The 55,923-nt window shown below is 73.4% G+C and carries 51 protein-coding genes, 1 tRNA gene, 1 pseudogene and 1 riboswitch (2 of these 54 cut by a window edge); of the genes and pseudogenes, 23 read left to right on the top strand and 30 right to left on the bottom strand.

The genetic code is table 11. The annotated features are described in order from the left end of the window. The 4 genes from ACIQ9P_RS13675 to ACIQ9P_RS13660 all read left to right on the top strand — a co-directional run. Positions 1-265: the end of a glycoside hydrolase family 26 protein gene (locus ACIQ9P_RS13675; RefSeq protein ID WP_402354554.1), read on the top strand. It extends 1,136 nt beyond the left edge of the window; only the last 265 of its 1,401 coding nucleotides appear in the window; its start codon lies beyond the left edge, outside the window; it ends in the stop codon at positions 263-265. A 129-nt stretch (positions 266-394) separates the two neighbouring features. Continuing rightward, on the top strand, positions 395-1,642 hold the full coding sequence (locus ACIQ9P_RS13670; RefSeq protein ID WP_402354552.1) for a ricin-type beta-trefoil lectin domain protein: 1,248 nt from the start codon (positions 395-397) through the stop codon (positions 1,640-1,642). A 61-nt stretch (positions 1,643-1,703) separates the two neighbouring features. Beyond that, positions 1,704-1,866, top strand: a riboswitch (cobalamin riboswitch). A gap of 184 nt (positions 1,867-2,050) precedes the next feature. Then, on the top strand, positions 2,051-4,471 hold the full coding sequence (locus tag ACIQ9P_RS13665) for a ribonucleoside-diphosphate reductase subunit alpha (RefSeq protein WP_402354961.1): 2,421 nt from the start codon (positions 2,051-2,053) through the stop codon (positions 4,469-4,471). Then, positions 4,471-5,487 carry a ribonucleotide-diphosphate reductase subunit beta gene (locus ACIQ9P_RS13660; protein WP_402354550.1) on the top strand — a complete coding sequence of 339 codons (1,017 nt, stop codon included), beginning with the start codon at positions 4,471-4,473 and terminating at the stop codon, positions 5,485-5,487. The genes ACIQ9P_RS13665 and ACIQ9P_RS13660 overlap by 1 nt, the downstream gene beginning before the upstream one ends. Positions 5,488-5,558: 71 nt before the next feature. Here the strand turns inward: ACIQ9P_RS13660 and ACIQ9P_RS13655 are convergent, their stop codons facing one another. Then, positions 5,559-5,768 carry a DUF397 domain-containing protein gene (locus ACIQ9P_RS13655; RefSeq protein WP_402354548.1) on the bottom strand — a complete coding sequence of 70 codons (210 nt, stop codon included), beginning with the start codon at positions 5,766-5,768 and terminating at the stop codon, positions 5,559-5,561. Between the two features lie 29 nt (positions 5,769-5,797). Further along, entirely contained in the window at positions 5,798-6,652 is an 855-nt protein-coding gene (locus ACIQ9P_RS13650) for a helix-turn-helix domain-containing protein (RefSeq protein ID WP_402354546.1), read from the bottom strand. 234 nt (positions 6,653-6,886) lie between these two features. Here ACIQ9P_RS13650 and ACIQ9P_RS13645 point away from each other — a divergent pair, with 234 nt between their 5' ends. From ACIQ9P_RS13645 to ACIQ9P_RS13635, 3 genes are all read left to right on the top strand, one after another. Continuing rightward, entirely contained in the window at positions 6,887-7,318 is a 432-nt protein-coding gene (locus tag ACIQ9P_RS13645) for an ATP-binding protein (RefSeq protein WP_402354544.1), read from the top strand. A gap of 29 nt (positions 7,319-7,347) precedes the next feature. After that, positions 7,348-7,590: a hypothetical protein gene (locus ACIQ9P_RS13640; RefSeq protein ID WP_402354542.1), complete on the top strand. Its 243-nt coding sequence runs from the start codon at positions 7,348-7,350 to the stop codon at positions 7,588-7,590. A 94-nt stretch (positions 7,591-7,684) separates the two neighbouring features. Continuing rightward, a complete protein-coding gene (locus ACIQ9P_RS13635; RefSeq protein WP_402354540.1) occupies positions 7,685-7,816 on the top strand; it encodes a prevent-host-death family protein in 132 nt (43 codons plus the stop codon). 330 nt (positions 7,817-8,146) lie between these two features. On the opposite strand, the gene ACIQ9P_RS13630 is transcribed toward ACIQ9P_RS13635, so the two are convergent. After that, a complete protein-coding gene (locus ACIQ9P_RS13630) occupies positions 8,147-8,335 on the bottom strand; it encodes a hypothetical protein (protein WP_402354538.1) in 189 nt (62 codons plus the stop codon). A gap of 209 nt (positions 8,336-8,544) precedes the next feature. On the opposite strand from ACIQ9P_RS13630, the pseudogene ACIQ9P_RS13625 reads away from it, so the two are divergent. After that, positions 8,545-8,670, top strand: a pseudogene (locus tag ACIQ9P_RS13625) (helix-turn-helix domain-containing protein); the annotation flags it as partial. 99 nt (positions 8,671-8,769) lie between these two features. Then, positions 8,770-9,825, top strand: a complete 1,056-nt coding sequence (locus ACIQ9P_RS13620) for an XRE family transcriptional regulator (RefSeq protein ID WP_402354959.1) — start codon at positions 8,770-8,772, stop codon at positions 9,823-9,825. A gap of 77 nt (positions 9,826-9,902) precedes the next feature. On the opposite strand, the gene def is transcribed toward ACIQ9P_RS13620, so the two are convergent. The 8 genes from def to ACIQ9P_RS13580 form a co-directional block, all read right to left on the bottom strand. Then, the gene (def, locus tag ACIQ9P_RS13615; protein ID WP_402354536.1) at positions 9,903-10,541 is read right to left on the bottom strand and encodes a peptide deformylase; all 639 of its coding nucleotides are present in this window, start codon (positions 10,539-10,541) and stop codon (positions 9,903-9,905) included. A gap of 42 nt (positions 10,542-10,583) precedes the next feature. Next, positions 10,584-11,573, bottom strand: a complete 990-nt coding sequence (locus tag ACIQ9P_RS13610) for a tetratricopeptide repeat protein (protein WP_402354534.1) — start codon at positions 11,571-11,573, stop codon at positions 10,584-10,586. A 292-nt stretch (positions 11,574-11,865) separates the two neighbouring features. Continuing rightward, a complete protein-coding gene (locus tag ACIQ9P_RS13605; RefSeq protein WP_402354532.1) occupies positions 11,866-13,227 on the bottom strand; it encodes an HD-GYP domain-containing protein in 1,362 nt (453 codons plus the stop codon). After that, on the bottom strand, positions 13,224-14,699 hold the full coding sequence (locus ACIQ9P_RS13600) for an HD-GYP domain-containing protein (RefSeq protein WP_402354530.1): 1,476 nt from the start codon (positions 14,697-14,699) through the stop codon (positions 13,224-13,226). Before ACIQ9P_RS13600 ends, ACIQ9P_RS13605 begins: the two co-directional genes overlap by 4 nt. A gap of 319 nt (positions 14,700-15,018) precedes the next feature. Next, positions 15,019-15,405 (bottom strand): mycothiol system anti-sigma-R factor, encoded by a 387-nt coding sequence (gene rsrA, locus ACIQ9P_RS13595; protein ID WP_402354528.1) that lies wholly within the window; start codon positions 15,403-15,405, stop codon positions 15,019-15,021. After that, positions 15,402-16,145, bottom strand: coding sequence for a sigma-70 family RNA polymerase sigma factor (locus tag ACIQ9P_RS13590; protein WP_402354957.1), 744 nt, complete (start codon positions 16,143-16,145; stop codon positions 15,402-15,404). Before ACIQ9P_RS13590 ends, rsrA begins: the two co-directional genes overlap by 4 nt. Before the next feature lie 303 nt (positions 16,146-16,448). Then, positions 16,449-17,105, bottom strand: coding sequence for an alpha/beta family hydrolase (locus tag ACIQ9P_RS13585; RefSeq protein WP_402354526.1), 657 nt, complete (start codon positions 17,103-17,105; stop codon positions 16,449-16,451). A gap of 122 nt (positions 17,106-17,227) precedes the next feature. Next, a complete protein-coding gene (locus ACIQ9P_RS13580; protein WP_402354524.1) occupies positions 17,228-17,980 on the bottom strand; it encodes an SOS response-associated peptidase in 753 nt (250 codons plus the stop codon). Between the two features lie 117 nt (positions 17,981-18,097). Between ACIQ9P_RS13580 and ACIQ9P_RS13575 the strand changes: the two genes are divergently transcribed. The 5 genes from ACIQ9P_RS13575 to hisN all read left to right on the top strand — a co-directional run bounded on the left by ACIQ9P_RS13575 (position 18,098) and on the right by hisN (position 22,696). After that, positions 18,098-18,814 carry a M50 family metallopeptidase gene (locus tag ACIQ9P_RS13575; protein WP_402354522.1) on the top strand — a complete coding sequence of 239 codons (717 nt, stop codon included), beginning with the start codon at positions 18,098-18,100 and terminating at the stop codon, positions 18,812-18,814. A gap of 121 nt (positions 18,815-18,935) precedes the next feature. Next, positions 18,936-20,267 (top strand): 3-phosphoshikimate 1-carboxyvinyltransferase, encoded by a 1,332-nt coding sequence (gene aroA / locus ACIQ9P_RS13570; RefSeq protein WP_402354520.1) that lies wholly within the window; start codon positions 18,936-18,938, stop codon positions 20,265-20,267. Positions 20,268-20,282: 15 nt separating this feature from the next. Beyond that, positions 20,283-21,338: a ribosome small subunit-dependent GTPase A gene (gene rsgA, locus ACIQ9P_RS13565; protein ID WP_402354518.1), complete on the top strand. Its 1,056-nt coding sequence runs from the start codon at positions 20,283-20,285 to the stop codon at positions 21,336-21,338. 162 nt (positions 21,339-21,500) lie between these two features. Continuing rightward, positions 21,501-21,824: a DMT family transporter gene (locus ACIQ9P_RS13560; RefSeq protein WP_402354516.1), complete on the top strand. Its 324-nt coding sequence runs from the start codon at positions 21,501-21,503 to the stop codon at positions 21,822-21,824. 74 nt (positions 21,825-21,898) lie between these two features. Further along, on the top strand, positions 21,899-22,696 hold the full coding sequence (gene hisN / locus ACIQ9P_RS13555) for a histidinol-phosphatase (RefSeq protein ID WP_402354514.1): 798 nt from the start codon (positions 21,899-21,901) through the stop codon (positions 22,694-22,696). 240 nt (positions 22,697-22,936) lie between these two features. On the opposite strand, the gene ACIQ9P_RS13550 is transcribed toward hisN, so the two are convergent. Then, positions 22,937-24,415: a catalase gene (locus ACIQ9P_RS13550; RefSeq protein WP_402354512.1), complete on the bottom strand. Its 1,479-nt coding sequence runs from the start codon at positions 24,413-24,415 to the stop codon at positions 22,937-22,939. Positions 24,416-24,519: 104 nt separating this feature from the next. On the opposite strand from ACIQ9P_RS13550, the gene ACIQ9P_RS13545 reads away from it, so the two are divergent. Then, complete coding sequence (locus tag ACIQ9P_RS13545) at positions 24,520-24,939, top strand: Fur family transcriptional regulator (protein ID WP_360018008.1); 420 nt, start codon at positions 24,520-24,522, stop codon at positions 24,937-24,939. 57 nt (positions 24,940-24,996) lie between these two features. Here the strand turns inward: ACIQ9P_RS13545 and ACIQ9P_RS13540 are convergent, their stop codons facing one another. The 3 genes from ACIQ9P_RS13540 to ACIQ9P_RS13530 all read right to left on the bottom strand — a co-directional run bounded on the left by ACIQ9P_RS13540 (position 24,997) and on the right by ACIQ9P_RS13530 (position 30,439). After that, positions 24,997-26,958, bottom strand: a complete 1,962-nt coding sequence (locus tag ACIQ9P_RS13540) for a tetratricopeptide repeat protein (RefSeq protein WP_402354510.1) — start codon at positions 26,956-26,958, stop codon at positions 24,997-24,999. Between the two features lie 358 nt (positions 26,959-27,316). Then, a tRNA-Met gene (locus tag ACIQ9P_RS13535) sits at positions 27,317-27,390 on the bottom strand. Positions 27,391-27,457: 67 nt separating this feature from the next. Then, a complete protein-coding gene (locus ACIQ9P_RS13530) occupies positions 27,458-30,439 on the bottom strand; it encodes a UPF0182 family protein (RefSeq protein ID WP_402354955.1) in 2,982 nt (993 codons plus the stop codon). A gap of 212 nt (positions 30,440-30,651) precedes the next feature. On the opposite strand from ACIQ9P_RS13530, the gene ACIQ9P_RS13525 reads away from it, so the two are divergent. Continuing rightward, entirely contained in the window at positions 30,652-31,215 is a 564-nt protein-coding gene (locus tag ACIQ9P_RS13525) for a PPA1309 family protein (protein ID WP_402354508.1), read from the top strand. Between the two features lie 52 nt (positions 31,216-31,267). On the opposite strand, the gene ACIQ9P_RS13520 is transcribed toward ACIQ9P_RS13525, so the two are convergent. From ACIQ9P_RS13520 to ACIQ9P_RS13505, 4 genes are all read right to left on the bottom strand, one after another. Then, entirely contained in the window at positions 31,268-32,344 is a 1,077-nt protein-coding gene (locus ACIQ9P_RS13520; protein WP_402354506.1) for a PDZ domain-containing protein, read from the bottom strand. 93 nt (positions 32,345-32,437) lie between these two features. Next, positions 32,438-32,623, bottom strand: coding sequence for a hypothetical protein (locus tag ACIQ9P_RS13515; RefSeq protein WP_402354504.1), 186 nt, complete (start codon positions 32,621-32,623; stop codon positions 32,438-32,440). A 244-nt stretch (positions 32,624-32,867) separates the two neighbouring features. Next, on the bottom strand, positions 32,868-33,308 hold the full coding sequence (locus tag ACIQ9P_RS13510; protein ID WP_402354502.1) for a molybdenum cofactor biosynthesis protein MoaE: 441 nt from the start codon (positions 33,306-33,308) through the stop codon (positions 32,868-32,870). A 146-nt stretch (positions 33,309-33,454) separates the two neighbouring features. Beyond that, positions 33,455-34,603: an NAD-dependent epimerase/dehydratase family protein gene (locus ACIQ9P_RS13505; RefSeq protein WP_402354500.1), complete on the bottom strand. Its 1,149-nt coding sequence runs from the start codon at positions 34,601-34,603 to the stop codon at positions 33,455-33,457. Between the two features lie 208 nt (positions 34,604-34,811). Between ACIQ9P_RS13505 and ACIQ9P_RS13500 the strand changes: the two genes are divergently transcribed. Together ACIQ9P_RS13500 and ACIQ9P_RS13495 are read left to right on the top strand one after the other, a co-directional pair. Then, positions 34,812-36,389, top strand: coding sequence for a zinc-dependent metalloprotease (locus ACIQ9P_RS13500; protein ID WP_402354498.1), 1,578 nt, complete (start codon positions 34,812-34,814; stop codon positions 36,387-36,389). Further along, positions 36,386-37,006: an NUDIX hydrolase gene (locus ACIQ9P_RS13495; protein ID WP_402354496.1), complete on the top strand. Its 621-nt coding sequence runs from the start codon at positions 36,386-36,388 to the stop codon at positions 37,004-37,006. The genes ACIQ9P_RS13500 and ACIQ9P_RS13495 overlap by 4 nt, the downstream gene beginning before the upstream one ends. Positions 37,007-37,134: 128 nt before the next feature. On the opposite strand, the gene ACIQ9P_RS13490 is transcribed toward ACIQ9P_RS13495, so the two are convergent. Further along, a complete protein-coding gene (locus ACIQ9P_RS13490) occupies positions 37,135-37,773 on the bottom strand; it encodes a M48 family metallopeptidase (protein WP_402354494.1) in 639 nt (212 codons plus the stop codon). A gap of 324 nt (positions 37,774-38,097) precedes the next feature. Between ACIQ9P_RS13490 and ACIQ9P_RS13485 the strand changes: the two genes are divergently transcribed. The 3 genes from ACIQ9P_RS13485 (at position 38,098) to ACIQ9P_RS13475 (ending at position 42,647) form a co-directional block, all read left to right on the top strand. Continuing rightward, positions 38,098-39,186 carry a ThiF family adenylyltransferase gene (locus ACIQ9P_RS13485; protein ID WP_402354492.1) on the top strand — a complete coding sequence of 363 codons (1,089 nt, stop codon included), beginning with the start codon at positions 38,098-38,100 and terminating at the stop codon, positions 39,184-39,186. A 255-nt stretch (positions 39,187-39,441) separates the two neighbouring features. Continuing rightward, complete coding sequence (locus ACIQ9P_RS13480; protein WP_402354489.1) at positions 39,442-40,965, top strand: FAD-binding oxidoreductase; 1,524 nt, start codon at positions 39,442-39,444, stop codon at positions 40,963-40,965. 179 nt (positions 40,966-41,144) lie between these two features. After that, a complete protein-coding gene (locus ACIQ9P_RS13475; protein ID WP_402354486.1) occupies positions 41,145-42,647 on the top strand; it encodes an ABC1 kinase family protein in 1,503 nt (500 codons plus the stop codon). A 214-nt stretch (positions 42,648-42,861) separates the two neighbouring features. On the opposite strand, the gene ACIQ9P_RS13470 is transcribed toward ACIQ9P_RS13475, so the two are convergent. The 4 genes from ACIQ9P_RS13470 to ACIQ9P_RS13455 form a co-directional block, all read right to left on the bottom strand. After that, positions 42,862-43,107 carry a hypothetical protein gene (locus ACIQ9P_RS13470; protein WP_402354954.1) on the bottom strand — a complete coding sequence of 82 codons (246 nt, stop codon included), beginning with the start codon at positions 43,105-43,107 and terminating at the stop codon, positions 42,862-42,864. Between the two features lie 146 nt (positions 43,108-43,253). Further along, a complete protein-coding gene (locus ACIQ9P_RS13465; protein ID WP_402354483.1) occupies positions 43,254-43,619 on the bottom strand; it encodes a WhiB family transcriptional regulator in 366 nt (121 codons plus the stop codon). A gap of 168 nt (positions 43,620-43,787) precedes the next feature. Further along, positions 43,788-44,264 carry a hypothetical protein gene (locus ACIQ9P_RS13460; protein ID WP_402354480.1) on the bottom strand — a complete coding sequence of 159 codons (477 nt, stop codon included), beginning with the start codon at positions 44,262-44,264 and terminating at the stop codon, positions 43,788-43,790. A 250-nt stretch (positions 44,265-44,514) separates the two neighbouring features. Next, positions 44,515-46,782, bottom strand: coding sequence for an ATP-dependent DNA helicase UvrD2 (locus ACIQ9P_RS13455; protein ID WP_402354477.1), 2,268 nt, complete (start codon positions 46,780-46,782; stop codon positions 44,515-44,517). Between the two features lie 318 nt (positions 46,783-47,100). Here ACIQ9P_RS13455 and ACIQ9P_RS13450 point away from each other — a divergent pair, with 318 nt between their 5' ends. Next, positions 47,101-47,358, top strand: a complete 258-nt coding sequence (locus tag ACIQ9P_RS13450; RefSeq protein ID WP_402354474.1) for a mycoredoxin — start codon at positions 47,101-47,103, stop codon at positions 47,356-47,358. Between the two features lie 76 nt (positions 47,359-47,434). On the opposite strand, the gene ACIQ9P_RS13445 is transcribed toward ACIQ9P_RS13450, so the two are convergent. From ACIQ9P_RS13445 to ACIQ9P_RS13420, 6 genes are all read right to left on the bottom strand, one after another. Then, the gene (locus tag ACIQ9P_RS13445; RefSeq protein ID WP_402354471.1) at positions 47,435-48,289 is read right to left on the bottom strand and encodes a GntR family transcriptional regulator; all 855 of its coding nucleotides are present in this window, start codon (positions 48,287-48,289) and stop codon (positions 47,435-47,437) included. Positions 48,290-48,525: 236 nt separating this feature from the next. Next, complete coding sequence (nudC, locus tag ACIQ9P_RS13440; RefSeq protein ID WP_402354468.1) at positions 48,526-49,476, bottom strand: NAD(+) diphosphatase; 951 nt, start codon at positions 49,474-49,476, stop codon at positions 48,526-48,528. 90 nt (positions 49,477-49,566) lie between these two features. Then, positions 49,567-50,979, bottom strand: a complete 1,413-nt coding sequence (locus ACIQ9P_RS13435) for a dipeptidase (protein ID WP_402354465.1) — start codon at positions 50,977-50,979, stop codon at positions 49,567-49,569. A gap of 162 nt (positions 50,980-51,141) precedes the next feature. Continuing rightward, positions 51,142-54,018, bottom strand: coding sequence for an FtsX-like permease family protein (locus ACIQ9P_RS13430; RefSeq protein ID WP_402354462.1), 2,877 nt, complete (start codon positions 54,016-54,018; stop codon positions 51,142-51,144). Then, a complete protein-coding gene (locus tag ACIQ9P_RS13425; protein ID WP_402354459.1) occupies positions 54,015-54,785 on the bottom strand; it encodes an ABC transporter ATP-binding protein in 771 nt (256 codons plus the stop codon). The genes ACIQ9P_RS13430 and ACIQ9P_RS13425 overlap by 4 nt, the downstream gene beginning before the upstream one ends. Before the next feature lie 113 nt (positions 54,786-54,898). Continuing rightward, on the bottom strand, positions 54,899-55,546 hold the full coding sequence (locus tag ACIQ9P_RS13420) for a PadR family transcriptional regulator (protein WP_402354456.1): 648 nt from the start codon (positions 55,544-55,546) through the stop codon (positions 54,899-54,901). Between the two features lie 185 nt (positions 55,547-55,731). Here ACIQ9P_RS13420 and ACIQ9P_RS13415 point away from each other — a divergent pair, with 185 nt between their 5' ends. After that, positions 55,732-55,923: the beginning of an endonuclease/exonuclease/phosphatase family protein gene (locus ACIQ9P_RS13415; protein ID WP_402354453.1), read on the top strand. The gene runs 780 nt beyond the window's last position; only the first 192 of its 972 coding nucleotides appear in the window; it begins with the start codon at positions 55,732-55,734; the stop codon falls past the right edge of the window.

The raw sequence follows: 55,923 nt of genomic DNA, 5'->3' as shown, positions 1-55,923 counted from the left end.
GGTCACCGCCTCCGCCGCCTCCGCCGCCGCGTACGCCGCCGGGGTCTCCGCGCCCCGGTACGCCGGGCAGTGGACCGTGCGCTCGCAGCCGCTGCTCACCGTGCCGCCGCCCGTCCCACCGGCCACACCGCCCGCCGCCACGCCCTCGGCCCCGGCGACGCCCCCGCCGAGCGCCAGGCCGACCGGCACCCGGCCGACCGGGACGACCGCCCCGACCCGGAAGCCGACCAGCACCAAGCCGCGCAGTTCGCCGTCGGCCGGATAGCCCGACCGACCGGCCGCCGGCCCACGCCGGGACCGCGGGACCGCCCGCCCGCGGGAGGCCGCAGGAGGCCGCCGGGTCACCGGCAGGCCCGCACACCGAACACCAGTACCCCGATGGGAGGCGAAGAGCATGGTCCGCCCGTTCCTGCCCGGCCCCGGGCGTCCCCGGCCGCGCGCCTGGTGGTGGATCGCGCCCACCGCCCTCCTGGTGCTCTGCCTGTGCGCCGTGCTGATCCCGCGCGAGAGCGCCCCCTCGACCGCCGCCGTCGCCCCGCCCCCGCCGCCGCTGAGCTCGGCCGAACCGGGCGAGCTGTGCTCCAGCGCGCAGAACCGCTACCCCTCGCAGCCGGTGGACTCCGGGCACTACGTCATCAACCCCAACGAGTGGAACGCCACCGGCGGCCTGTGCGTACGCGGCGGCAACGACAGCACCGCCTTCACCGTCACCCGCAGCGCCGTCGCCCGCGGCAACCTCACCGACCCGGCCCGCGGCCCCGGCGCCTACCCCCACATCAGCACCCCGCTCGGCGGCGACGGCGTCAGCCCGCTGCCGATCGCCGTCGACAACCTGCGGTACGCGACCAGCACCTGGCGCACCACCCAGGTGGACGGCGGCGTCTGGAACGCCTCCTACGACCTCTGGTACAGCACCGCCCGAGGCAGCTGCTCGTTCACCGAGAGCGCCGAAGTGATGATCTGGCTGCGCGGCAACGGCACCTCGCCGTTCGGCAAGCAGTCCGGCGAGCTGCGCAGCGGCGGCCAGTCCTACCGGGTGTACGAGGCGCCGAAGAAGAGCAGCCACACCCTGATCACCTACGAGGCGGCCTCCGCCACCAACGTCGTCACCGGCCTCGACCTGCGCGCCTTCACCCGCGACGCGGTCCAGCGCGGCTACGTCCCGGCCGGCTCGTTCCTGTGCGCCGTCCAGGCCGGCTTCGAGATCTGGGAGGGCGGCGCGGGCCTCGGCACCGACACGTTCTCGTTCGAGGTCGCCGCGGGCCGCCCCAGCGGCGCGGTCACCTCCGCGGTGCCCGGCTACTGCCTGGACAGCCGGGTGGCCGGCGACCCGGCCGCGGTCGGCGCCGCGACCTGCGACGGCTCCCCGGCGCAGAGCTGGACCATGGGCGAGGACGGCTCGGTCGGCCAGTCCGGACGCTGTCTGGAGGACCCGGACATCGGGTTCCCGGTCCTCACCGGCTGCTCCCGCAGACCCGACCAGAAATGGCGCGCCACCGACGGCGGGCAGCTGCAGAACGAGGACTCCGGGAAGTGCCTGGAGAACCCGGCGACCGGCCCCACGGGCACCGGAACCGGCTCGCAGGTGCGGATGCGGCTGTGCGCCGCCAAGCCCGCCCAGGAGTGGCACGAGCCGGTCTGAGGGGCGCCGAAAGCCCCCGCAGCCTATCGCACCCGACCCGCGACACGCAGCCTCGCGACACTACATGTGGGGCTTCGTCGGACGAGCGCCACTAGATGTATGCTCACTCCTGCTGTCGAAGCAGGGGAACCCGGTGTGAATCCGGGACTGCCCCGCAGCGGTGTGCGGCCGCCTCCCCAGGAGGCCCGCGAGTCCGAGTACCTGCCGACGGCGTGCCGGCGCCTCCCCGCAGAGGCCATGCGCACCAGCACCATTTCCGGGCCTCGCGGGCGGGCCGGGGACGAATCGCGCGCGGCGCCCACGGGTCCGCGCGGCGTACTCCCCTGCCCCGGACGGCCCGGTCCCCGATCCACCGACTTCGACCGCCGCCAGGAGAGAAGCGCCTTGACCACCGCTGCCTCAGTCGTCCTGCCCGCCCAGGGTTCCAGCTCCGTCCCCGTCGACCCGACGGTCGCCGACCCCGGCGGTTCGCTCCTGCGGCTTCTCACCGACCGCAGCGCCGACCTCCCCCAGGTGGACCCCGGTCATGTCGCCGCCGCCGCGCTCCGCGGCCGCCACGCCGGCTCCGACTTCGCCGAGCTGCGCGGACTCGCCGTCGACGCCGCCGCGTCGATGATCGCCGAGGACCCCCAGTACTCCAAGCTCGCGGCCCGGCTGCTCGCGCTGGAGATCGTCGACGAGGCGGCGACCCAGGGCGTGGTCTCGTTCTCCACCTCGATCGCCGTCGGCCACGCCGAGGGCCTGATCGGTGACACCACCGCCGCCTTCGTCGCCAAGCACACCGCCACCCTGGACGCGCTGATCGACGCCAAGGGCGACGACCGGTTCGAGTACTTCGGCCTGCGCACCGTCCAGAGCCGCTACCTGCTGCGCCACCCGATCACCCGCAAGGTCGTCGAGACCCCCCAGCACTTCCTGCTCCGCGTCGCCTGTGGCCTGGCGGTCGGTGACACCGAGCAGTCGGTCCGCGAGGTCGCCGAGCTGTACCGCCTGATGAGCCGGCTGGAGTACCTGACCTCCTCGCCGACCCTCTTCAACTCCGGCACCCGGCACCCGCAGATGTCCAGCTGCTACCTGCTGGACTCGCCGCTGGACAACCTGGACTCGATCTACTCCCGCTACGCGCAGATCGCCCGGCTGTCCAAGCACGCCGGCGGCATCGGCCTGTCCTACTCCCGGATCCGCTCCCGCGGCTCGCTGATCCGCGGCACCAACGGCAAGTCCAACGGCATCGTGCCGTTCCTGCGCACCCTCGACTCCTCGGTCGCCGCCGTCAACCAGGGCGGTCGCCGCAAGGGCGCGGCCTGCGTCTACCTGGAGACCTGGCACGCGGACATCGAGGAGTTCCTGGAGCTGCGCGACAACACCGGCGAGGAGGCGCGCCGGACCCACAACCTGAACCTGGCGCACTGGATCCCGGACGAGTTCATGCGCCGGGTCAACGCCAACGCCGACTGGTCGCTCTTCTCCCCCGCCGACGTCCCCGAGCTGGTCGACCTGTGGGGCGCCGAGTTCGACGAGGCGTACCTGAAGGCCGAGCTGGCCGGCAAGGCCGTCCGCACCATCCCCGCGCAGACCCTCTACGCCCGGATGATGCGCACCCTCGCGCAGACCGGCAACGGCTGGATGACCTTCAAGGACGCCTCCAACCGCGCCGCCAACCAGACCGCGCTGCCGGGCCGCACGGTGCACAGCTCCAACCTCTGCACCGAGATCCTGGAGGTCACCGACGACTCCGAGACCGCGGTCTGCAACCTCGGCTCGGTCAACCTCGGCGCCCACGTCGCCGCCGGTGCCACCGCCGCCGACCTGCTGAACGCGATGGACTGGGACCGGCTGGACGCGACCGTCCGCACCGCCGTCACCTTCCTCGACCGCGTGGTGGACATCAACTTCTACCCGACCCCCGAGGCCGGCGCCTCCAACAACCGCTGGCGCCCGGTCGGCCTCGGCGTGATGGGCCTCCAGGACGTCTTCTTCCAGCTGCGGATCGACTTCGACTCCGCCGAGGCGAAGACCCTGTCCACCCTCATCTCCGAGCGCATCATGCTCACCGCCTACGAGCGCTCCGCCGACCTGGCCGAGCAGCTGGGCCGGCACGAGGCGTACGAGGAGACCCGCGCCGCCCGCGGCGAGCTGCACATCGACCACTTCCCGACCGCCGCGCCCGAGTGGGCCGACCGCTGGGCCGCGCTGCGCACCCGCGTCGCCACCACCGGTCTGCGCAACTCGCTGCTGCTCGCCATCGCGCCGACCGCGACCATCGCGTCCATCGCCGGCGTCTACGAGTGCATCGAGCCGCAGGTGTCCAACCTGTTCAAGCGCGAGACCCTGAGCGGTGAGTTCCTCCAGGTCAACCCGTACCTGGTGCGTGACCTCAAGGAGCTCGGCGTCTGGGACCAGCAGACCCGCGACTCGCTGCGCGACGCCAACGGCTCGGTGCAGGAGCTCGGCTGGCTGCCGGCCGAGGTGCGTTCGCTGTACCGCACCGCCTGGGAGCTGCCGCAGCGCGCCCTGATCGACCTGGCCGCCGCCCGGATGCCGTACATCGACCAGAGCCAGTCGCTGAACCTGTTCATGGCCGCGCCGACCATCGGCAAGCTCAGCTCGATGTACGCCTACGCGTGGAAGGTCGGTCTGAAGACCACCTACTACCTGCGCTCGCGCCCGGCCACCCGGATCGCCCAGGCCGCGTCGGGTGCCGCCCGCGCCGCCGCGCCGGTGCCGGCCGACACCATCCCGGTCGGTACCCCGACCCTCACCCCGGAGGAGGAGGCCGCGCTGGCCTGCTCCCTGGAGAACCCCGAGTCCTGCGAGGCGTGCCAGTAATGTCCGACGACCGCGAGAAGATGCTGCTCGACCCCGGGTTCGAGCTGACCCTGCGCCCGATGCGCTACCCGTCGTTCTACGACCGGTACCGCGACGCCATCAAGAACACCTGGACGGTGGAGGAGGTGGACCTGCACTCGGACGTCGCCGACCTGGCGAAGCTGAGTGAGGGCGAGCGGCACATGATCGGCCGGCTGGTGGCGTTCTTCGCGACCGGTGACTCGATCGTCTCCAACAACGTGGTGCTGAGCCTGTACAAGCACATCAACTCCCCGGAGGCGCGGCTCTACCTGAGCCGTCAGCTGTTCGAGGAGGCCGTGCACGTCCAGTTCTACCTGACGCTGCTGGACACCTACCTTCCGGACCCGGAGGACCGCAACGCGGCCTTCGCCGCGGTGGAGAACATCCCCTCCATCCACCAGAAGGCGCAGTTCTGCTTCAAGTACATGAACGCGGTCGACCACATCGACTCGCTGCAGACCAAGGACGACCGGCGGGCCTTCCTGCTGAACCTGATCTGCTTCGCGGCGTGCGTGGAGGGTCTGTTCTTCTACGGCGCGTTCGCGTACGTGTACTGGTTCCGGAGCCGGGGCCTGCTGCACGGTCTCGCGACCGGCACCAACTGGGTGTTCCGCGACGAGTCCATGCACATGGACTTCGCGATGTCGGTGGTCGACACCGTGCGCGAGGAGGAGCCGGACCTCTTCGACGAGAAGATGGCGCAGCAGGTCACGGAGATGCTGGAGGAGGCCGTCGAGGCCGAGCTCCAGTTCGCCCAGGACCTGTGCGGCGAGGGTCTGCCCGGCATGAACACCGCGTCGATGCGGGAGTACCTGGAGGCCGTGGCCGACCAGCGTCTCGCGCGACTGGGGATGCCGATCCGGTACGGATCGACCAACCCGTTCGGCTTCATGGAGCTCCAGAACGTCCAGGAGCTGACCAACTTCTTCGAGCGCCGGGTGTCGGCGTACCAGGTCGCAGTTGAAGGCTCGGTCGCCTTCGACGACGACTTCTAGAAGTAGAAGAAGAGAGACAGACAGAGAGGTGCCCCGCCCGGCGCGAAGCCGGGCGGGGCACCTCTGTTGTGTCAGCCGGTCGGAAACTCCCCGCCCTTGACCCCAGCGAGGAACGAGGACCAGGCGTCGGCCCCGAACATCAGCGCCGGCCCGCCCGGGTCCTTCGAGTCACGGACTGCCATTCCGCTGAGTGCTGGATGCTGAACCTCCACGCAATCGTTCGCCTGGGCGCTGTAGCTGCTCTTGTACCAATTGTGAACAGCGGCTTCCGGTACGGTCATTGCGCTCACACCTCTGTCTGGTCTCGTGCTCACATCTCCGTCGCGATTGCGGAGATCATATCCAGCGAGTTCGCGGGGTTCAGGGCTGATGACCGGAGGTACTCGAAGACCAGTCCATAGCCGTCCAGCTCTGCCTGCTGCTCCATGTAGTGGCTGCTCGTCAACGTCTCCAGGAAAACTGCCCCCGGATTCGGGGAGTCGGTGAACCCGAACATCACGAATGCGCCGCACGCGCCGGCCGTGGCGCCGACCTCCATCGGAACAACCTGCAAGGTGATGTTCGGAAGCTGGGCAACCGCAGCGAGGTGTTCCAACTGTGTTCGTTGGACATCCCTGCCTCCGACGGGACACCTGAGCGCCGGTTCCCAGATGATCGCCGAGAATCTGGCCGGGTCCGCCCTGGAGAGAACGTCCTTCCGCTCCATCCGAATCTCGACAAGCTGCTCGATGCGCTCCGGACGGACGGCGGCCGGATTGGCCTCCAGCACTGCGCGGGCGTAGTGCTCGGTCTGCAACAAGCCTGGCACGACCATGGACTGCCAGGTGCGAATGTACCGGGCGTCCCCTTCGAGCCCCAAGAAGTCCGCATAGGCCGGCGGGACCGTATCGCCGTAATCGTGCCACCAGCCACGCTTCTTGCTCTCGCGGGACAACTTCTCAAGCGCCTCGCGCTCTCGCCCCGCCACCCCGTACAGGTCCAGCAGGATCCCGAGGTCCAGTCGGCGAACGCCGGATGCCCCTGTCTCTATGCGGCTGATCTTGGCGCGGGAACAGGCAAGGGCCTGCGCCGCGTCGTCAGTTCCCTTGCCGACAGCTTCGCGCAGACGGCGAAGCTCCGATCCGAGTCGGCGGGCGCGGACCGTCGGCCTCATTTCGTCAGCCATGCGCAAGTCCTCTCACTGGCGGGCACCAGTCTGCCTTGTGACGATTCGTCAATCCAGCGTAGCGAGATCTGCATCGTTGCAGCCATTCTGCTTGCAGGTTGCATCAGCACAGGTGCATGCTACCTGCAGTAGTGAGCTGCGCCACACAGAGTGATCATGGCGAGCTTGCCACCCGGGCATCCCCATGCCTTCTTCAGCCGTCTTCACCCCGCACCCTCCGGAGGTGGCTCCGCCATGCCTGAATCCCACTCCCCCTCCCCCAGCGAGCAGACCTGCTGGCTGCCCCGGCACCAGAAGTCCCCCCGGGCCGCCCGCCGGGAGCTCCGCGAGTTCCTCCTCCCCCACCCCGCCGGCGAACCCCTGCTCCCCATCGGCGAGTTGCTCGTCAGCGAACTCGTCACCAACGCCGTCCAGCACGCCCGCGCCCCGCGCGGGCGCCTGATCTTCGTCCGCTTCCTCCTCAACCCGGACGACACCCTCCGCATCGAGGTCCACGACGCCGACAGCGAGAAGCCCTCGCTCCGCGCCGCCACCAGCACCGACGAGAGCGGCCGAGGACTGCTCCTCATCCAGGAGTTGGCGACCCAGTGGGGCTGCTGCCCCCGCGTCGGCGGCATCGGGAAGTTCGTCTGGTGCCACCTCTCCCCCGACGCGGCCGCGGCGTGAGTCCCGTCCGGGCCGGGATCTCGGGTGTCATGCTGACCGCCGACTTCCCGAGCCTCGACCACGCGCTGCCCGTCCTCTGGGAGCGCGTCCGCGTACTCCCCGTACGTGAGGCCCACCGGGACTTCATCAGGATCTGCATCGGCCCGGGCAGCGGCGAGGGCGTCGCCCGCTGCCTGGCCCGGGGCGGTCTCTGGCGCACCACCCTCTACATCGGCGGGATGACCACCTGGACCGCCCACCCGATCACCATCACCACCACCCACCTGCCCTGAACCGCCGCTCCGCCCGGCGCCCCGCCGGGCGGAGCGGCCACCACGTTCGGCGTCACCACGCTCCCCGAACCACCGTGAAGTGCACACTTCTGTCATGAGTGAGGAACTGCCCGAGCTGGAGGACGAAGTCGCGCTCGCCCGCTATCGGGCCCGCCAGGCTGCCGGAACTGCGATCGAGGTGCCGCACGAGGATGTCCGCTCCATCCTGGGCCTGGAGCGCGAGTGAGCTACCGAATCATCTGAGACGTTGCCGTCGTCGCCCTGCCCGATTACACAGCCAGCCTGATGTGCCCCGCCCGGACCGCCGGGCGGGGCACATCGGTTCAATCACCCAAACGGAAGGACCGCCGTGCTGCGCCCGGCCAGGGCGCGCGAGTATGCAAGCGCTTCGCTACCCAGAGCGCGGTAGTTGAGCACGGGGTCGCCCGCCGTCACCAGGGCGGTCGCACATTCACCGCACCACGGCCGGGGCGGGTCCGCATCCAGGTCCTCGATGACCGCTTCAGCTGTCCGGCACTCCGCGCAGATCGGCATAACGCCGGCCCTCCTCGCCGTCTCAGGACCAGGTGGAGCCGCACGACGTGCAGCCCCAACGGCCCTCCAAAGTCTGGTAGGTGGCGCTCGACCCGCAGACCGGGCAAACGCGGGCCCCCGCCTCCGAGTCGCGCTCCAGCAGGTTACCGGGCAACCGGCCGGGGTGAGGCAGGATCGAGATAGCAGGCCGATCGAGCAGGATCTCGCTCATGACGCACTCCTCCGAGTGAGGATCAATACTGGGATGCGCCCGGCCGGGGCAGTGCCAGGAAACCCCGCACGGCCCTGGCCGTGGAGAGCTTCGCGGCGTTCCCGCACGCCCTGTGCGTGCCCCGCACACGCCATGCACGCCCCTGCTGTCACCGGCGAATCGACCGATACCGTGGCTACTCCGTGCAGTCGAAGGGCAGCACTGTGTCAATGAACCCACGCGACATCGGGGCGATCATCAGGGCGGCCCGATGTGCCCAACGAATGACCCAGGCCCAACTCGGCCGAACCTGCGGTTACTCGGCATCCGCGATCAGCCGGGTCGAAGGTGGAACACTTCGCCCCTCAGAGCAGTCACTCCTACTGATGACCCGCACCCTCGGAATCCCCGTCGACGCGATCAGAGTCGGCCGACCCGCTACCCTGGCGCCAGATATGACTCTGGATCAGGAGGATGCGATGCGGCGCAGGCAGTTGCTCCTGGCAGGCATGGCGGCGACCGGAGCATCGATGATGCCATCATCTGTTTCCGCTGCCACCCGCCCAGACTCCTCGACCCAGATCGTCCGGGCTCTGTACGAGCCCGAGAGCAGCGCTTCCATCTCGCTTCGACAGCTCCGGCAGTTCCTCGCCGAGGCCCATTCGCAGTTCACCGCAGCCCAGTACCAGGACCTCGGCGAGGCCCTGCCCGGGTTACTGGGAACGGCCCAGGCAACGCGCGATGCCATGTCCGGCCGGTCCCGGGAGGAAGCCCAGGCACAGGTGGCCAGAGCGTGGGTCCTAGCGACAGAGTTGGCGCTCAAGCAGCATTCGGATGTCGCCTGGCCTGCGGCAGACCGCGCCCTGGCGGCGGCCCAGGCGAGCGGCGACCCGGTTGTGGAGGGTGAGGCAGCACGGGTGCTGGCAATCACCATGCGGCGCGCAGGGAGACCAGCCGCCGGAGTCGATCTCCTGCGCCGCACCGCCGGCTCGCTGGCGCAGAATAGGGACACCGTGTCCCGGGCCGTAGGGGCGACGCTCCTGATGACAGCCGCATACACCGCCGCGTGCGGTCGGCGACGCAGCGATGCCCTTGACCTCATGACTGGTGCGGCGGACGCCGTGGCCCGTCTCTCGGGAACCAGCACGCAGCCCCGAGAACGACTGTTCACAGTCGATGCCACTGCGGCACAGGCAGATCTGTACTGGATCGGGGTACACACGGCCTTGGGCACTCCCGACGAGGCCGTCCCGTACGCGGCGCGGATCGTCCCGGGCCAACTACCGACCGTCGAACGCCGAGCCAGGTACGGAACGGACTGTGCCCGTATGTGGCAGCGCCTCGGCGACCATCGACGCACCTTGGAAGCGCTGCGGTTCACCGAGCAGGTGGCACCGGAGGAGCTTCGCCGACCGGCGCTGCGAGCGCTGACGGCCGAACTCCTCTACGCGCCCGTGACGGTGGCCGGCGTACGGGAGTTCGCCGAGCGCACCGGGGCGCCGCCGCAGTAGCGAGGCGCCCCGGACAACACGGAGGCCGGTGCGGGATCGCTCCCCGCACCGGCCTTCGTCCAACAACCTTCCGGCCCCTAGTTGTTCGGGACGGTCGCGTAGCGCGGCGTGCCCTCGCCCATCTGCTTGAGCGCGTCCTTGCGGTCGCGCTTCGACAGCTTGTCGATGTAGAGGAAGCCGTACAGGTGGTCGGTCTCGTGCTGGAGGCAGCGGGCGAAGAAGCCGGTGCCCTCGACCCGGATCGGGTTGCCGTCCTTGTCCTGGCCGGTCACCGCGGCGTACTCGGGGCGCGGCAGCTCGGCGTAGGCGGTCGGCACCGACAAGCAGCCCTCGTTGCCGTCGTCCAGGACCCGCTGGCGGTCCTTCGGGAACTCCTCCAGCACCGGGTTGATCATGTGCCCGATGTGGCGCACACCCTCGTCGTCCGGGCAGTCGTAGACGAAGACCTTGAGGTCGACGCCGATCTGGTTGGCGGCCAGGCCCACGCCCTCCGCCGCGTACATCGACTGGAACATGTCGTCGATCAGCGCGGACAGCTCGGCGTCGAACGCCGTCACGTCCTTGACCTCGCGGTGCAGCACCGGGTTGCCGAAGACCGTGATCGGGCGCGCGGTGCCCCTGGTCAGGTCCGGCTCCGCTCCGACCACCTTCGCGGGCGCCTCGGGCGCCGCCCCCTCCACGTCGTGCTCGTGCTCGTGGTCGTGCTGCTCGGCCATGTCTTCCGCTTCCATAGGTCTACGCGTACCTCTCCAGGGTACTCAGCACACCTCTTCGAGATCCCGGTACGCCCGGGTCCCGGGGGCGGCCGCCGCCCACCGGTCCAGCAGGGTCCGCACCAGGTGGGCGGGTGCGGCGATCCCGCACTCGCGTTCGGCCAGCCAGGACATCCCGCCCGCGCCGGGGCTGAGGTGGCTCAGGTGCCCGGGGTGCGCGGCGTCCCCGTCGTCGTGCGGGTCGTGGTGGGCGGTGTGGCCGTCGTCCGTGGCCATCCGGCTCTCCGAGCACGCCCGGCACAGCAGCCGCACCGAGGACGTCCAGTCCTCGGCCGCGTAGCCGGCGTCCGCGACCAGCCGCTCCAGCGCGTCCCGGTCCGCCTCGGTCGCCGCCTGGAGCAGCACCACGTAGGTGGGCACCGGCGACGGCGCCCACAACTCGATCTCGTCGAACACCGGGTACGCGACCCCGTCGGTGACCCGTTCCCCGTGCGGGGCGCCGTCGTGCAGCACCACCTCGCCCCAGCGTCTGCCGGAGGACGGCAACGGGATCGACAGCACCTCGATCCGGGCCGGGTCGAGCCGCCGGCCCCACACCACCTCGGACTCGCCCTCGGGGGAGAGCCGCACCGGGGTGGTGCCCAGGTCCAGACTGACCGGACCGTCCCCGTGCGCTCCGGGGCCGCCGGGCAGCTTCAGCCCGTACGCCTGCCAGGACCGGCGGGCCAGCGGCCAGTCCTGGAGCGCGGTCGCGGTGATCCCGAGGTTCCACCAGTCGGGTGCGCCCTGCTCGCGGTCGAGCAGCGCCACCGCCCGCAGGCCGGCCGCCCGCGCCTGCTCCCAGTCGCGGCGGAACTTGTGCAGCAGCGCCAGGTTGAACCACGAGTCCGAGAGCCACGGCTCCAGGTCGGCCGCCATGACCAGCAGCGCGCCGGCGTCCTCGTAGCGTCCGTCGCCGATCAGCGTGAATGCCCGGTCGGTCGTCTGCCGCCAGGTGGCAGACGGCCGGTGCCGTGCCCGGTGGAAGATCCTCACGTTGGTCCCTGCCGTCGTCGTCCGCTCTCAAGTCCCGTGTCCGCTCCCGCGCCACGGGCCCGGTGTCCCGGGTCGGTTTTCCACGCTACGACCGCATCCAACCACGACGGCCACCGCCCGCGCTCCCCACCGCCGAGGTTGCCCGTATCCGGCCCCTCCCCCCAGCCTGCCCGCCCCGGCCCGGCGCCTCAACCCCGGGCCGGGGCGGTCCGGCCCCGGCTCGCGCCCGCTCCACGCCCGCCCCGCGCACCCCGCCACGCCGCCCGGCGAGCCCCCGCGAGCGCCCCGGCGCTCAGCCGCGGACCCGGACCAGCGCGTCCACCACCCGGGCGTCGTACACCCGCCCCCGCCCCAGCCGCAGCGCCTCCAGTACCTCCAACCGGCCCACCGCCTCCCCCAGCCCGCGCCCCCGGGCCGCCGTCAGCAGGTCGTCGTGCGCGTTCGCCACCCGGATGATCCGCGCCGCCAGCGGCACCGCCCGCCCGCCGCCGTCCGACCCGGGATGCGGATCGGCCAGCCGGGCGACCTGTTCGGCCACCTGCCGCGGCACCCCGGTACGCCGGATCACCTCGCTGCCGAGCCGGGCGATCCGCTGCTGCTCCTCGTCCGGCAGCAGTGCCGTCGCCCCACCGGGCACCGGCTCCACCAGCGACAGCTGACCCACGTCGTGCATCAGCGCCGCGTACTCCAGCAGGGCCAGCTCCCGGGTGCCGAGGCCCAGCTCACGGCCGACCGCGCAGGCGGTGTCGGCCACCCGGCGGGCGTGTCCCGGCGGCGTGTAGCCCGCCACCTCGGTCGCCTTGGCCAGGCTGGCGATGGTCTGCCCGGTGGTGGCCCGCACGGCCGCCGCCCGCCGGAACGACACCTGCGCCAGCAGCAGCGGCGCGCAGAACAGCGGCAGCGCCCAGAGGCCCACCTCCCCGGCGGCGAGACTGACCAGCATCCCGGTGGCGGCGATCGCCGAGCCGATCCCGAACAGCGAGCGCAGCTCGTCCTCCAGACCGGCCGGGAACCGCAGCCCGCTGCGGGCCCGCCGCAGCACCGCCGCCAGCACCGCGTCGCACAGGGCGGCCAACGCGGCCACGGCGGTCAGGAACGCCCCGTACGCGGGGCCGTCGGCGGAGAACCGGTCCACCACCCCGCTGTTGTAGAGCGGCTGGAACACGGCGGCCGCGAACGCCGCCCCGAGCAGCCGCCGCGCCGCCCCGTCCCGGCGGGCCCGCTCCCGCCAGGGCGCCCGCACCCGTCGGCGCCCCCCGTGCCTCGGCCGCAGGGCCGGTGCCAGCGCCCCGGGCAGCAGCGCCAGCAGCAGGCCCGCGCCGGTCACCGCCACCACCTGGAGCACCCCGTGCCCGGTCGGCAGTCCGCGCAGCGGACCGAGCAGCGCGTACGCCAGCGCGCCCGCCGCGCCGATCGGCGCCTGCTCGCGATCGCCCGGAAGGGTGATCCGGACGCACTCGCCGAGCGCGATCAGCAGCACGAACGCCAGCGCCACCCCGGGCGCGGACACGCCCCGCACCGCGACCGCCCCGAGGGACGCGGCCAGCAGCGCCAGCGCGGCGCCGTGCACCGCGCACACCACTCCGGCGCACCCCTCGGAGTCCCCGCCGCGCCCGGCGCCCACCGTCGGGCCCGCGCCCCGCCCGGCGCTCACGACGGCCCGGCCGTCGGCACCGAGCCGCCGCCCTGGGCTGGCACCCCGCGCGGCGCGGCCCGGACCGGCTCGGGTACGCCCAGCGGGATGTCCGGCACCGCCCTGATCGTGTCGGGCGGCGGCAGCACCGGCTGCCAGTCGTGCACGGCCAGGGCGTCGACCAGCGCCCGCACCATCACCGGGTCGAACTGGCTGCCCGAGCAGCGTTCCAGCTCGGCCACCGCCTCGGTGACCGGCCGCCCGCGCCGGTAGGAGCGGGTGGAGGTCATCGAGTCGAAGGCGTCGGCGACCGAGATGATCCGGGCGAACTCGGGGATCTGCTCCCCCGCCAGTCCGCTCGGGTAGCCGCGCCCGTCCATCCGTTCGTGGTGGTGCAGGATCCCCGAGTGCGCCTCGCCGAGGAAGGAGATGCCGCGCACCAGCTCGTAGCCGTGCACCGGGTGCACCTCGACGGCCCGCCGCTCGGCCTCGGTGAGGGGACCGTTTCTGCGGAGCAGCTCGGTGGCGACGCCGAGCTTGCCGACGTCGTGCAGGACGCCCGCGTACCGCAGGGTGCGCAGTCGCTCGGCCTCCATGCCGAGCTGGCCGGCGATCAGCACCGAGGCCCGGCCGACCCGTTCGCTGTGCCCTCGGGTGTAGGCGTCCTTGATCTCCACCGCCTGGACCAGTGCCTGGACGGTGGCCTGGTGGGCGTCGCGCTCCCGGTGCCCCTGGGCGAACACCCAGGCCGAGATGGACAGCGGCAGCAGGGCCAGCAGCGCCGCGAACGCGCCGTACGGGCCCTGCCACAGCACCGCCACCATCAGCCCGCCGGCCGCGTGCACCAGCACCGGCAGGCCGGGTACGGCGGCCGCGCGGCGGTGCGCCGGGGATCGGTGTCCCGACGAGCGGTGCGCCGGCGGGCGCCGGGGGCTCTCCGCCAGCAGCCGCATGGCACCCACCAGCACCCCGTTGACCAGGCAGAACGCGGCCAGCGCGGCGCACCCGGGCAGCAGCGCGGCGGGGAAACGGGAGCCGAGCAGCAGCTGCGGGCCGGCCAGCCGGTGGAACACCACCGAGGCCGCGAAGGCGGACAGCGCGAGCTGGGAGCCGTTCCACACCTGGCGGCGGCGGCAGGTCGGCTCGGCGGCGCCGAGCAGCGCGGCCGGGGCCGCGACCAGCGCGGCGGCGGCCGGAGGAAGCATCAGCACCCCGGCGAACAGCACCGGGAAGAAGGCGTTGACATCGGGCCGGGCCGGTGCACGGCCGTGCGGCTGCGGGCGGCGCAGCAGCAGCCGGACCAGGCGCAGGCAGGGGCTGGGCAGCCCCTGGGCGAGCGACTCCCAGCAGCCGTGGAGGAAGGCCAGCAGCCCGACCTTCGGCCAGTCCACCGGGGCGCCGAGCCAGTGCGCCCCGGCCACCGGGACGGGGAGCGGCAGCAGCGGCAGCAGGCAGCAGAGCGCGGCCACCGGCACCGCCACGAGGTAGCGCACGGCTCCCCGCGGCAGGTCCGTGTCCCCGCTGTCGGTAGCGATCCCGACCTCCCCACGTCCTGGCCCGCGCCGTCCTGGCCCGTCGGCCGGTCGCACGCCGGAGGGGCGGCGGACGGGCGACGGTGAGCGTCCGTCAGGAGGATAGGGCGCCACTCCGGCGCGGGGACGCATGATCGCGCAATGCCGCTGCTGGCACCCCACCAACTCACTCGAACGAGTGACGGCGCATCCGGGTGGAAGGGGCGCGGACACGGAGCGGCCCCGAGAGCGTCCGCTCCCGGGGCCGTCCGGTGTAGGCCGTTCGCCGCGCGACCAGGTCCTAGGTGCCCGCCGCCGCCTGAGCGGCGCGGTCCGGGTCGGCGGCCGGTTCGGGGCGCACCTCGACCGCCGCCTCGACCGTCACCTCCACTGTCGTCTCGACCGAGACCACCAGTGGCTCACCCGTCCGCTGCCCGGCCCGGATCGAGTCGATCCTGGCCAGGACCTTGCCGCGCAGATCGGCCGGGGTGTCGTCGCAGCCGCAGGAACGCTTGATCAGCGCCTTGATCGCCTGCTCCAGCCCGTACTGCTTCAGGCACGGCGAGCACTCGTCGAAGTGCACGCGCAGCTTGGCGCAGTCGCCCTCGGCCATCTCGTTGTCGAGGAATTCGTAGAGGTGGTCGAGGACCTCGCCACACTCGGTGTCGTGCGGATCGCCGCAGCTCATGAACCCGAGCCCTTCGCTTCCTGCCCTGCCCCGCTACCGGCCGGGACCAGCCCGCGCTCACGGGCGTAGTCCTCCAGCATGCCGCGCAACTGACGGCGACCGCGGTGCAGTCGGGACATCACCGTACCGATGGGAGTACCCATGATGTCCGCGATCTCCTTGTACGCAAAGCCCTCGACGTCCGCGAGATAGACGGCGATGCGGAACTCCTCCGGAATCGCCTGGAGGGCGTCCTTCACATCACTGTCCGGAAGGTGGTCCAGGGCCTGGGTCTCCGCCGAGCGCAGACCGGTCGACATGTGCGACTCGGCCCGGGCCAGCTGCCAGTCCTCGATCTCCTCGGCGGCGGTGCGCTGGGGCTCCCGCTGCTTCTTGCGGTACGAGTTGATGAACGTGTTGGTGAGGATGCGGTACAGCCACGCCTTGAGGTTGGTGCCCTCGCGGAACTGGTGGAAGGACGCGTACGCCTTGGCGAACGCCTCCTGGAGGAGGTCCTCCGCGTCAGCGGGGTTGCGGGTCATCCGCAGCGCCGCCGAGTACATCGGGTCCAGGTAGCCCAGGGCGTCGCGCTCGAAGCGCTCCCGCCGGGCCTCCTCGGTCTCCTCGGCCGACACCCGGAAGGTGTCCTCGCCGATCGCCTCGGCCAGCTCCTCACCGGTGAGCGCCTCGCCCGTGGGCAGGCTCTCCTCCGGGCCACGGCCCGGCTCGGCCTCGTGCTCGGTCCCGACGACCGGACCCACCTCCTCGGCATGACGGACACGGCCCACCGCGGGCCGCCCCGGAAGCGAGGATATCGGGCCGACGGGCTTCTCGCCCGCGCCGATCCAGTCCGACCACGACGGCACGAAGGCCGAGTCGGCCTCGCGCTGCTCGGGCCGCTCGGGGCACGCGATCGAACCCATCTGCCCTGCCTTCCACCGGGACTCATGCTGACAAGGGCGTCAACCACGGCGGCCCCGCCCGCATTCCCGGCCCCCGCGGGCTGATCCGCGCCACCCGCGCGCGGCCCGCCGCACCCGGCCCGCCGGGCCCGCCGCACCCGCTCACACCAGCCGCAGCACCCAGTCCCCCACCGCGGCGACGATCAGCTCCAGCAGCTCCTCCCGCTCCAGCGGCGCCCGCTTCGGCACCTCGAAGCCGTGGTTGCCGTACTCCAGCGCCAACAGTTCGTGCGAGGCCGGCAGCTCCGGGAACTCGGCCGGTCCGCCGAACGGGTCCGCCGCCCCCTGCACCACCAGCGTCGGCAGCCCCGTGCCCAGCAGTTCCCCGGCCCGGCTGCGCTCCGGCTTCCCCGGCGGGTGCAGCGGGAACGCCAGCGCCAGCACGCCCACCGCCCCGGTCGCCGCACCGGTCCGGCAGGCCACCCTCGCGCCCGCGCTGCGCCCGCCCGCCACCAGCGGCGGACCGGCCTCCGCCAGCCGCTCGGCCACCGGCGTCCACCCGGTGTCCAGGGTGCGCGGCGCGGGCGCCACCTTCTTCCCGGCCACCCGCCACGGCTGCTCCACCAGCGCCACCGACACCCCCCGGGCCGGCAGCGCGGCGGCCAGCGCCGCGAGGTCCCGCGCCTCGGTCCCGCCGCCGGCGCCGTGGCCCAGCGCCAGCACCGCCCGCGGCGCGGCCGCCGGATGGAGGGTGATCCGGGCGTCCCCGGCGGGGGTGGGTACGAGCTCCCGGGTCACGGGGGCGGTGTCGGCGGTCACGGCGGCTGCGGTCCTCTCGGGGCGGCGGCGCGCACGGGGCGCGCGCCGGAGGGGTCGGAACGGAAGGGCTCGGAACGGCGGGGCGGGAACGACCTCGGCTCAGAACGTCGACTCGGAACAACTCAGAACAACGTGGTCCCGTGCTCGACCTCGACCCAGGGCTCGGTCAGCCCGGCGTGGTTGTTGCGGATGCTGCCGACGTCCGGCGACACCGCGGTCAGCCGCAGTGCCCCCGGCGGCGGGGGTATCAGCAGCCGCCGCGCCTCCTCCGGCTCGTCGAGCCCCGGGTCCAGCCAGTCGTCGAACGATCCCGGGTCCAGGAACAGCGGCATCCGCTCGTGGACCGGCGCCAACAGTTCCTCCGCCTCCGTCGTCACCACCGTGAACGTCACCAGCCAGCCCTCCGGATGGTCCGAGGGCACCGTCCGGTTGCGCCAGAACTCGTACAGCCCCGCCAGCGCCAGCGGCGCGCCGTCCGCCCGGGACACGAAGAACGGCTTCTTCTTCGGCTTGCCCCGCTCCGCCGGGACGGTCTGCCACTCGTAGTAACCGTCCACCGGCAGGATGCACCGGCGGGACGCGAACGCCTGCCGGTAGGAGGGCTTCTCGTGCACCGTGTCCGACCGGGCGTTGATCATCTTCACCGCCGTCTCCGGCGACTTCGCCCACTGCGGCACCAGCCCCCAGCGCAGCGCCCGCAGCTGCCGCACCGGCCGTGCCGCGCCCTTCGGCAGCCGCTCCAGCACCACCAGCGCGCTCTGGGTGGGGGCGACGTTCCAGCTCGGGTCCAGGGTCTCGGCCGGATCCCACTGCTGCACACCGAACAGCTCGACGATGTCCTCGGGCCGGTTACTCGCGGCGAAGCGACCACACATGCCGTCAGCTTGCCACGGCCCCGGCCGCCCCCCAGAACCACCCGCCCCGGGACCGCCGTCCCCTCCATGACAGGCTGCCGTACCGAAGGAGCGGCCGAACCGAGGCGGAGGAGACCCATGGACGCCAGGACCCTCGACGAGCTGTGGACCGCCGTCACCGGCACCCAGCCCGACCCGCCCGGCTGGCTCGTCCTCGCCGCCGGCGCCGTCGCGCTGCTCACCGTGCTCACCCGCCCGCTGTGGCGGATCGCCCGCAACGCCGTCACCATCGCCCACGAGGGCGGCCACGGCCTCGCCGCCCTCGCCACCAGGCGCAAGCTGGCCGGCATCCGGCTGCACTCCGACACCTCCGGCCTCACCCTGTCCTACGGGCGCCCCACCGGCCCCGGCATGGTCCTGACCGCCGCGGCCGGCTACCTCACCCCCGCCCTGCTCGGCCTCGGCTGCGCCGCCCTGCTCGCCGCCGACCGGATCACCCTGCTGCTGTGGCTGGCCATCGTCCTGCTGCTGGCCCTGCTGGTGCGGATCCGCAACGCCTTCGGCTTCCTCAGCGTGCTGCTCACCGGCGGCGCCTTCTTCCTGGTCACCTGGTTCGGTTCGGCCCAGGTCCAGGCCGGCTTCGCCTACCTCGGCACCTGGTTCCTGCTGTTCGGCGCCGTCCGCCCGGTGCTCGAACTCCAGCGGCAGCGCCGGCACGGCCAGGCCGGCGACTCCGACGCCGACCAGCTCGCCCGGCTCACCGGCGTCCCCGGCCTCGCCTGGGTCACGCTCTTCCTCGTCACCGCCCTCGCCGCCCTCGGCCTCGGCGCCGACTGGCTGCTGCGCCCGCTCTGAGCCCCGCCCCCGGTCCGCCCCGGTCCAGCCCCGACGCCCGCCCGCCGACCCGCGCCGTCCGCCCCGGCCCGCGCATCGGAGGCGAACGGGCGAGCCCCACCACGGCCCCTAGACTGGCCGCATGACCGAGACCCTGTGGCCCGCCCCCGTCGCGACCACCCCCGTGGACGCCACCGTCACCATTCCCGGCTCCAAGTCGGTCACCAACCGGGCCCTGGTGCTGGCCGCGCTCGCCGACGGGCCGGGCTGGGTGCGCCGCCCGCTGCGCAGCCGTGACTCCCAGCTGATGGCGGACGGCCTGCGCGCCCTCGGCGTCACCATCGAGGAGCAGGTCAACAACGACACCGGCGGCACCGGCGGCGGCGAGGCGTGGCGGGTCATCCCCGCTCCCGCGCTGCGCGGCCCGGCCTCGGTCGACGTCGGCAACGCCGGCACGGTCATGCGCTTCCTGCCCCCGCTCGCCGTCCTCGCCGACGGCCCGGTCCACTTCGACGGCGACCCGCGCAGCCACGAGCGCCCCCAGCACGGTGTGATCGACGCCCTGCGCGTGCTCGGCGCCCGGATCGAGGACGGCGGCCGCGGCACCTTCCCGCTCACCGTGCACGGCACCGGCGCCCTCGACGGCGGCACCGTCCAGCTGGACGCCTCCGCCTCCTCCCAGTTCGTCTCCGCCCTGCTGCTCTCGGGCGCGCGCTACAACAACGGCGTCGAGGTCCGGCACGTCGGCGGGCCGGTGCCCTCGCTGCCGCACATCCGGATGACCGTCGACATGCTGCGCCTGGCCGGCGTCCAGGTGGACGCCCCCGAGGACGGCGGTGAGAAGGACGTCTGGCGGGTCACCCCCGGCGCCCTGCTCGGCCGTGACCTGGTGGTCGAGCCCGACCTCTCCAACGCCGCGCCGTTCTTCGCCGCCGCCCTGGTCACCGGCGGCCGGGTCACCGTCCGCGACTGGCCCCGGCACACCACCCAGCCCGGCGACCAGCTGCGCGAGCTGTACACCCGGATGGGCGGCAGCTGCGAGTTCACCGACGAGGGCCTGCGCTTCACCGGCGGCGACCGGATCCACGGCATCGAGGCCGATCTGCACGACGTCGGCGAGCTCACCCCGGTGATCGCGGCCGTCGCCGCCCTCGCCGACTCCGAGTCGCACCTCTACGGCATCGCCCACCTGCGGCTGCACGAGACCGACCGGCTCGCGGCGCTCGCCAAGGAGATCAACGGCCTCGGCGGCGACGTCAGCGAGACCGAGGACGGCCTGCGGATCCGCCCGCGCAAGCTGACCGGCGGCGTCTTCCACACCTACGAGGACCACCGGCTGGCGACCGCCGCCGCCGTGGTCGGCCTCGCCGTGCCCGGCGTCCAGGTCGAGAACGTGGCCACCACCGCCAAGACGCTGCCGGACTTCCCCGCCATGTGGGACGAACTGCTCGCCGGACCGGTGGCGGGCGGCTGAGCGGGGACTGGGGACATGCGCCGCTACGGCAAGGACGCCGACGAGGACGACATCCGCAACCGCCCCGCCCGCCGGGGCTCCCGGCCGCGGACCCGGATCCGGCCCAAGCACGAGGACGCCGACGAGGCGATGGTGCTCACCGTCGACCGCGGCCGGGTGACCTGTCTGGTCGACCCGGGCAGCAAGCAGGAGCGCCAGGTCACGGCCATGAAGGCCCGTGAGCTGGGACGCAAGGGCGTGGTCGTCGGCGACATCGTCTCCCTGGTCGGGGACCTCTCCGGGGACGCCGACACCCTGGCCCGGATCGTCCGGGTCGAGGAGCGCACCTCGGTGCTGCGGCGCACCGCGGACGACGACGACCCGTACGAGCGGATCGTGGTCGCCAACGCCGATCAGCTCGCCATCGTCACCGCGCTGGCCGACCCGGAGCCCCGGCCCCGGCTGATCGACCGCTGCCTGGTCGCCGCCTACGACGCCGGCATGGAGCCGCTGCTCGTGCTGACCAAGGCCGACCTGGCCCCGGCCGAACCGCTGCTGGAGTCCTACGCCCCGCTCGGCATCCAGTACGTGGTCACCCGCAGGGACGAACTGGAGGGCGCCGGCGCCGAGGCCGTGCGGGAACACCTGCGCGGGCTGAGCACGGTGTTCATCGGCCACTCCGGCGTCGGCAAGACCACCCTCGTCAACGCGCTCGTCCCGGAGCGGCAGCGGGTCACCGGCCACGTCAACGCCGTCACCGGCCGGGGCCGGCACACCACGGTGTCGGCGCTCGCGCTGCGGCTGCCGCCGCCGCCCGGCGCCAAGCCCGGTTCGAGGAAGGCGCTGGACACCGGCTGGGTGATCGACACCCCCGGCTTCCGGTCGTTCGGGCTCTCCCACATCGACCCGTCCCGGGTCATCCTGGCCTTCCCCGACCTGGAGCCCGGCACCGCCGAATGCCCGCGCGCGTGCAGCCACGACGAGCCGGACTGCGCGCTGGACGCCTGGGTCGCCGACGGCCACGCCGACCAGGCCCGGCTGTACTCGCTGCGCCGGCTGCTCGCCAGCAAGGAGGCCCGGGAGGGCGACTGACGGCCGGTGCGGCGCTCCGGTTCCGGCGTTCGAGGTGTCGGAGCGCCCGCTCGTGGTGATCATAGGAAAGTCGGGCCGGATCACGGTCCGCCCGGCACCCGGTCCCGCCGACGGGTTCCCGACCGATCCCGACCGATCCCCGAGCGACAGGGAGAGCACGCGATGGCATGGGCCCTGGTGATCCTGGCCGGACTGCTGGAGACCGGCTTCGCGATCAACCTCAAGCTCAGCGAGGGCTTCACCAAGCTCTGGCCCACCGTCAGCTTCTGCGTCTTCGCGCTGGGCAGCTTCGGTCTGCTGACCATCTCGCTGAAGACGCTCCCGGTCGGCCCCGCCTACGCGGTGTGGACGGGCATCGGGGCCGCCGGCACCGCGATCTACGGCATGCTCTTCCTGGACGAGACCACCTCGGTGCTCAAACTGGTCTCGATCTCCCTGGTCATCGCCGGGGTGATCGGTCTCCAGCTCAGTGGCTCCGCCCACTGACGGACACCCGTCGACGGACACCCGCCGGGACCGGTGCCCGGGCCCGGGGGCCGGTCCGCGCTAGGGTTTCCGGCATGGCCGACTACCACGACGATCTCCGACTCGCCCACGTCCTCGCCGACTCGGCCGACTCGGTCACCCTGGAGCGCTTCCGCGCACTCGACCTGAAGGTCGAGACCAAGCCCGACCTCACGCCCGTCAGCGACGCCGACAAGGCCACCGAGGAACTGGTCCGCAGCATCCTGCAGCGGGCCCGCCCGCGCGACGCGGTGCTCGGCGAGGAGTTCGGCCTCCAGGGCTCGGGCCCGCGCCGGTGGGTGATCGACCCGATCGACGGCACCAAGAACTACATCCGCGGCGTCCCGGTCTGGGCCACCCTGATCGCGCTGCTGGAGGACGGCCCGGACGGGGTGGAGCGCCCCGTCGTCGGCATCGTCTCCGCCCCCGCGCTGCACCGCCGCTGGTGGGCTGCCAAGGGCCTCGGCGCGTACGCGGGGCGCAGCCTGGCCAAGGCTTCCCGGATCCACGTGTCCGGCGTCTCCCGGATCGAGGACGCCTCGTTCTCCTACTCCTCGCTGTCCGGCTGGGAGGAGCGCGGCCGGCTGGAGCCGTTCCTGGACCTCACCCGGGCCTGCTGGCGCACCCGCGCCTACGGCGACTTCTGGTCCTACATGATGGTCGCCGAGGGCGCGGTGGACATCGCCGCCGAGCCGGAACTCTCGCTGTGGGACATGGCGGCGAACAGCGTCATCGTCGAGGAGGCCGGCGGCCGCTTCACCGGCCTGGACGGCGTCCCGGGCCCGGGCGGCGCCGACGCGGTCGCCTCCAACGGCCTGCTCCACCAGGAGGCCCTGGACCGGCTGAGCGTCTGACAGCCTCCGCCCCGCGAGCGGGCGACAACACCGCCCCGAGCCGAAGGGGCGCGCCGGTGCCGAAAGGGAGCGGCGAGGAGGCCGCGAGGTACGAGCGGCCTCGGAGCGCCGACCGTCGGCACCGGACAGAAGCGCCCCGGAGGCGAGCGGGCGACAACACGGCCCCGGATGCCGGTTCTCCTCGGCACCCGGGGCCCGCTGCTCGACGGGGCCCCTCACCGGGCCCCGCCGCGCGGTGCGTCAGCCCTGCTTGCGCAGTTCCCGCACCGCCGTCTCAAGACGCCGGCCGTAGTCGGCGTCGGCCTTGCGGAAGTTCTCGACCGCCCGCTCGACGATGTCGTCGCGGTCGGCCGAGACCTTGGCGATGAAGCCGGCCAGGTTGGCGACCAGCCGCTGCTTCTCCTCCTCGGAGAACAGCCGGTAGAGGTTGCCCGCCTGCACGAAGTCGTCGTCCTCGGCGTGCGAGGGCGCCTCGTGGTTGCCGGTCGCCCCGGTGACCGGGGTCGCCGCCCACAGCGGGCGGCCGGTCTGCACCGGGCCGCCGAAGCTGTTCGGCTCGTAGTTCTTGCGGCGGCCGTGGCGGCCGTCGTAGAGGTGGCCGTCCCGGCTGTTGGTGAGCGCCTCGGTGGCGTGCGGACGGTTCACCGGCAGGTGGTCGGCGTTGATGCCGACGCGGTAGCGGTGGGCGTCCGCGTAGGCGAACAGGCGGCCCTGCAGCATCTTGTCCGGGGACGGGCCGATGCCGGGCACGAAGTGCCCCGGGGAGAAGATCGACTGCTCGACCTCGGCGAAGACGTTGTCGGGGTTGCGGTTGAGCTCCAGCTTGCCGATCTCGATCGGCGGGTAGTCCTCGTGCGGCCAGACCTTGGTCAGGTCGAACGGGTTGAAGCGGTAGTTCGCCGCGTCCTCGGCCGGCATGATCTGGACCTGCACCGTCCAGGTCGGGAACTCGCCGCGCTCGATGGCCTCGCGCAGGTCGCGCTGGTGGCTGTCCGGGTCCTCGCCGGCGAGCCGGTTGGCCTCGTCCGCGGAGAGGTTCTTGATCCCCTGGTCCGTCTTGAAGTGGTACTTCACCCAGAAGTACTCGCCGGCCTCGTTCTGCCACTGGTAGGTGTGCGAGCCGTAGCCGTTCAGGTGGCGGTAGGAGGCGGGGATGCCGCGGTCGCCGAACAGCCAGGTCACCTGGTGGGTGGACTCGGGCGACAGGCCCCAGAAGTCCCAGACGTTGTCCGCCTCCTGCGAGCCGGTGTACGGGTCCCGCTTCTGGGTGTGGATGAAGTCCGGGAACTTGATGGCGTCCTTGATGAAGAACACCGGGGTGTTGTTGCCGACGAGGTCGTAGTTCCCCTCCTCGGTGTAGAACTTCAGCGCGAAGCCGCGCGGGTCGCGCACCGCGTCCGCCGAGCCGAGGTTGCCCGCCACGGTGGAGAACCGCAGGAAGGTCTCGGTCTGCTTGCCGACCTCGGAGAGGAAGGCGGCCCGGGTCCAGCGGGAGACGTCGGCCGTCAGCGTGAAGGTGCCGTAGGCGGCGGCGCCGCGGGCGTGCACCACGCGCTCCGGGATGCGCTCGCGGTTGAAGTGCGCGAGCTTCTCGAACAGCAGCTGGTCCTGGATCAGCGCCGGACCGCCGACACCGGCGGTCTCGGTGTTCTGGTTGTCGGCGACGGGGGCACCCGCCTCCGTCGTGAGGGTGGGGCGCAGCTCGTCCTGGGTAGTCATGTGAGGGGCCTCCGCGTGATCCGGTCGTGACGAACCGATCCTAACTTGGACTTTGTCCAAGTCAACACTGGAACCAAACTCGGAGTCTCACTTACCCTTGGTCCATGAGTGACCTGCTGGAACGACTTCGTGGACGTGGATGGCGGCTGACCGCGCAGCGCCGGGTCGTGGCCGAGGTCCTCGACGGCGAGCACGTGCACCTGACCGCCGACGAGGTGCACGCCCGCGCGGTGGAACGGCTGCCCGAGATCAGCCGCGCCACCGTGTACAACACGCTCGGCGAACTCGTCTGCATCGGCGAGGTGCTGGAGGTCGCCACCGACGGCCGCGCCAAGCGCTACGACCCCAACGCGCACCACGCCCACCAGCACCTGATCTGCTCGGGCTGCGGCGCCATCCGCGACGTCCACCCGCTGGGGGACCCGCTGGCCGCGCTGCCCGAGGCCGAACGGTTCGGCTTCACCGTCTCCGGCGCCGAGATCACCTACCGCGGCCTGTGTCCGCAGTGCGTGAACAGACCCTGATCCGCGCGGACCCCGAACCGCGCGCAGTCCGAACCGCACGGCCCCTGAGCGGAACGGCTACGCGCTGAGTTCCGCGTGCAGCGCGCCCAGCAGCCGGCCCGCCCGCTCGGCGACCTCCGCCGGACCGTAGTCCGCGGCCCGCCGGCACCAGCCCTCCGCCTGCACCGGCTCCCCCCGGCGCAGCGCCAGCAGGGCGAGCCGCAGCGCCGCCCGCCCGTGTCCGGCGTCCGCCGCGCGGGTGTACCAGAGCATCGCCTCGGCCTCGCTGTCCTGCCGCGCCAGCAGCAGACCCAGGTTGAACGCGGCGCTGCGGCTGCCCGCCTCCGCCGCCCGCCGGTACCAGCTCTCCGCGATCTCCAGCGCCCCCCGCTCGGCCGCCCGCACCCCCATCCGGACCTGCGCCCGGCGGTGCCCCGCGTCCGCCGCCAGCGCGTACCAGTGCTCGGCCTCCGCGTCGGCGTCCCCGCGCCGGTCCAGCACCGACGCCAGCCGGAACGCGCCCTCCGCCGAACCGCCCGCCGCCGCCTGCCGGTAACGCTCCAGCGCGCCCGCCGCGTTGCCCCGCTGCTCCTGCACGACCGCCAGCTGCAGCGCCGCCTCGCCGTGCCCCTCCGCGGCGGCCCGCGCGTACCACTCCTGCGCCTGCCGCTGCTCGCCGCGCCCGGCGTACAACACGCCCAGGTTGAACGCGCCGTCCACGCTGCCGGCCTCGGCGGCCCGGGAGAACCACGGCTCGGCGCCCGACTCGTCGCCGCGCTGCAGCAGCACCACGGCCAGCGCGTTGCACGCCTCCCGGTGCCCGGCGTACGCGGCCCGCCGGTACCACTGCTCGGCCTGCTGGTCACGGCCCGCCCCGGCGCACAGCAGCCCCAGGTTGAACGCGCCGTTGTGGTCCCCCGCCTCCAGCGCGCTGCGGTACCAGCGCTCCGCCTCGGCGGCCGCGCCGCGCGAGGCGTGCAGCGCGCCCAGCGCGTTCGCGGCGTTGCCGTCGCCCGCCTCGGCGGCCTCCTGCCACCACTCGGCGGCCGCGCCCAGGTCCCCGGAGTCGCGCAGCAGGTAGCCCAGCGCGCACGCGGCCCGCGGCTCGCCGTTCTGCGCCGACTGCCGGTACCAGCGGGCGGCCTCGTCCAGCAGCGGCGGCTCCCCGCCGGAGCGGTCCTCCAGCAGCACGCCAAGCCGCAGCGCGGCGCGGGCGTGACTGCGGGCCGCGGCGATCCGGTACCAGGCTTCGGCGGTCTCCTTGTCGCCCGCCGCCTCGCGCATCCGGGCCAGCCGGTAGGCGCCCTCCCGGTGCCCGGCGTCCGCGGACACCTTGAACCAGCGCTCGGCGCGGACGTCCCGGCGGTGCTCCATGAGGTCGCCCAGCGCGTAGGCGCCGAGCGGGTGGCCGTGGTCGGCGGCGAAGTGCAGCCAGTACTCGGCCGCCTCTTCCTCGCCCTGGTCGCGCAGCTGCAGGCCGAGCGCGTGCGCGGCCGGCGCGCTGCCGGCCACCGCCGCCTGGCGCCACCACTGGGCCGCCTCGGCCCGGTGGCCGCGCTGGTGCAGCAGCACGCCCAGGTTGTTGGCGGCCGCGCGCAGGCCCGCCGCGGCGGCGGCCCGGAGATAGGGCTCGGCGTCCGCGAGGTCACCGCGGCGCAGCAGCAGGGTGCCGAGCCGGGCGGCCGAGTCGGGGTCGCCGTCGTCGGCGGCGCGCCGGTGCCGGGCCTCCAGGGCGGCCTGTTCGCGGGCGGCGAGCGCGGTCTCGAAGCTCGCCGAGTCGAAGCCGGGGTCGCCCTCCACGTCCGGGCCGGCCGGAACGTCGGCGGCGCCGAGCGCGGCGGCGAGGCCGCCGGCCGGGACGTGCACCAGGGAGTCCGGGCCGTAGCCGCCCGTGGACCGGCGCTCGGCCAGGCCGCTGGTGCGCTGCGCGGGCAGGGCGCCGGGCCGTCGTTCGGGGCTCTCCGCCCAGGCTTCGGTGTCCGCCTCGGTGGTCGCCGCCGGTTCCGTTCCCGTTCCGCCGTTCCTGCCGATCAGCCTCATGCCGACTCCCGCTCCCCCTGAGTGTCGCGGCGTCGTCCTCCGGCCCTGGGCCGGGGGCGCTCCACGGGGGCCGCATCGACCCGACGGCCGGTCAGCGGCCGTGCAACGTCCCCCATGTGTCCCATCGTCGCATCACCCGCAACCCGCGTACACCTGCCCCGGCCGATTTCGGCGGGGCGGACCTGAGCCGACGAGATTGCTTCGGCGCTTTGTCGATTTCCCGACACTCGCCCCTCACAAACCCCGCTGCCGTCGTCCTTGGCGACGCTCGATGGTACCGGAGCGTTCCCGGACCCCCGTGCGGGCAAACGCCGAAGGCCCGGAGGACGAATCCTCCGGGCCTTCGGTTGCTACTGAGTAGCGGGGACAGGATTTGAACCTGCGACCTCTGGGTTATGAGCCCAGCGAGCTACCGAGCTGCTCCACCCCGCGTCGGTAGTTGAACCATAGCACGGGCGCGGGGTGGAGCCGAAATCGGTTACCGCGGGATCAGCGCAGCTCAGGGGCTGCCGGTCGGCGCGGGTGAGGCCGGCGGGGTCGCCGGCGGCGAGGCCGGCGCCGTGCCCGACGGCGTCGGGGCCGGGGTGATCCCGGCCTGCTGCTCGGCCGCCGCCAGCGCCTTGGCGGCCTCGCTCTGCGCCTTCTGCGCCTGTCCCAGGGCCACCCAGTCGCCGGCCTTGGCCGCGGCGTCCACATCGGTCTGCGCCTTCAGCACGTCCGCGATCGCCTTGTGCAGCTCCGGTGTCACCGTGCCGCCCGGTGTCGGGGTGGTGGGCGTCGTCGGTGCGGTCGGCGACGTCGGTGTGGTCGGCGACGTGGGTGCGGTCGGCGTGGTCGCCGGGGCCGCGCCCGCGAACACCTTCCGCAGCGCCTCCTCCAGGGTGTTCTCGAACGCCACGTTGTCGTTGCCGTAGACCGCGAGCACCTTCTGCAGCGTCGGGTACTTGGCGCCCCGCCCGCGGACGTAGACGGGCTCCACGTTCAGCAGTCCGCCGCCGACGGGCAGCGTCAGCAGGTTGCCGTACTCCAGTTCCGAGTCGCCGCCGCTCTTAAGGAGGGTGATCTGCTGCGCGACCTCCTGCCGCGAGTTGAACTGCGACTGCACCAGGTTGGGGCCGAGCGTCTTGGAGTCCCCCGGCACCTTGAGGATCCGGATCTTGCCGTAGTCCGGCCCCGGGTCGGCGCTGACGGCCATGAAGGCCGCCAGGTTGTCCCGGCCGCGCGGCACGAAGGTGGTGGTCAGCGAGAAGCTCGCCGACGTGACCGCCGGGTCCGGCATCCGGACCGTCAGGTAGTACGGCGGCTGGAACTGCTTGGTGTCACTGGTCGGGTCCACCGGGACCTGCCAGATGTCACCGCCGTTGAAGAACGAGTCGGCGTCCGTCACGTGGTACTGGCCCAGCAGGTCGCGCTGCACCTTGAACATGTCCTGCGGGTACCGCAGGTGCGACAGCAGCGTGCCCGGGATCTCCGTCTTGGCCTTGACGGTGTCCGGGAACGCCTTCATCCAGGTCTTCAGCACCGGGTCGTTCTCGTCCCACTGGTACAACGTCACCTCGCCGGTGTACGCGTCCACGGTGGCCTTGACCGAGTTGCGGATGTAGTTGACCTGGTTGGCGACGGTCAGCAGCTCACCGCGCTGGTTGGTCAGCGAGTCCTTGGTGGCCGTCCCCAGCGTCGTCTTCGACGAGAAGGGGTAGCCGTCCGAGGTGGTGTAGCCGTCCAGCACCCAGACCACCCGGCCGTTCTCCACCACCGGGTACGGGTCGGCGTCGATCGACAGCCACGGCGCGACCTTCTCCACCCGCTCCTTGGGCGTCCGGTCGTAGATGACCTTGGCGCCGTCGGTGATCGCCCCCGCGTACAGGATCTGCGGCTCGGCGAACTTGACCGCGTACGCGGCCCGGGTCAGCGGGTTGTCCAGCGAGACGCCGCTGCCGCCGGTGTACTTGTACTGCTTGTTCTCACCGGAGTCGGTGGTGTAGTCGATCTCCTGGTTGGAGCCGCCCACGATCGAGTACGTGGAGGTCTTCTCGCCGTAGTAGATCCGCTGCTGGTAGTCGCCCAGCGAGCCGGTCGCCGGCAGGCCGGACTCGGTGAAGACCGGCTGGCCCTTGTCGTTGACCTGGTTGCCCTTGGCCACGACCGCGCCGTAGCCGTGGGTGTACTTGAAGTGGTCGTTGATCCAGTTCCGCTGCACACCGTTGAGGTCCAGCTCGCGCAGGCCGATCACGGTGTCCTGGGCGTTCGCGCCCTTGCCGTACCGGTCCACGTCCAGAGTCTGCGGGAACGCGTAGTACGACCGCTGCTGCTCGATCGACTGGAAGGTCGGCGAGACGACGTTCGGGTCGATCAGCCGGATGTCCGCGATGGTCTGCGCGTCCGGCTTCAGCGCCTCCGCGTCGGTCGAGCCCTTCGGGGTGTACGGGGTCGTCTGACTGTCCGCGATCCCGTACGCCCGGCGCGTCGCGTCGATGTTCTTCTGGATGTAGGGCGTCTCCTTGGCCTGCTCGTTCGGCCTGACCTGGAACTGCTGCACGATCGCCGGGTACACCCCGCCGATCAGCACCGCCGACAGCACCATCAGGCCCAGCCCGATCAGGGCCGGCGCCCAGGTGCGCCGCACCGGGGTCAGGAAGAACAGCACCGCGCAGATGATCGCGACGAAGAACAGGATCGTCTTCGCCGGGAGGAACGCGTTGGCGTCCACGTACCGCAGGCCGGTCCAGCCGGAGACCTCCCGGTAGGCGCCGGTCTTCACCGCCAGCGCGTACCGGTCCAGCCAGTACGCCACCGCCTTCAGCAGCACGAAGACGCCCAGCAGCACCGCCAGGTGCCCCTGCGCGCCCGTGCTCGCCCGCCGGCCGGGGCCCTGCAGCCGCAGCCCCCCGTAGAGGTAGTGCACCAGCGCCGAGGTCAGCAGCGAGACGATCACCGCGCTGAACGCGAAGCCGAGCAGGAACTCGTAGAACGGAAGGTCGAAGGCGTAGAAGGAGACGTCCTTGCCGAACTGGGCGTCCTTCTCCCCGAAGGAGGTCCCGTTCGTCCACAGCAGCCAGGTCCGCCACTGGCCCGAGGCCGCGGCACCCGCCACCAGCCCGATCACCAGCGACACCCCGAGCAGCGCCCAGCGCTTGAACGGCGCCAGCCCCGAGCGGTACCGGTCCAGGCTCTGCTGCTCGACCGACATCGCCGACAGCGGCGGCCGCAGCCGGTGCGCCAGCCATACGTTGAAGCCGACGATCACCGCCATCAGCAGACCGAACACCGCGAACAGCCCGATCTTCGTCCACAGCTGGGTGGTGAACACCGAGGAGTAGTGGACGGACTTGAACCAGAGCCAGTCGGTCCAGAATCCGGCGAACATGACGAACAGCAGGAAGAGCACCGCGAGTACGCCCAGGGTCAGCAGGAGCACCCGCGCCCGCCGGGAGGGCGGGCCTACTCTGCGCCGGAACCCCGGCCCTGAGCGTTCCGGCATCTGGAAGACCACGGTGGCACCTCAGTTGTGTTGTCTGGAGTCGGTCGGTCGGTCGTCAGTGCAACTTAACCAGTCTTTGGTCGAGTTCCCACCGTTAGCAGACGGTTACGACAACCCCGCCCGGCCCGGCCCCTCCCCCGGGGCTCCGTCCGGGCCCCGGTCCCGGCCCGGCGCCGGGCCGCGCGCGCCCTCCGGCGTGTGAGGATTGAGGCATGTCCGATGGATCCAACCTCCCCGACGACGTCTCCACCCTCCCGGCCGGCAGCCCGCTGACCCGGGCCGCGCTGGAGATCGACGAGTACGCCGCCACCCTCGGCTGGGACCTCCCGGCCCGCCTCTTCGCCCTGGTCGACAGCGCCGCGCTGCGCAAGGCCGACCCCCGTATCGCCGAGCAGCTCGGCCTCGCCGACAGCGACCAGCCCGGCCTCACCCCGGTCGAGCAGGACGAGCTGCCCGCCGGCATGGAGCTCGACAAGTTCCTCGGCACCATCGCCTGGCCCGCCGCCGTGGTCGGCTGCGCGCTGGTCGTCGAGCGCCTGATGCTGCCGCCGGGCGCCGAGCAGTCCCGCCCGCGCAACGCGAACGACGCCCAGCTCGCCGAGTGGGTGGCCAACCACCCCAAGCGCGAGGAGGTGCGGATCACCGCCGCGGTGCTGCGCGGCGGCGCCAAGGAGGTCGCGCTGCGGCTGCGCTCCAAGGACATCGCGCGCGAGGTGCTCACCGGCCCCGACCTGGTGCCGGGCCTCACCGAAGCACTGCTGGCGACCTTCTCCTGACGGACTCCCGGCCGGGTCCGGTCATCGCCGGACCCGGTGGGCGTGCACGGTACTAGGAGGCGCAGGAGGGCAGTGCCGCGGTCTGCCCGGACCGGACCTGCTCCAGCGCCTTCAGCGCGCCGTCCAGCGTCTCCACCTTGACCAGGCGCAGCCCGGACGGGGTGTTCTTGGCGGCCTCGGCGCAGTTCGCGCCGGGGGTGAGGAAGAACTCGGCGCCGGCCTCCCGGGCGGCGATCAGCTTCATCGAGATGCCGCCGATCGGTCCGACCTGGCCCGTGTCGTCGATGGTGCCGGTACCGGCCACGAACCGCCCGGCGGTCAGGTCCTCGGGGGTCAGCTTGTCGATGATGCCGAGCGAGAACATCAGGCCCGCGCTGGGCCCGCCGACGTCCTGGAGCCCGATGTCGATCCGGAACGGGTAGGTGTGCTTCAGGCCCGGGCGGATGCCGACCATCGCGGCGCCGGTGTCCGGGGACTTCACGGTCGGCACGCTGATGTCGGTGCGCGTTCCCGGCTCGGTCGAGCCCTCCTTGACCCGGGGCACCACGGTGAAGACCGCCGGCTCTCCGGGCTGGTGCCTGGTGACCGCCTTGGCGACCGCGTCCGCGTCCGCCACCGGGGTGCCGTCGACCGCGACGATCTGGTCCCCGGCGTGCAGCCGGCCCTCCGCCGGGGCCCCGGCGGTGACGGCCTGGACGATCAGCTCGCTGCCCATCGGGATGCCGAGCTGGGCCAGCGCGGCGGTCCGGGCGTGGTCCTCGGAGAGCGCGAACTCCTCGGCGTTCTGCCGCTTGGCGTCGGCGTCGGACTGGCCCTTCGGGTAGACGTTGTCGTGCGGCACCACCAGCACGTCGTCCCGCAGCCAGCCGATCACCGCGTTGACCAGGCTCGGCTCGTACTTGGCGCCGGTGACCTGGACGGTGGTCATGTTGAGGTGGCCGCTCGCCGGGTACGACTCGTGGCCGGTGATGGTGATCACCGGCGTGCCCTTGCTCTCCTGCACCCCGAGCGTGTTGTACGTCGGGCCCGGGCTCATCTCGGTGTACGGCACCTTCATCAGCACCGAGGCACAGAGCAGCGCTATGAGCAGCAGAGTGGCGGCGAGCATCGTCGCAGAGCGGCGTGGCATGCCTCGACAGTACGGGACGCGGGTGACCGCGCGCCCGGCGGGCCACCCGCCGGGCGGCGCCGTCCCGGCTCCCGACGGGCCGGGGCCCCGGCCTCAGCGGCCGGAGCGTTCCTCGGGGCCGCCGGCGGTGGTGCGTTCCATCGCGGCCATGAACCGCTGGTGTTCGGCCAGCGAGGCCGGGTCCCCCGTCGCTCTCGGGGCCCGCTGGGCCCAACCCGCCCACAGGGCGGCGAGCACCGCGGCGACGCAGGGAATGATCAACCAGGCGAGCACAGCCATCTCAGTACTCCCAGCTCGTCGTGTCTATGAGCAGATTAACCATCCCGACGGACAACGCCGCGGGCGCCGTCCGGGTTACGGCACGGCCGATCGGCTCACTGCCAGGGAGTATCCGGCGCAGCGACCCACACCCGTTCGAGTGAGCGACCGGCGCGCCTGCGCGTCACGGGGGTCCGGAGGGTGTCGAGGTGGCCGTACGAAAGACTGTGCGATCGGCGGTGCGGGCGGGTGCGCGGGCGGCCGCTCAGCAGCTCCCGGCGCCCACCCACTCCTCCTCGCCGTCGGCGAAGACCTGGTGCTTCCAGATCGGCACCTCGTGCTTGAGGTCGTCGATCAGCCGCCGGGCGGCGGCGAACGCCTCGCCCCGGTGGGCGCAGGAGACGGCCACGATGACGGCCTTGTCGGTGATCCCCAGCCGGCCCACCCGGTGCACCGCGGCCAGCGCGCGGACCGGGAAGTCGGCGACGACCTTCTCGGCGACCCGGCGCATCTCCTGCTCCGCCGTCGGGTGGCAGCTGTATTCCAGCGCCGTGACGTGCTTGCCGCCGTCGTGGTCGCGGACCGTCCCGACGAAGACGGTCGTCCCGCCGGCGCCGTCGTCCCCCACCGCCTCGTACACCTCGTCGAGCGAGAGCGGGGTCTCGCGGATCGCGAGCAGTCGGATCGGGTCGTGGTTCTCGGGCATGCCCCCATGATTGCCCATCCCGGGCGGCCCTGGGCAAGTCCCTTCCGCATCACGATTGCGAAATTTCGCATCGTGAGAACGCGCCGGGCGGCCCCGGGGTCGCCCGACGCGGGACCGGGGCCCGCCCGGGTCGGGGCCGACCGGGGTCAGAACCGGCGCCGCTTGCGCGCCCGCCGGACCAGCGCCGCCGTACCGACCAGTGCCACCGTCGCGCCCGCCGCGCCCAGACTCGTCGCGGCCTCCTTGCCGCCCAGGCGCCGGCCCGCCACCGCGTGCTTGCCCGCCACCTGGGCCAGCAGCTCCGCCAGCACCTCTTCGTTGCCGTGCGTCGGACGCCAGCCCGCCTCGTGCAGCCGGCTCCCCGACACCACCCACGGGTACATCGTGTACGCCAGGTCCCCGGCCGGCGCCGGCGTCAGGCCCAGCCGGTGCAGCCGTGCCGCCGTCCCCAGCGCCAGCGAGGCCGGGAGCTCCATCCGCCGGATCCCCGACAGCCGCTCCACGTCCTCCTGCTCCAGCCAGCCGTCGCAGCCGACCGTCACCTCGCCCTCGACCAGGCCGAGCGCCGCGTACTCCAGCGCCGCCGCCAGGTCGTCCACGTGGCAGAACTGCCAGCACGGCCGGGAACCCGCCACCACCAGCAGCCTCGGCGCCTCGAAGTGCCGGGTCAGCACCGTGTCCACGCCGGGGCCCACCACCACGGCGGGCCGGAGCACCGTCACCTGCAGCCCGGGGTGCGCCCTCGGCGCGCGCCGCGCCAGCCGCTCGATCTCCAGCAGGTCGCCGACCAGCGACGCCTCCTCGGTCGCCCGCAGCTCGGAGTCCTCCGCCAGCGGCACCTCGTTGTCCGGCAGCGCGCCGTAGACCATCGCCGACGTGCACAGCACCACCCGGTGCACCCCGGCGGCCGCGGCCGCCGTCAGCACCGTCTGCGCGCCCCGCACGTTGTAGGCGCTGCGCGCCCTCGGGTCGGACTCCATGCCCAGGTCCATCGCCAGGTGGACCACCACGTCCACTCCGGCCAGCCGTTCGGCCACGGCCGGGTCCCGGACGTCCAGGATCCGCCACTGCACCCCGGGCACGTCACCGCGCCGGTCGTCGACGGCCAGGACCTTGCGGACCCCGGGCGAGGCCACCAGGCGGGCCGCGACCCGTTCACCGAGCACCCCGGCGGCGCCCGTGACGGCCACGGTCAGCGGTCTTCCGGCATAGGCTGGAGGCGGCGACGCCGTGATGTCCGGGGCGTCCTCTCCTCCGGTCAGCCCAGAGCGAACGTCCGAAGGCGGGGAACTCACCGGCCATCCTCCACGGTTAGCTTATGTGCGTACGTACGTGTGTCAGTACGTCCATCCTGCCCGAGGCTGAGGCCCGGCGGTGCACCCGGCGCGGGCCAGCCGCCCGGGAGCCGCCCACCGGCCGGGAGTCCCCCAGCTCCGCCGACCGCCCCGGGCACGCAGAATCACCGCCACCACCCGTATGACGGCCGACCGGATCGAGGACCCCGTGAGCGACCTTCCCTTCGGATTCGGCGTTCCGCCCGAGGAGCCCGAGGACGGCAAGGCCAAGCCCGACGACGACGCGAAGAAGAAGGACCGGGGCGAGGAGCCCACCGGTCCGCAGTCCTTCGGCTTCAGCGGGAACAACCCGCTGGGCGCCCTGTTCGGCATGGGCCTGCCCGGCATGCCCGGCGGACCCGGCGCGGGCGGACCCGGCGCCCCCGGCGCGGGCGACAACCCCTTCGCCGCGATGTTCGGCGGCCTCAACCCCAACGACCTCGGCGCCGCCTTCCAGCAGCTCGGCCAGATGCTCTCCTTCGAGGGCGGCCCGGTGAACTGGGACCTCGCCAAGGACATCGCCCGGCAGACCGTCGTCGCCGAGCCCGTCGAGGGCAAGAGCAAGGACCGCTCCGTCGGCGACGCCGAGCGCTCCGCCGTGGTCGAGGCCGTCCGCCTCGCCGACCTGTGGCTCGACGGCGTCACCACCTTCCCCTCCGGCGCCGGCACCGCCGTCGCCTGGAGCCGCGCCGAGTGGATCGAGGCCACCCTCCCGGTCTGGAAGGACCTCGTCGACCCCGTCGCCGAACGGGTCGGCAACGCCATGGGCGGCGTCCTCCCCGAGGAGATGCAGGCCATGGCCGGCCCGCTGATGGGCATGATGCGGTCCATGGGCGGCGCCATGTTCGGCACCCAGATCGGCCAGGCCCTCGGTGCCCTCGCCGGCGAGGTGGTCGGTTCCGCCGACGTCGGCCTGCCGCTCGCCCCGGCCGGCAAGGCCGCGCTGCTGCCCCAGAACGTCGCCGAGTTCGGCGAGGGCCTCAGCGTGCCCGCCGAGGAGGTCCGCCTCTACCTGGCCCTGCGCGAGGCCGCCCACCAGCGGCTGTTCGCCCACGTGCCGTGGCTGCGCGCCCACCTCCTCGGCGCCGTCGAGGCGTACGCCCGCGGCATCAAGGTCGACAGCTCCCGGATGGAGGAGCTGGTCGGCCAGATCGACCCGGGCAACCCCGAGGCCCTGCAGGAGGCCCTCGCCGGCGGCCTGCTCCAGCCCGAGGACACCCCCGAGCAGAAGGCCGCCCTCGCCCGCCTGGAGACCGCCCTCGCGCTCGTCGAGGGCTGGGTCGACGCCGTGGTGCACGCCGCCGCCGAGCCCCACCTGCCGCAGGCCGGCGCCCTGCGCGAGACCGTCCGGCGCCGCCGCGCCGCGGGCGGGCCCGCCGAGCAGACCTTCGCCACCCTGGTCGGCCTCGAACTGCGCCCCCGCCGGCTGCGCGACGCCGCCCGGCTCTGGGCGCTGCTCGCCGACGCCCGCGGCACCGAGGGCCGCGACGACCTCTGGCAGCACCCCGACATGCTCCCCACCGCCGCCGACCTCGACGACCCGGACGCCTTCGTGCACCGCGGCAGCGCCGACGGCCTGGAGGGCGGCATCGACTTCGACGCCATCGACAAGCTGCTCGGCGAGGCCGCCGCGGGCGGGTCCGGCACCGGTGGGACCGGCGCTGCCGGAACCGGCACCACCGACCCCGGTCCGGTGAAGAACAACGGCACCGACGACGAGCACGGGAAGGGCGAGCCCACCGCATGACGGCCACCGAGACGGACCGCGCCGGCCTCCACGGGGGCGAGGCCCCCGGGGGCGGCGCCCTGCACGCCGACGCGGTCCGCGCCCTGACCGACTGGCGGCCCGCCGAACCCGCACAGGACCGGCTGCGCCTCGACTACCTGAACCACCTCGCCGAGCAGCCCGGGGGCATGTACCGCTCCTGCCTGCCCGCCCACATCACCGCCAGCGCCGCCGTCGTCGACCCCGCCGCCGGGCGCGTCCTGCTCACCCTGCACCCCAAGGTCGGCCGCTGGCTGCAGATGGGCGGCCACTGCGAACCCGGTGACGCCGACCTCGCCGCGGCCGCCCTGCGCGAGGCCACCGAGGAGTCCGGCATCCCCGGCCTCGCGCTGCTCACCCGCGACGGCGCGCCCGTCCCGGTCAAGCTGGACCGGCACCAGGTCCGCTGCACCGGCAAGGACCGGCCGGAGAACACCCACCTCGACGTCCAGTACATCGCGGTGGCCCCGCCCGGCGCCCGGGCGCTGATCAGCGAGGAGTCGCTCGACCTGCGCTGGTTCGACTACGACCGCCTGCCGGAGCTCACCGACCAGTCGGTGCGCGACCTCGTCGCCCGCGCGCGCGAGCTCACCGGCTGAGGCGTTCAGAGGCGCAAGCACGATCCGAGGGGCGCGGGCCGCATTGGCCCGCGCCCCTCGGATCGTCTTCTCTCCGGCCTCCGTCCGGCTTCCGCCTTCCGGGAATCCCGGGCGCGCAGCCGCGGGACTCAGCCGCAGGACTCGGCCGGACCGGGCTCCTCCGGATCCGCGTGCCGGGCCCCCGGGATGTGCGGCAGCCGGGCCGCCGACACCACACCCTCCAGATAGCCCCGCGCCCGCTCCGTCCGCGGATACGCCTCCAGCAACGCCCAGAAGTCCGGACCGTGGTCCGGCACCAGCAGATGTGCCAGCTCGTGCAGCAGCACGTAGTCGACCACGTACTCCGGCATCCCCTGCAGCCGGTGCGAGAGCCGGATCGTCCGCTCACTGGGGGTGCACGAACCCCAGCGCGAGTTCTGATTGGTCACCCAGCGCACCTGGGCCGGCCGGGCGCGACCGCCCAGATAGGCCACCGAGAGCTCCCGCGCCCGGGCCACCAGCGCATCGTCGCCGAGCACCCGGCGGCTCTCCTGCGCCGCCAGCTTGTCCAGCATCTGCGCGACCCAGCGCTGCTCCTCCGCGTGCGACATCCGGGCCGGGATCAGCACGATCGTGCGATCGCCCTCGCGGTACGCGGACACCGTCCGGCTGCGGCGGGCACTGCGCCGCACCTCCACCCGGGAGCGGTCGAAGGGCTCCCGCGCGGGTGACGGCTGCTGCTCCTGACGCTGCTGCTCCGGACGCCCACGCGTACTCGGCGCCGCCACTTGCGACCCGGACGCTGCACGGGCACGCCGAGGCGACGCCGGGGGATGGGAGTCCCGTTCGGCTGCCATGGCACACGACGTTACCCGTTACCCCTGACAGAAGTCCGCTGCCTTGGCCGAAATCTTTCGTGGAGCGATCGGGAACGAAAGGCCGACGGAAGGTGTCCGGAATCCGACGCCGGACCGCACGCCAAGTTATCCACAGGGCATGCGAACGGATCATCCGCTCATCGCCCCCCGCCTGTGGACAACCGGACGCACCCCGTCGCCCCGGTCGGGCATGCTGCCGTCAGCCGTCCGGAAACGATCGGGAGGAAGACCACCGTGCGCCTCGCCCTCAAGCCCGCCCTCTCCCGCAGCTGGCGGGACTCGGACACCCTGCAGTTCGGCACCGTCCCCCAGCACGCGGGGGTGCTCGCCCACGCCTCCGGCACGGTGCTGCGCGAGTTCCTCGACCTCGTCGACGGGACTCGCGACCGGCCCGCGCTCCTGGCCGAGAGCGAGCGGATCGGCTTCGGCCGCGACCCGGCCGACTCGCTGCTCGACCTCCTGGAGGAGGCCGGGGTGCTCGACGACGCCGAAGCCTCGGCCGGCGCCCTCGCCCTGTTCCCGCAGCCGCACCGCGACCTGCTCGGCCCGGACCTCGCCTCGCTGTCGCTGATCCATCCGGGCCCCGGAGCCGCTCCCGCCGTCCTGGCCCGGCGGCCCGGGCGCGCCGTCGAGGTCCGGGGCGCCGGCCGGATCGGGGCGGCCGTGGGCGCGCTCCTCGCCGCGGGCGGCATCGGCACGGTCACCGTGGTCGACTCCGGCCGGGTCGCGCCGGGCGACTGCTCCCCCGCCGGGCTCCCGCCGACCGATGTCGGCCGGGTCCGCGCCACCGCCGCCCGCGAGGTCGTCGACCGGGCCGCGGCCCGGAGCCCGGCCCGGCGCGACCGGCGCCCCCGACCGGGGCCGCCCGACCTGGTGGTGCTGGCGCCCCGCGACGGCAGCGCGGCCTTCGCCGGCGGCACACCCCTCGCCCGGGAGCTGCTGCGGGCCGGCGTCCCGCACCTCTACGTCGGCGTGGTCGAGGAGTTCGGGGTGGTCGGCCCCCTGGTCGTGCCCGGAGCGTCGGCCTGTGGCCACTGCCTGGTACTGGCCCGGGAGGACCAGGACGCCGCCTGGCCCAGGATCCTCGCCCAACTCGCCGAGGGCGGCCCCGGGCAGGCGCCGACCCCGGCCTGCGACCTCGCGCTCGCCACCTCGGTCGCCGCGCTGGCCGCGCTGCACGTCCAGGTGTACCTGGACGGCGGGCGTCCGCCCAGCCTGGACGGCTGGTGCGAACTCTCGGCGGTCGACGGGATGCCCCGCCGCCTCCGGCTCAAGGGCCACCCGGACTGCGGGTGCCTCTGGCAGCCGACCGCACCGCACTGAGACCGGCGGCCGGAATCGCGCCGCCGGACCACCAACACCCGAGGGAGGAGGACGTATTGATCAACCGTCAGTCACGGGAGGGCGCACCGGGACCCCGACGGCCGGCGTGGACGAGGAGAGGGCCTCCGAAGCGGGAAAAGAGGGCACCACAGGGCCCTGGAACTACTACTGTGGCGTCGGCCGCCCGGCCGATGCCGACGGTGGCCCGCGCAACGATCGCAACGCTCGTGCACGACCTCACCGAGAGGTATCGACATGATCACTCGCAGATCGCTCATCGGCGCCGGGGCCCTGGCCGTCCCGCTGGCCGCCGTACCGGCCCTGCCCGCCGTCGCCACGGCGGCCGGGGCCCGACGACGACGATGGTCCAGGCTCTCCGACCATCTGCACGGCACGCTCGTCCTTCCCGGCGACCCGGCCTACGGCGTCGCCAAGCAGATCGGCCAGGCCCGCTTCGACGCGATCGAACCGGCCGCCGTCGCCTACTGCGCCGACGAGGCCGATGTCGCCCTCTGCCTCCGCTACGCCCAGGACCAGGACCTGCCGATCGCCGTCCGCGCCGGCGGCCACAGCGGCGGCGGTTGGTCCACCGGCACCGGCCTGGTGGTCGACGTCTCCCGGCTGAACGGCGCCGCGGTGACTCCCGGGGCGGCGACCTTCGGCGGCGGCACCCAGCTGGTCGACGTCACCAACGCCGTCGCCCCGCACGGCCTCGCCGTCTCCGGCGGCTTCTGCCCCACCGTCTCCCTCGGCGGTTTCCTCCAGGGCGGCGGCATCGGCCTGTTGACCCGCCACGTCGGCATCTCCAGCGACAAGGTGACCTCGGCCCGGGTGGTGCTGGCGAGCGGCCGGACCGTCACCGCCTCGCCCCAGGAGCACGACGACCTGTACTGGGCGCTGCGCGGCGGCGGGGGCGGCAACTTCGGCGTCGTCACCTCCTACACGGTGACCCCGGTCCCGGTGACGGCGCTGACCATGGCCAGCCTCACCTGGTCCTTCGACCGCGCGGTGGATGTGCTGGACGCCTGGTCGCACTGGCTGCCCGACGCCCCGCGGACCCTCGGCGGCGGGGCGGTGGTCGGTCTGCGGGACGCCGCGCCCGGTGCCACCCCGTTCGTCTCGGTCCTGATCGGATCGGTCGGCACCGAGGCCGAACTCAACACCCAGATCGGCCGGTTGGTCGACCTGGTGGGCGCGGTGCCGGCCAGCAGGAGCGGCTACACCGCCCCGTACCTGTCCGTCATGATGGGCTTCTACGGCTGCGGCGCCTACACCCAGGACCAGTGTCACCGGACCGGTACCGGGCCGGCGGCCCTGCTGCCCCGGCCGACCGCCGCCGTGGACCGGGGCCGACTCTTCGACGCCCCGCCGCCGCGCTCGGTCTGGGACGCCGCGGTCGGCCTGCTGGACCGGGACCGGCTGGCCGGGCAGCAGCGGATGGTGCAGTTGAGCGCGCTCGGCGGCGCCGCCAACGATCCGGCGCGCACGGCCACCGCGTACGTCCACCGGAACGCGCTGTTCAACGCGAGCCTCGGCGCGGTGATCGCCTCCGGACCGGTGGACGAGACGGCGGTCGCGGCGGCCCGGAGCTGGGCGGACGCCGGTTTCGCGGTGCTCGACCCGCACTCCTCCGGCGAGACGTACCAGAACTTCGTCGACCCCGGACTGCCGGACTGGCGGCGCGCCTACTACGGGGAGAACTATCCCCGGCTGGTTTCGGTGAAGCGCCGGTACGACCCGCACCGGCTGTTCTCCTTCGCCCAGGCCGTCGGCGCCTGAGACCGCCCCGGGCGGTCCCGGGCGGTCGTCGGGCCCGGACAACCGGGCCCGACGGCGGCCGGCACCGCTCCGGCGGGGCGACCGATTCCGGCCGGGGCCGCACCGTCGAGCGGGCACAATGGCGTATGACGGTCGGCCCCCGCCGCGGGGGCCTGGGGCGTGTCGACTTGGAGGCCCGGGTGAGCGATCTTCCGCGCAAGGCAATGACCCGCACGGCAAGACTCGCCGCCCTGCCGCTGGGGATAGCCGGCCGGGCCACCCTCGGGCTGGGGAAGCGGATCGGCGGCCGGTCGGCCGAGGTGGTGACGGCCGAGCTGCAACAGGCGACCGCCGACCAGCTGTTCAAGGTCCTGGGCGAGCTCAAGGGCGGGGCGATGAAGTTCGGACAGGTCCTGTCCGTCTTCGAGGCCGCGCTGCCCGAGGAGGTGGCCGGCCCCTACCGGGCCGCGCTGACCAAGCTGCAGGACGCCGCGCCGCCGATGCCGGCCGCGAAGGTGCACGCGGCGCTGGCGGAGCGGCTGGGCGCGGACTGGCGGGGCCTGTTCCTGGAGTTCGAGGACCGGCCGTCGGCGGCCGCGTCGATCGGCCAGGTGCACCGGGCGGTGTGGCACGACGGCCGCACCGTCGCGGTCAAGGTCCAGTACCCGGGAGCGGGTGACGCGCTGCTGGCGGACCTGTCGCAGCTGAGCCGGGTGGCCTGGCTGCTGGGTCCGCTGATTCCGGGCCTGGACATCAAGCCCTTGATCACGGAGCTGCGGGAGCGGGTCGCCGAGGAGCTCGACTACGAGCTGGAGGCCCAGGCCCAGCGCCGTCACGCCGAGGAGTTCGCGGACGATCCGGAGATCGCGGTGCCCGGGGTGGTCGCCCAGGCGGACCAGGTCCTGGTGTCGGAATGGATGGACGGCACACCCCTCTCCGAGGTGATCACCTCGGGGTCGCAGGAGGAGCGGGACCGGGCGGGGAAGCTGCTGGCGCGGTTCCTGTTCGCCGGTCCGTCGCGCACGGGGTTGCTGCACGCGGATCCGCATCCGGGCAACTTCCGGCTGCTGAAGGACGACGGCCCGGTGGAGGGCTGGCGACTGGGGGTGCTGGACTTCGGGACGGTGGACCGCGTGCCGGGCGGTTTGCCGGCGCCGATCGGGGCGTCGCTGCGGATGGCGCTGGCCGGGGACGCGGCGGGTGTGCTGGCGATGCTGCGCGAGGAGGGCTTCGTGAAGCCCTCGATCGAGCTGGATCCGGACGCGGTGCTGGACTACCTGGTGCCGATCATCGAGCCGGCCGCGGTGGAGTCGTTCCACTTCACCCGGGCGTGGATGCGGGCCCAGGCGGCCCGGATCGCGGACCCGCGCTCCCCCGCGTACAACCTGGGCAAGCAGTTGAACCTGCCGCCGTCGTACCTGCTGATCCACCGGGTGACGCTGAGCACGATCGGGGTGCTGTGCCAGTTGGGCGCGCAGGCGCCGTTCCGGGCCGAGATGCTGGAGTGGCTGCCGGAGTTCGAGGGACCGGGATCGGCGGGCGGCCGGCCGACGGCGAGGCCGACGGCTCCGAAGGGCGCCACCCGGAAGAGCAGCCCGCGGAAGAGCACGTCGCAGCCGGCCGGCGACCCGAAGGCCGGCAAGACCCCGGCGGCGAAGCGGTCCGCGCCGCCGCGGCGCCGGGGCCCGGCCGCCGGGGACTGACCGCCCCGCGTCGACCTCCCCGCCGTCCCCGGCCTCGGGGCGGCAACGGCCGCAGGCCGCCCCCCGGGGTCGGGGGGCGGCCTGCGGCGCGACGGGGGTCGTTCCGGGGAACCGGACGGGTACCGGCGTCCCGGTCACCCGGCGGCGTTGCCGGAACATGGCGATATCGCCTCGGGTCGGCGCCACCTCTCGGTGGTCCGACCTCGGGGCGAGATCACATCAGGGCGACGGCCAGGGCCTTGCGGGCCCGCATCGAGGCGCGCTCGGCCTTCTGCTTGAGCCGGTGTGCCCGGGCGACCCGGCCGACGAGCCGTTGGTGCTCGGCCTCCTGGAGGCGCTCTTGCATATGGGCCCGGGCCAGGGATTCGTGGAGGAGTTGCATTTCGAGGGTCCTGTTCTGGATCTGAAGTTCGGTGGTCTGCTCAGCGCGGACGGTCGGATCGATGGCGGCGGCGGTCATGTGGTGGTCCTGCTCGGGGTGTGTCGACGGAAAGGGGATGCGGGCGGCGTCGGCCTTGGCGGCGGCGAGGCGTACGGAGCGGCGAAGGGAGTCGTCCGGCAGGGGCTGCTCTCCCCGGTGGACGGCCTCGGCCCCGGACGCGGGGTTCACGCCGCGACCTCGGTCTTGCGCGGGCGGCCGCGCGGCCGCTTGCGGGCCACGACAACACCCTGGACGAAGAGCTCGCCACCCCAGACGCCCCAGGGCTCGCGGCGCTCGACCGCACCGGTGAGGCAGAGGTCCTTGACCGGGCAGGTGCCGCAGAGGGACTTCGCGTACTCGACGTCGGCGGGCGTCTCGGCGAAGAAGACCTCAGGGTCGAAGGCGCGGCACGGGATGGGGAGACCGAGCTGCTCGGCCTGGTCGATCGAGGTGAACTGCATGGGGAGAACCTCCGGGGGGTCGGCCTGGTCGGCCTTGATCTGGCTTGTCGGCGGTACGGACGGGGTGGGCGGTGTGATGACCGTGGACACTGGTTGCGTCTTCCTCGTCTTTTCAGTGGGTCCGGCTCAGCTGACTGGTGGGGCTGGGCCGGAGGCCCCGGAGGGCCTGGTTGGTCTTGCGTACCGGACAAAACAGAAGGGCCGCGGATCCCGGTGTGACGGGGTTCCGCGGCCCTGGAGGCGCCGACCTGAGGTTGCTCAGGTTCGTTCTCTCCAGGGTTCAGGCCCGCGGAAGGCCCGCATCCGGATGGCCGTGGCGTCCGTAAAGACGGCCATGGCCTGCTTGATCTGCTGCTCGTTCTGCTTCTGGGCGTTTCCGGCACCGATGACCTGCGCATAGCCGCCATGCATGGCGGCGGCTACGGCCGCCTTCGGTGCCTGGGTCGGTCGCTCGTCACGCGGGGAGCGGGACGCGTCGACCGAGGCCCAGTCACGGGAGAGACCAGTCTCGACACCGGTGCTGTCGAAGCTGCCGCCCTCGCTGCCATTGCCGCCGAGGCCAGTGTGTCCAAGACCACTGACAACGGAGACGACGGCGACGGGAGCAACCGCGACACGGGTGGCGTCGAGACCCAGACCGACTCCGCACAGCTCGGCGGTGATCCGCAGGCTGGCGGCACGCAGGGAGGCAGCGTCGACGGTCTGGCCAGTCATTTTGGTGATCATGATGTCCACTGTCTTCGCCTCCTCTCGGCGTCTCGCGGAGCCTGGTTTCCCTGGCTCCGAACTGTTCGGATGTCTGTCTCGGTGAAGCTGGTGGGGCAGGGGAGCACCGCGACAGGCGTGACCCTGTGCGATCGCGTCCCCTTGACCGCTCCGGCAGGCTATTGCGCTCCCGGTACGGCGCGCAAACTATTTTTCCGGCGAGTTTCCCGACGGTCTCCTCGGCGCTTCCCGGCGCCGGCTGTGATCGCCCCGGACCGGCTCAGGCCGGTTCGTCCGACCGACCGTCCGTGACGTCCGCCGGATCCCCCTCGGGCTCCTCCCCCGCACACAACGAGAGCACGGCCGCCCCGTATTTGTCCAGCTTCATGGCACCGACCCCGGAGATCCCCGCCAGCTCCTGGCGGTTGGCGGGGACGTCCTCGGCGATGGCCATCAGGGTGGCGTCGGTGAAGACGACGTAGGCGGGCACGCCCTGCTCCCGGGCCTGCGCGGCGCGCCATTCGCGCAGCCGCTCGTAGAGCGCCTCGTCCATGGTGGAGGGACAGGTCTCGCAGCGGCGGAGCTTGCGCTCGACGGCCTCGGTGAGGACCCGCTCGCAGACCCGGCAGACGACCGGGCCGCGGACCCGGCGCCCGGCGGAGCGCTCGCCGCCCTCGGCCCCACCGCGGCCACCGCGGCCGGCGGGGCGGCTGCCGGGGGCGCTGGAGCCGGGGCGCAGCCCGTCCAGGAAGCGGGTGGGCTTGCGCGAGGCCCGGCCGCCCGGGGAGCGGGAGAGCGCCCAGGAGAGGGAGAGGTGCTTGCGGGCGCGGGTGACTCCCACGTAGAGGAGGCGGCGCTCCTCCTCGACCTGCTCGTCCGTCTTGGCGTAGATGATCGGCATCGTGCCCTCGGTGAGGCCGACGAGGAAGACGGCGTCCCATTCGAGGCCCTTGGCGGCGTGCAGGGAGGCGAGGGTGACGCCCTCGACGGCGGGGGCGTGCTGGGCGGCGGCGCGGGCGTCCAGCTCGGCCACGTAGGCGGCGAGGTCGGTGGTCAACCCCTCGGCGGTGCGGCCGCGTTCGAATTCCTCGGCGAGCCGGACCAGGGCGGCGAGGGATTCCCAGCGGTCCCGGACCGCGCCGGAGCCGGCCGGGGGCTCGGGGGTGAAGCCGCGGGCGGCCAGCACCGCGCGGACCTGTCCGGCGAGGTCGGGGGCGCCGTCGGTGACGGGGTCGGAGCCGGCCCGGGCCGCGCCGCGGAGCAGGACGCCGGCGTCCCGGACCTCGGGGCGTTCGAAGAACCGCTCGGCGCCCTTGAGCTGGTACGGGACGGCGAGGTCGGAGAGGGCCTGCTCGTAGACCTCGGACTGGCCGTTGGTGCGGAAGAGGACGGCGATCTCGCTGGCGCGCACCCCGGCGGCGATGAGGTCCTTGATCCGCCGGGCGGTGGTCTCGGCCTCGGTGGGCTCGTCCTCGTACTCGGTGTAGAGGGGCTCCGGGCCGGCCTCGCGCTGGGAGACGAGTTCGAGGCGGTGGCGGGCGGCCTCGCCCCTGGCCTGGGCGAGCAGCCCGTTGGCGAGGTGGACCACCTGGGGGGTGGAGCGGTAGTCGCGGACCAGTTTGACGACGGTGGCCCCGGGGTGACGGGCGCGGAAGCCGAGCAGGTAGTCGGGGGTGGCGCCGGTGAAGGAGTAGATGGTCTGGCTGGCGTCGCCGACGACGCAGAGGCTGGCGCCGCCGCCGGGCCCGGTCCACTGGTCGAGGAGGCGCTGCTGGAGCGGGGAGACGTCCTGGTACTCGTCGACGGTGAAGTGCCGGTACTGGGCCCGGACCTGGTCGGCGATGTCGGGGCGGTCCTCCAGGATGGCGGCGGTGAGCAGCAGGACGTCCTCGAAGTCGATGTTCCCGCGGCGGGTCTTGGTCTCCTCGTAGACGCGGTAGACCTGGGCGGTCTCGGCCGGGTCGCGGGGGGCCTCGCGGCCGGACTTGGCGACGGCCGCGGGGTAGTCGTCGGGGCCGGTCTGGGTGACCTTGGCCCATTCGATCTCGGCGGTGAGGTCGCGCAGTTCGGTGCGCTGGACCCGCAGGCCGCAGCGGCCGGCGGCCTCCGCGACCAGCTGGACCTTGCGTTCGAGCAGCTGGGGGACGGCGCCGCCGATGGCGCGGGGCCAGAAGTAGTGGAGCTGGCGCAGCGCGGCGGCGTGGAAGGTACGGGCCTGGACGCCCTCGGCGCCGAGCTGGCGCAGGCGGCCGCGCATCTCGCCGGCGGCGCGGGCGGTGAAGGTGACGGCGAGGACCTGCTGGGGCTGGTAGACGCCGCTGCGCACGCCGTAGGCGATGCGGTGGGTGATGGCGCGGGTCTTGCCGGTGCCGGCGCCCGCGAGGACGCAGACGGGGCCGTGCAGGGCGGTGGCGACGGCCCGCTGTTCGGGGTCGAGTCCGGCGAGGACGGCGTCGGGGCCGCCGGCGGCGGGGTGGCCGGCCCGGTGGGCGTCCTGGTGTCCGTCGAACGGGCTGCCGCTCAAGAGGTCTTCCTGCATGCGTTCCATCCTCTCAGCCCGGGCGGACATCCCGGGCGGGGTTGTCCACAAGCCCGGTGCGATCACCGGATGATCGCGGCGCGGACGGCGGGTGGTGGCGCACCCGGGGCGCGTGTCCCCGGGCGTGTGCCCCTGGCTCGCGCCGGTAAGCCCGGACCGGACCAGGACCGACGCCGTGGAATGCCCCGGACCGACGCCGTGGAATGACCGCCGGGCGGTCGACGTTGTCCCCCCGGAGCCGTGAAACGCACGCGGTACCGGTACGCGCGCGCATTCGCGTCCGCACGCCCCTCTCCACCCGATTCGCTATCCGAAGGAGTCCCCTCGATGTCCGGCAGCGTGACGATGTACAGCACGACCTGGTGCGGCTACTGCAACCGGCTCAAGAGCCAGCTGGAGCGCGAGGGCATCGGCTACACCGAGATCAACATCGAGGAGGACCCGACCTCGGCGTCCTTCGTCGAGTCGGTGAACGGCGGCAACCAGACCGTGCCGACCGTGCTGGTGACGCCGGCCGGCGGCGGCGAGCGGGTCGTGATGACCAACCCGAGCCTGCTCCAGGTGAAGAAGGCCCTGGCGGCCTGACGCCCGGCGGTCCCGACCGACGCCCCGGCCGACGGTCCCGGCCGACGCCCCGGCCGGCGCGCGCCCGCCCCGCGGGTCACGGCGCGTCGGCCCGGGCCGGGTCGACGGGTGCGGCGGGCGCGGGCAGCGTGGTCCGGGCGGCGAGGTCGCCGACCCCGTAGACCAGCCGGCTGCGGTCGGCGGAGTAGCGGGTCTCGATCACCCGGACCGGCCCGCGCCGGTCGTAGGTGACCCGGGTCTGGACCACCAGCGGCACCCCGGGGCCGCCCTGGAACCACTGCGCCTCCTCGGGTCCGGGCATCCGGGCGACCAGGTGGTCGACGGCCCCGACCTCGGTGCGGCCGAGGGCGGCGAGCACGGCCTCGTCGCCGCCGTCGATCTGGTCGGGTTCCATCAGCGGGGTGCCGGCGGCGAGGCCGGCCCGGTAGTGGCTCTCCTCGATGGAGTACGGCTCGCGGTCGAGCAGGCGCAGCTGGCGGCGGACGACGATGGCCTCGCCGGGGCGCAGTCCGAGGCGCTCGGCGATGTCGACCCGGGCCCGGACGATCATCATCTCGAAGTCGACGGTGAGTTCGCGTCCGCTGTCGTCGGCCTCGCCCCGGTAGACGGCGCTGGGGGTGGCCAGGCAGTCCAGCGGGGCGGGGTCCTGCGGTTCGAGGCGGGGTGCGGGCCCGTAGGCGCGGTGGTCGAGCACGGGGTGCTCGCGCAGGTAGGTGCCCTTGCCCTGGAGCCGGACGAGCCGGCCCTCGTTGACGAGGACGTCCACGGCCAACCGGACGGTGTTGCGGGCGACGCCGTACTGGCGCTCCAGCTCGCTCTCGACCGGGAGGGCGGCCGCGGTGGTGAACTCGCCCTCGGCGATGCGGCGGCGCAGGTCCGCGGCAAGGCGCTGGTATTTGGGGGATTGGGCGGTGCCCCGGGGGATTGTCACCCGAGTGAATGTAGCGAGACGGGTGAGCGGCTTTCAGGCGTTTGCGGCAAAGTCGCCCGGGATCGGTGACGCCGTCCACCCGGTGGGCCGGGGCCCTTCCGAACAGGGCCGCTCCGGTTACGAACATCCTGGGGAGACGGGTTCGGAATGCAAATTGGGGGCGCGCGAATCAACTCCGCGCGCCCCCAATCCTTGGAACGCTCCGAACCGCCCACCCGTCGGCGCGACCGCCGGAATTACCAGCGGGCCGCCGTCGGCAGCGGCGAGCCGTACCAGAGTTCGACCAGGTGCCGGGCGATCGAGATCCCGGACGGCGGCAGGATCTCCCCCGCCTCCATGCCCGCCCGCAGCTCCTCCCGGGAGAACCAGCGCGCCTCGGCCAGCTCCTCGCCGTCCACGGTGATCGCGGTGCCGTCCGGGTGCGCCCGGCCCAGGAAGCCCAGCATCAGGCTGGACGGGAACGGCCACGGCTGGCTGGCCACGTAGGAGACCTCGGCGACCTTCACCCCGGCCTCCTCGTACACCTCCCGCACCACCGCCTGCTCGATCGACTCCCCCGGCTCGACGAAGCCGGCCAGCGTCGACCAGCGGCCCTCGGGCCACAGCGCCTGGCGGCCGAGCAGGCAGCGGTCCTGCTCGTCGGTGATCATCATGATCACCGCCGGGTCGGTGCGCGGGTAGTGCTCGGCCGCGCAGGAGGTGCAGCGCCGCACGTGCCCGGCGCCGGCCTTCTCGGTCGGGTGGCCGCAGCGCGAACAGAAGCTGTGCAGCCGGTGCCAGTGCTCCAGCGCGACGGCGTGCACCAGCAGCCCGGCGTCCCGGTCCGAGAGCAGCGCGCCGACCTCGCGCAGTCCGGCCGGACGGGCGTCGCCGTCCAGCCGGCCCGGCAGGCTCTCGCCCGCCAGCGCGAAGTAGGAGACGCCGTCCTCGTCGGTGCCGAGGAAGTACCGGTCGCCGGTCTGCGGTGCCTCGAAGGAGGGCAGCAGGACCAGCTCGGTCCCCTGCCCGCTGTCCACCACGAACGCCTCGCCGCCGGCGATCGGCAGCACCTTGGTGGACGGGTGGCTCCACGCCGCCGCCAGCCAGGGCTCGTCCAGCCGGTGCTGGGCCGCCCGGTCCACCCCGGCCCGGGCCAGCGCCAGGTGCAACGGGTGTTCGGTCTCAGGCACGGTGCTCAACTGTTCCATCCCCACGTGATGAGTCTTCCGGACGGGTCGGGTGCGCCGCGCGGGCGGGGCGGCGGGCGGGTCCCGCCGCCCCGGCCGCGCGCTGCCGATTCACTCCTGCCCGCCGCCGGGCCGCCAGGTCTCGGCGAGGTCGGCCCACAGGTAGGCGGCGGTCTCGACGCCCTTGGCCAGCAGGTCCAGCTCCACCTTCTCGTCGACCGAGTGCCAGCCGTCCGAGGGCACCGAGATGCCGAGGAACAGCACCGGCGCGCCGAGCACGTCCTGGAGGTCGGCGGCGGGGCCGGAACCACCCTCGCGGGTGAACAGGATCCGCTGCTCGAAGGCCCGGCCCATGGCCCGGACGGTGGACTGCAGGGCCGGGTGGTCGAGCGGGGTCAGACAGGGCCTGGTCGCGCCCGGGAAGACCAGCTCGTACCTGATGCCCTCGGGCACCCGGTCGGCCACCCAGGTGCGGACGGCCTCGCGGACCTTCTCGACCTCCTGCCCGGCGACCAGCCGGAAGGACAGCTTCAGATGGGCCGAGGAGGGCACGATGGTCTTGCCGCCGGGGCCGGTGTAGCCGCCCCAGATGCCGTTGACCTCGGCGGTCGGGCGGGCCCAGATCCGCTCCAGGGTGGAGTAGCCGGCCTCGCCGCGGGTGCCGTACGACTTCGCGACCTTCAGCCAGGCGGCCTCGTCGAAGGGCAGCTCGGCGAAGAGCTCCCGCTCGCGGTCGGTCAGCTCGACCACGCCGTCGTAGAAGCCGGGCACGGCGACCCGGTGGTCGGCGTCGTGCAGACCGGCGGCCAGCTCGGCGGCGACGGCGGCCGGGTTGGGCACGGCACCGCCGAAGGAGCCGGAGTGGATGTCGGTGTCCGGCCCGAACAGGTCGATCTGGGCGTCCGCGAGGCCGCGCATGCCGGTGCAGACGGTCGGCGTGGTCTCGGACCACATGCCGGTGTCCGAGATGACGACGACGTCGGCGGCCAGCCGGTCGGCCTCGCGGCGGACCAGCTCGGCGAAGTGCGGCGAACCGGACTCCTCCTCGCCCTCGACCAGCAGCTTGAGGTTGACGGCCGGCGCGGTGCGGCCGGTGGCGGCCAGGTGGGCCCGCACCCCGAGGGTGTGGAAGAAGACCTGGCCCTTGTCGTCGGCGGCGCCGCGGGCGTACAGCCGGTTGCCGACCACGGTCGGCTCGAACGGGTCGGTCGCCCAGCCGTCCTCACGGGCGGCGGGCTGCACGTCGTGGTGCCCGTAGACGAGCACGGTCGGCGCGGACGGGTCCCCGGAGGACCACTCGGCGAAGACCGCCGGCAGGCCGTCCGTCTCCCACACCTCGGCCACCGGGAAGCCGGTGTCGCGCAGCTTGGCGGCCAGCCACTCGGCGGAGCGCCGCACGTCCGCGGCCCGGTCGGGGTCGGCGGACACCGAGGGGATGCGCAGCCAGTCGGCGAGGTCCGCGAGGAAGCCGGCCTGGTGCTGGTCGATGAAGGAGCGGACGACGCTGTCCGGGGTTTTCGTCATACGGACGACTTTAGTTCGCCCGGGCACCCCGCAACGGCCCCGGTCCCACCGGGTGGCCGCCGCGGGGCCTGTAACGTCCGTCACCCCCGGGCCCGCCCGAGGGGCGGTGGCCGGGGGTGACGGGTCGACCGGTGCGGCGGGAGCGGGCCGCCCCCGCCCGGATCAGCCGGAGCGGCGCAGCAGCGAGATCCGCGAGCGGGTGAGCAGCGCGGCCAGCCCGACCGCGAGCAGCGGCAGCACGATCACGGTGACCCCGATGTTGAGCCAGGGGAACACCAGGACGCCCTTGGCCGCCTCCTCCTGGAGGCTCATCCCGGGATAGGTCGCCGAGGCCGCCTCGACCTTGCGCAGGGCGACGGCGGGCACGACGCCCGCGACCGCTCCGAGCAGGGCGCCCATGGCGGCGATGACCCCGCACTGGAAGCCGGAGAGGGTGCGCCGGATCCGGGGCGCGGCGCCGACGGCGGCGAGGGTGGTGAGGTCGCGCTGGGAGTCGGCGGCCGCGAGGCCGGTGGCGATGCCGGCGGCGCCGAGGGCGACGAGACCGGCGAACGCGGTGAGCCCGAGGCTGATCAGGTCGCCCGGGGACCGGTAGCCGCGTTCGACGTCGAACTCGACGCCGTCGGACAGCTTGGCGAGGGCGGCGCGGGCCCGCTGCTCGCTGCCGTCGGTGGGCGCGGTGTCGGGCAGCCAGACGGAGCCGGCGTCGCTGCTGGTCAGGCCGAGGCGGCGGACGGTGTCGGCGCCGACCACGGCGGTTCCGCCGAGGGCGGTGTCTCCGGCGGCGAGCACGGCGTCGACGGTGACGGTGCGCACGGCGGGCTCGAAGTTCGCGTCCATCGGCCCGTCCGGGTAGGGCTCGGTGAGGTCGAGGGAGACCTTGCCGTCCTTGAGGTAGCGCTCGTCGAAGACGACGGCCCTGCCGTCGGCGACCGCCTGTCCGAAGGCCGGGTCGGTGACGCTGTAGAGGTTGCGCAGCAGGCTGGCATCGCCGACCTGGACGGCGCCGAAGCTGTTGCCCCGGCTGATCCGGTCCTCCTTGCAGCGCGGGTCCTCACGGCCGAGCCGGTCGATCTCCTCCGAGGTGAGGCTGCGCCGGTTCTTGCCCCAGATCGGGCATTGCCGCTCCTCGGGCAGGGCCAGCGAGACGTGGCCGCAGCTGCTGCCGCCGGCCCGGCAGTCGCCGAGGTAGTTGACCCGCTGGACGTCGGCACGGACGCCGAGGCCGGGGACGGAGTTCTGCACGGCGCCGCGCTGCTGGGCGAGCATCGAGCCGTCCGCGGAGGCGCCCCAGCCGCTGGCCAGGATGACGGCGTTGGCCGGTCCGGAGGCCACGTACTCGCGGCGGTGCTGCTCGTCGCTGCTGGCGACGTAGACACCGACGGCGACGCTGCCGGCGACGGCGGCCATGACGGCGGCGACGGCGGGGGCGGTACGGCCGCGGTGGCGGACGGAGTCGCGCAGGGCGAGGCGGGGGCCGAGCGGCAGCCAGCGGCCGATCCGGCCGAACAGGCCGACCAGGTAGGGGGTGAGGGCGACCATGCCGAGTTCGGCGATCACGGAGCCGCCGAGCACGGAGAGGGAGCGGCCGCCGAAGCCGCCGGTGGAGCCGAGCAGGGCGAGGGCGGAGCCGCCGCCGAGCATCAGCAGGCCGAGCAGGGCGAGCTTGCGGCTGGGCGGCTTGAGGGTGTCGCGCCCGGTGAGGGCGGCGACGACATCCTGCCGGGACGCCTGGACGGCGGGCACGACGGCGGCGAGCAGCCCGGTGACGAGGCCGATCAGGAGGATGCCGAGCAGGTCGAGCGGCTGCAGGTCGAAGTGGCCGAAGCGCTCGCCGGCGGCCGCCTCGGCGCGGCCGCGGAACAGCGCGACGAGGCCGATGCCGCCGGCCAGGCCGACGACGGCGCCGGTGAGGCCGAGCACGACACCGCCGCCGAGGACGACGGCCCGCACCTGGGCGCGGTCACCGCCGCCTGCGGCGAGCAGGCCGAGCTGGCGGCGGGAGCGGCGGGCGCCGACGGCGAAGGCGGGACCGGCCAGCAGGACGATCTCCAGCAGGGCCATGCCGACCACGGTGCCGAGGACGACCACGGCCGTCCGGTCGAAGAAGGGGGTGGAGCTGCCGCTGCCGCGGCTGTCCAGGTAGGCGTAGAACGGCACCTCGGAGCGGGCCGGCGGGTCGAGCAGCACGGCGCGCGAGGAGGCCAGGAAGCCGTACTTGTTGAGCTCCATCACCTTGGGCCAGTCCAGGCCGGCCCCGGCCGGGAGCTTGACCAGCCAGTGGCTGACCCCTTCGCTCACCGAGCTGCCGCCGCCGCGGAGCGGGGAGCCCCCGGGCAGCTTGTCGATCAGGGAGCCGGGGCGGGCGAACAGCACGGCGGAGCGCAGTTCGCCCGGGTACTCGGCCACGCCGGTGATGGTGTACGGGGCGGCTTCGAGGCCGCGGGGCGCGGTGCGGTCGCCGATCCTCAGCCCGGAGGTGTCGAGGAACTCCTGGCTGACGGCGACCTCGTGGTCGGCGCCGGGGGCGCGGCCCTTGACGATGTTGTAGCGGCCGCGCCAGACCGGGTCCGCGATGTCGGCCTCGGTGATCCGGACGTTGGTGAGGCCCTCGGCGGTGGTGGTGGCGATGAAGGGGCCCTCGCGGTACGGCACCAGGGTGGCGCCGGGCAGGAGCCGGCGGGCGAGGTCGGCGGGCTCGGTGTCGAGGCTGAGCCGCTGCTCGGGGGTGTAGGCGGGCTGCCCGTTCTCCTTCTTCGTCTCCCCGGCGTCGGTGCTCCGGAAGTCCTCCTCGGGGTCGGGGGCCTGGAGGACGACGGTGCCGCGGTCCAGGATCCGCAGGTCGGCGGCGGACTGGCCCATGGTGCGGACGACCTTCTCGGCCGGGTCGAGCTCGGCGCTGCGGAAGACGACGTCGGCGCCGGCGACGCCGAGCACGGGCAGGGCGACCATGGCGACGACGAGGGCACTGCGGCCCTTGGCGCGCAGGGCGTCGCGGCGGGCGATGCGCAGGGCGACCCGCCAGGAACCGAGCTTCACTCCGCCACCGGGCCCTTCGCGTTGGTGGCGGCGGCGACGAGGAGGCTGCCGGCGTCCTGGCTGGCGCTCTCGTCGACCATGCGGCCGTCGCGGAGGAAGACGACCCGGTCGGCCCAGGCGGCGTGCCGGGCCTCGTGGGTGACCATCATGGCGGCGGCGCCGGCGTCGCAGCGGGCGCGCAGGACGGCGAGCACGGACTCGCCGGTGGTGGAGTCGAGGGCGCCGGTGGGCTCGTCGGCGAGGACGAGGCGGCGGTCGCCGATGAGGGCGCGGGCGATGGCGACACGCTGCTGCTGGCCGCCGGACATGTCGTCGGGGAAGCGGTCGGCGAGTTCGGGGATGCCGAGCTCCTCCAGCGCGACCAGGGCCTCGCGGCGGGCGGCACGGGCGGAGACGCCGTCGAGCTCGCGCGGCAGCGAGATGTTCTCGGCGGCGGTGAGGGCCGGTATCAGGTTGTAGTCCTGGAAGACGTAGCCGATGGAGCGGCGGCGGACCTCGGCGAGCCGCTTGCGGTTGAGGCCGCCGAGGGCGACGCCCTCGACCAGGACCTGGCCGGTGCTGGGGGTGTCGAGGCCGCCGGCGAGGGTGAGCAGGGTGGACTTGCCGGAGCCGGACGGGCCCATGACGGCGACGAACTCGCCGGGGCGGACCTTGAGGTCGACGCCGCGCAGCGCCTGGACCTCGGCGGCGCCCTGGCCGTGGACACGGGTGACGTTGTCCAGGTGCAGGACGGCGGCGCCGTTCCTGGTCGGATCGGTGTGGGACACGGTTCCCCCTGCTGTGGTGGGGCCCGTCGCGCGGTGGCGGCGGTCGGGCCGGTGGTTCGGGTTTCGGGCCGGTCGGGTTCCGGCGCCGGCCGGCGGTGCGGGCCGGCCGGGTGTCAGGTCCTGCTGCGGCGGCGGCCGAAGCGGGCGGGCGCGGCCGCCGGGCCGTCACCCGCCCCGGCGGTGCGGCTCTCGGCCGCGCGGGCCTGCTCCGCCTCCGCGTGCGTGGCGAGCCGGGTCTCGCAGTGGTCGAGCCAGCGGACCTCGGCCTCGGTCTGGAAGATCAGCTGTTCGAGGACGAGCAGCCAGGCGAGGTCGGAGCCGGGCTGTCCGGACCCGCCGGGCCGGCTCTCGCCGGCCAGGGCCCGGGCCTTGAGCCGGGTGTAGTCCTGGAGCGCCTTGATGCTGTGCCGGCGCTGGCCCTGGACGACGGCGGGCACGTCGACACCGGGGACGGTGACGGCCATGGCGAGCTTGATCGCGAGTTCGTCCCGGGGCGGGTTGGTGCGCGGCACCGGGGTGTCGAACCAGGTCCGCAGTTCGGCCCGGCCGGCGTCGGTGGCCTCGTAGAACTGGTGTCCCTCCTCGTCCTCCCCGGCGGGGACGACCAGGCCGTCGCGCTCCAGTCGGGCCAGCGTGGTGTAGACCTGGCCGACGTTCAGCGGCCAGGTGGCGCCGGTGCGCGCCTCGAACTCGGTTCTCAGCTGGTAGCCGTAACGCGGCCCCTGGTCGAGCAGGGCGAGCAGGCCGTGGCGAATGGACATACCGAGTATGTATACCCGGTATGCTCGACGGGTCAAGCCGGGACCGAAGGGGCGCACCCCGGACAACACCCCCGAACAGCACCACGGCAAGCACCCCGGCAGCGCCCCAGGACAGCCGCCGGATCCGGGCCCCGGGACGGGAGCCGACGCGGGCGGACCGGCGGCGACCGGTAACGTCGTACGGCGTGAGCCAGTTGCGCATCGCCACCTTCAACCTGTTGCACGGCCGACCGCTGGCGCCCGACGGCGCCCCGCAGCCCTTCCCGCCCGACCCCGGGGGGCCGCTCGCGGAGGCGGTGGCCGCGCTCGACGCCGACGTGCTGGCGCTCCAGGAGGTGGACCGCCACCAGGCCCGCTCCGGCGGCACCGACCAGGCC

Source organism: Kitasatospora sp. NPDC094019 (genome assembly GCF_044764505.1).
In the GTDB taxonomy this organism is placed as follows: domain Bacteria; phylum Actinomycetota; class Actinomycetes; order Streptomycetales; family Streptomycetaceae; genus Kitasatospora.
Note: the sequence above shows the minus strand (reverse complement) of the source record. Positions and strands in the feature narration are given on the sequence as shown.

Excerpts from the sequence above, each read along its gene's own strand:
- ACIQ9P_RS13580 (WP_402354524.1), bottom strand. The coding sequence starts at position 17,980 with ATGTGTGGTCGCTTCGCCGCGAGTAACCGGCCCGAGGACATCGTCGAG.
- ACIQ9P_RS13455 (WP_402354477.1), bottom strand. The coding sequence starts at position 46,782 with ATGGAACGCATGCAGGAAGACCTCTTGAGCGGCAGCCCGTTCGACGGA.
- ACIQ9P_RS13530 (WP_402354955.1), bottom strand. The coding sequence starts at position 30,439 with ATGCCGGAACGCTCAGGGCCGGGGTTCCGGCGCAGAGTAGGCCCGCCC.
- rsgA (WP_402354518.1), top strand. The coding sequence starts at position 20,283 with ATGCGCCGCTACGGCAAGGACGCCGACGAGGACGACATCCGCAACCGC.
- ACIQ9P_RS13435 (WP_402354465.1), bottom strand. The coding sequence starts at position 50,979 with ATGACGAAAACCCCGGACAGCGTCGTCCGCTCCTTCATCGACCAGCAC.
- ACIQ9P_RS13420 (WP_402354456.1), bottom strand. The coding sequence starts at position 55,546 with ATGTCCATTCGCCACGGCCTGCTCGCCCTGCTCGACCAGGGGCCGCGT.
- ACIQ9P_RS13670 (WP_402354552.1), top strand. The coding sequence starts at position 395 with ATGGTCCGCCCGTTCCTGCCCGGCCCCGGGCGTCCCCGGCCGCGCGCC.
- ACIQ9P_RS13510 (WP_402354502.1), bottom strand. The coding sequence starts at position 33,308 with ATGCCCGAGAACCACGACCCGATCCGACTGCTCGCGATCCGCGAGACC.
- ACIQ9P_RS13575 (WP_402354522.1), top strand. The coding sequence starts at position 18,098 with ATGGACGCCAGGACCCTCGACGAGCTGTGGACCGCCGTCACCGGCACC.
- aroA (WP_402354520.1), top strand. The coding sequence starts at position 18,936 with ATGACCGAGACCCTGTGGCCCGCCCCCGTCGCGACCACCCCCGTGGAC.
- def (WP_402354536.1), bottom strand. The coding sequence starts at position 10,541 with ATGGCCGAGCAGCACGACCACGAGCACGAGCACGACGTGGAGGGGGCG.
- ACIQ9P_RS13560 (WP_402354516.1), top strand. The coding sequence starts at position 21,501 with ATGGCATGGGCCCTGGTGATCCTGGCCGGACTGCTGGAGACCGGCTTC.
- ACIQ9P_RS13525 (WP_402354508.1), top strand. The coding sequence starts at position 30,652 with ATGTCCGATGGATCCAACCTCCCCGACGACGTCTCCACCCTCCCGGCC.
- ACIQ9P_RS13635 (WP_402354540.1), top strand. The coding sequence starts at position 7,685 with ATGAGTGAGGAACTGCCCGAGCTGGAGGACGAAGTCGCGCTCGCCCGC.
- ACIQ9P_RS13470 (WP_402354954.1), bottom strand. The coding sequence starts at position 43,107 with ATGACCGCCGCCGCCATCGATCCGACCGTCCGCGCTGAGCAGACCACC.
- ACIQ9P_RS13655 (WP_402354548.1), bottom strand. The coding sequence starts at position 5,768 with ATGACCGTACCGGAAGCCGCTGTTCACAATTGGTACAAGAGCAGCTAC.
- ACIQ9P_RS13480 (WP_402354489.1), top strand. The coding sequence starts at position 39,442 with ATGATCACTCGCAGATCGCTCATCGGCGCCGGGGCCCTGGCCGTCCCG.
- ACIQ9P_RS13550 (WP_402354512.1), bottom strand. The coding sequence starts at position 24,415 with ATGACTACCCAGGACGAGCTGCGCCCCACCCTCACGACGGAGGCGGGT.
- ACIQ9P_RS13645 (WP_402354544.1), top strand. The coding sequence starts at position 6,887 with ATGCCTGAATCCCACTCCCCCTCCCCCAGCGAGCAGACCTGCTGGCTG.
- ACIQ9P_RS13640 (WP_402354542.1), top strand. The coding sequence starts at position 7,348 with ATGCTGACCGCCGACTTCCCGAGCCTCGACCACGCGCTGCCCGTCCTC.
- ACIQ9P_RS13620 (WP_402354959.1), top strand. The coding sequence starts at position 8,770 with ATGACTCTGGATCAGGAGGATGCGATGCGGCGCAGGCAGTTGCTCCTG.
- rsrA (WP_402354528.1), bottom strand. The coding sequence starts at position 15,405 with ATGAGCTGCGGCGATCCGCACGACACCGAGTGTGGCGAGGTCCTCGAC.
- ACIQ9P_RS13660 (WP_402354550.1), top strand. The coding sequence starts at position 4,471 with ATGTCCGACGACCGCGAGAAGATGCTGCTCGACCCCGGGTTCGAGCTG.
- ACIQ9P_RS13545 (WP_360018008.1), top strand. The coding sequence starts at position 24,520 with ATGAGTGACCTGCTGGAACGACTTCGTGGACGTGGATGGCGGCTGACC.
- ACIQ9P_RS13630 (WP_402354538.1), bottom strand. The coding sequence starts at position 8,335 with ATGAGCGAGATCCTGCTCGATCGGCCTGCTATCTCGATCCTGCCTCAC.
- ACIQ9P_RS13495 (WP_402354496.1), top strand. The coding sequence starts at position 36,386 with ATGACGGCCACCGAGACGGACCGCGCCGGCCTCCACGGGGGCGAGGCC.
- ACIQ9P_RS13520 (WP_402354506.1), bottom strand. The coding sequence starts at position 32,344 with ATGCCACGCCGCTCTGCGACGATGCTCGCCGCCACTCTGCTGCTCATA.
- ACIQ9P_RS13515 (WP_402354504.1), bottom strand. The coding sequence starts at position 32,623 with ATGGCTGTGCTCGCCTGGTTGATCATTCCCTGCGTCGCCGCGGTGCTC.
- ACIQ9P_RS13540 (WP_402354510.1), bottom strand. The coding sequence starts at position 26,958 with ATGAGGCTGATCGGCAGGAACGGCGGAACGGGAACGGAACCGGCGGCG.
- hisN (WP_402354514.1), top strand. The coding sequence starts at position 21,899 with ATGGCCGACTACCACGACGATCTCCGACTCGCCCACGTCCTCGCCGAC.
- ACIQ9P_RS13450 (WP_402354474.1), top strand. The coding sequence starts at position 47,101 with ATGTCCGGCAGCGTGACGATGTACAGCACGACCTGGTGCGGCTACTGC.
- nudC (WP_402354468.1), bottom strand. The coding sequence starts at position 49,476 with ATGGAACAGTTGAGCACCGTGCCTGAGACCGAACACCCGTTGCACCTG.
- ACIQ9P_RS13650 (WP_402354546.1), bottom strand. The coding sequence starts at position 6,652 with ATGGCTGACGAAATGAGGCCGACGGTCCGCGCCCGCCGACTCGGATCG.